This window comes from Mycobacterium sp. ACS4331 (genome assembly GCF_001667265.1).
GTDB lineage: Bacteria > Actinomycetota > Actinomycetes > Mycobacteriales > Mycobacteriaceae > Mycobacterium.
The window spans coordinates 1-57,671 of sequence record NZ_LZHW01000031.1 but is presented as its reverse complement, the minus strand read 5'-3'; the positions used below and the strand labels follow the sequence as shown (position 1 = coordinate 57,671).

At 69.4% G+C, this 57,671-nt stretch carries 46 protein-coding genes and 1 tRNA gene (1 of these 47 running past the window's edge); 33 read left to right on the top strand and 14 right to left on the bottom strand.

The features are described 5' to 3' along the window. The 5 genes from A5727_RS08360 to A5727_RS08340 all read right to left on the bottom strand — a co-directional run. On the bottom strand, window positions 1–1,682 hold the 5' portion of the coding sequence (locus A5727_RS08360; RefSeq protein WP_157521280.1) for a LuxR C-terminal-related transcriptional regulator. Its footprint begins 949 nt before the window's first position; 1,682 of the gene's 2,631 nt are visible here — the first part of the coding sequence; the start codon lies at window positions 1,680–1,682; the stop codon falls past the left edge of the window. A gap of 30 nt (window positions 1,683–1,712) precedes the next feature. After that, entirely contained in the window at window positions 1,713–4,343 is a 2,631-nt protein-coding gene (locus tag A5727_RS08355) for a LuxR family transcriptional regulator (protein ID WP_068247508.1), read from the bottom strand. 96 nt (window positions 4,344–4,439) lie between these two features. Continuing rightward, entirely contained in the window at window positions 4,440–9,230 is a 4,791-nt protein-coding gene (locus A5727_RS27810; protein WP_197507616.1) for a hypothetical protein, read from the bottom strand. Between the two features lie 142 nt (window positions 9,231–9,372). After that, window positions 9,373–13,035, bottom strand: a complete 3,663-nt coding sequence (gene mfd / locus A5727_RS08345) for a transcription-repair coupling factor (protein ID WP_068247862.1) — start codon at window positions 13,033–13,035, stop codon at window positions 9,373–9,375. 129 nt (window positions 13,036–13,164) lie between these two features. Next, complete coding sequence (locus tag A5727_RS08340; protein ID WP_068247503.1) at window positions 13,165–13,800, bottom strand: TetR/AcrR family transcriptional regulator; 636 nt, start codon at window positions 13,798–13,800, stop codon at window positions 13,165–13,167. A gap of 97 nt (window positions 13,801–13,897) precedes the next feature. Between A5727_RS08340 and A5727_RS08335 the strand changes: the two genes are divergently transcribed. The 9 genes from A5727_RS08335 to A5727_RS08295 all read left to right on the top strand — a co-directional run bounded on the left by A5727_RS08335 (window position 13,898) and on the right by A5727_RS08295 (window position 20,419). Further along, window positions 13,898–13,969 (top strand) — tRNA-Gln (locus A5727_RS08335). Between the two features lie 139 nt (window positions 13,970–14,108). Further along, a complete protein-coding gene (gene glmU, locus A5727_RS08330) occupies window positions 14,109–15,560 on the top strand; it encodes a bifunctional UDP-N-acetylglucosamine diphosphorylase/glucosamine-1-phosphate N-acetyltransferase GlmU (RefSeq protein ID WP_068247500.1) in 1,452 nt (483 codons plus the stop codon). A gap of 96 nt (window positions 15,561–15,656) precedes the next feature. Beyond that, window positions 15,657–16,637: a ribose-phosphate diphosphokinase gene (locus A5727_RS08325; RefSeq protein WP_068247497.1), complete on the top strand. Its 981-nt coding sequence runs from the start codon at window positions 15,657–15,659 to the stop codon at window positions 16,635–16,637. Window positions 16,638–16,643: 6 nt separating this feature from the next. Continuing rightward, window positions 16,644–16,988, top strand: coding sequence for an arsenate reductase (glutaredoxin) (arsC, locus tag A5727_RS08320; protein WP_068247494.1), 345 nt, complete (start codon window positions 16,644–16,646; stop codon window positions 16,986–16,988). Continuing rightward, window positions 16,985–17,635 carry an LpqN/LpqT family lipoprotein gene (locus A5727_RS08315; RefSeq protein WP_502687663.1) on the top strand — a complete coding sequence of 217 codons (651 nt, stop codon included), beginning with the start codon at window positions 16,985–16,987 and terminating at the stop codon, window positions 17,633–17,635. The genes arsC and A5727_RS08315 overlap by 4 nt, the downstream gene beginning before the upstream one ends. 132 nt (window positions 17,636–17,767) lie before the next feature. Continuing rightward, a complete protein-coding gene (locus tag A5727_RS08310) occupies window positions 17,768–18,637 on the top strand; it encodes an oxidoreductase (protein ID WP_068247493.1) in 870 nt (289 codons plus the stop codon). A 141-nt stretch (window positions 18,638–18,778) separates the two neighbouring features. Next, a complete protein-coding gene (locus tag A5727_RS08305) occupies window positions 18,779–19,435 on the top strand; it encodes a 50S ribosomal protein L25/general stress protein Ctc (protein ID WP_068247484.1) in 657 nt (218 codons plus the stop codon). Window positions 19,436–19,459: 24 nt separating this feature from the next. Next, entirely contained in the window at window positions 19,460–20,038 is a 579-nt protein-coding gene (gene pth / locus A5727_RS08300; protein ID WP_068247482.1) for an aminoacyl-tRNA hydrolase, read from the top strand. Window positions 20,039–20,227: 189 nt separating this feature from the next. After that, the gene (locus A5727_RS08295; protein ID WP_068247479.1) at window positions 20,228–20,419 is read left to right on the top strand and encodes a ferredoxin; all 192 of its coding nucleotides are present in this window, start codon (window positions 20,228–20,230) and stop codon (window positions 20,417–20,419) included. 6 nt (window positions 20,420–20,425) lie between these two features. Here A5727_RS08295 and A5727_RS08290 read toward each other — a convergent pair whose 3' ends face one another. Then, window positions 20,426–21,052: a response regulator gene (locus A5727_RS08290; protein ID WP_068247855.1), complete on the bottom strand. Its 627-nt coding sequence runs from the start codon at window positions 21,050–21,052 to the stop codon at window positions 20,426–20,428. A 116-nt stretch (window positions 21,053–21,168) separates the two neighbouring features. On the opposite strand from A5727_RS08290, the gene A5727_RS08285 reads away from it, so the two are divergent. The 3 genes from A5727_RS08285 (at window position 21,169) to A5727_RS08275 (ending at window position 25,017) form a co-directional block, all read left to right on the top strand. Further along, window positions 21,169–22,464: a sensor histidine kinase gene (locus A5727_RS08285; protein ID WP_068247475.1), complete on the top strand. Its 1,296-nt coding sequence runs from the start codon at window positions 21,169–21,171 to the stop codon at window positions 22,462–22,464. A 146-nt stretch (window positions 22,465–22,610) separates the two neighbouring features. After that, window positions 22,611–23,885, top strand: coding sequence for a cytochrome P450 (locus A5727_RS08280; protein ID WP_068247852.1), 1,275 nt, complete (start codon window positions 22,611–22,613; stop codon window positions 23,883–23,885). 25 nt (window positions 23,886–23,910) lie between these two features. Continuing rightward, window positions 23,911–25,017: an NDMA-dependent alcohol dehydrogenase gene (locus A5727_RS08275; protein WP_068247473.1), complete on the top strand. Its 1,107-nt coding sequence runs from the start codon at window positions 23,911–23,913 to the stop codon at window positions 25,015–25,017. Between the two features lie 221 nt (window positions 25,018–25,238). On the opposite strand, the gene A5727_RS08270 is transcribed toward A5727_RS08275, so the two are convergent. After that, entirely contained in the window at window positions 25,239–25,457 is a 219-nt protein-coding gene (locus A5727_RS08270; RefSeq protein WP_068247470.1) for a hypothetical protein, read from the bottom strand. Beyond that, window positions 25,458–26,792: an ammonium transporter gene (locus A5727_RS08265; RefSeq protein WP_068247467.1), complete on the bottom strand. Its 1,335-nt coding sequence runs from the start codon at window positions 26,790–26,792 to the stop codon at window positions 25,458–25,460. 218 nt (window positions 26,793–27,010) lie between these two features. On the opposite strand from A5727_RS08265, the gene A5727_RS08260 reads away from it, so the two are divergent. From A5727_RS08260 to A5727_RS08230, 7 genes are all read left to right on the top strand, one after another. Continuing rightward, window positions 27,011–28,423: an ethanolamine ammonia-lyase subunit EutB gene (locus tag A5727_RS08260; RefSeq protein WP_068247464.1), complete on the top strand. Its 1,413-nt coding sequence runs from the start codon at window positions 27,011–27,013 to the stop codon at window positions 28,421–28,423. Beyond that, window positions 28,420–29,184 carry an ethanolamine ammonia-lyase subunit EutC gene (eutC, locus tag A5727_RS08255; protein WP_068247462.1) on the top strand — a complete coding sequence of 255 codons (765 nt, stop codon included), beginning with the start codon at window positions 28,420–28,422 and terminating at the stop codon, window positions 29,182–29,184. Before A5727_RS08260 ends, eutC begins: the two co-directional genes overlap by 4 nt. Window positions 29,185–29,272: 88 nt before the next feature. After that, the gene (locus A5727_RS08250; RefSeq protein WP_068247460.1) at window positions 29,273–30,529 is read left to right on the top strand and encodes a saccharopine dehydrogenase family protein; all 1,257 of its coding nucleotides are present in this window, start codon (window positions 29,273–29,275) and stop codon (window positions 30,527–30,529) included. Window positions 30,530–30,623: 94 nt separating this feature from the next. After that, window positions 30,624–31,229, top strand: a complete 606-nt coding sequence (locus A5727_RS08245) for a DUF937 domain-containing protein (protein WP_068247458.1) — start codon at window positions 30,624–30,626, stop codon at window positions 31,227–31,229. Between the two features lie 92 nt (window positions 31,230–31,321). Continuing rightward, the gene (locus tag A5727_RS08240; protein WP_068247456.1) at window positions 31,322–33,985 is read left to right on the top strand and encodes a valine--tRNA ligase; all 2,664 of its coding nucleotides are present in this window, start codon (window positions 31,322–31,324) and stop codon (window positions 33,983–33,985) included. Continuing rightward, window positions 33,982–35,439, top strand: a complete 1,458-nt coding sequence (folC, locus tag A5727_RS08235) for a bifunctional tetrahydrofolate synthase/dihydrofolate synthase (protein WP_068247454.1) — start codon at window positions 33,982–33,984, stop codon at window positions 35,437–35,439. Before A5727_RS08240 ends, folC begins: the two co-directional genes overlap by 4 nt. Next, entirely contained in the window at window positions 35,436–35,828 is a 393-nt protein-coding gene (locus A5727_RS08230; protein WP_068247450.1) for a DUF4233 domain-containing protein, read from the top strand. The genes folC and A5727_RS08230 overlap by 4 nt, the downstream gene beginning before the upstream one ends. Before the next feature lie 4 nt (window positions 35,829–35,832). Here the strand turns inward: A5727_RS08230 and A5727_RS08225 are convergent, their stop codons facing one another. Further along, on the bottom strand, window positions 35,833–36,984 hold the full coding sequence (locus A5727_RS08225) for a DUF7802 domain-containing protein (protein WP_068247439.1): 1,152 nt from the start codon (window positions 36,982–36,984) through the stop codon (window positions 35,833–35,835). Beyond that, window positions 36,977–37,930, bottom strand: coding sequence for a metal-dependent hydrolase (locus A5727_RS08220; RefSeq protein ID WP_068247436.1), 954 nt, complete (start codon window positions 37,928–37,930; stop codon window positions 36,977–36,979). The genes A5727_RS08225 and A5727_RS08220 overlap by 8 nt, the downstream gene beginning before the upstream one ends. Before the next feature lie 245 nt (window positions 37,931–38,175). Between A5727_RS08220 and A5727_RS08215 the strand changes: the two genes are divergently transcribed. The 7 genes from A5727_RS08215 to proB all read left to right on the top strand — a co-directional run bounded on the left by A5727_RS08215 (window position 38,176) and on the right by proB (window position 46,147). Next, window positions 38,176–38,784, top strand: a complete 609-nt coding sequence (locus A5727_RS08215) for a TetR/AcrR family transcriptional regulator (RefSeq protein WP_068247433.1) — start codon at window positions 38,176–38,178, stop codon at window positions 38,782–38,784. 46 nt (window positions 38,785–38,830) lie between these two features. Then, a complete protein-coding gene (gene ndk / locus A5727_RS08210) occupies window positions 38,831–39,241 on the top strand; it encodes a nucleoside-diphosphate kinase (RefSeq protein WP_068247430.1) in 411 nt (136 codons plus the stop codon). Window positions 39,242–39,563: 322 nt separating this feature from the next. Continuing rightward, a complete protein-coding gene (rne, locus tag A5727_RS08205; RefSeq protein ID WP_082949671.1) occupies window positions 39,564–42,725 on the top strand; it encodes a ribonuclease E in 3,162 nt (1,053 codons plus the stop codon). A 181-nt stretch (window positions 42,726–42,906) separates the two neighbouring features. Beyond that, a complete protein-coding gene (rplU, locus tag A5727_RS08200; RefSeq protein WP_068247425.1) occupies window positions 42,907–43,218 on the top strand; it encodes a 50S ribosomal protein L21 in 312 nt (103 codons plus the stop codon). A 16-nt stretch (window positions 43,219–43,234) separates the two neighbouring features. Continuing rightward, window positions 43,235–43,492, top strand: coding sequence for a 50S ribosomal protein L27 (gene rpmA / locus A5727_RS08195; RefSeq protein WP_068247422.1), 258 nt, complete (start codon window positions 43,235–43,237; stop codon window positions 43,490–43,492). A gap of 94 nt (window positions 43,493–43,586) precedes the next feature. Beyond that, on the top strand, window positions 43,587–45,038 hold the full coding sequence (gene obgE / locus A5727_RS08190; protein ID WP_068247417.1) for a GTPase ObgE: 1,452 nt from the start codon (window positions 43,587–43,589) through the stop codon (window positions 45,036–45,038). Next, the gene (gene proB, locus A5727_RS08185) at window positions 45,035–46,147 is read left to right on the top strand and encodes a glutamate 5-kinase (protein ID WP_068247410.1); all 1,113 of its coding nucleotides are present in this window, start codon (window positions 45,035–45,037) and stop codon (window positions 46,145–46,147) included. The genes obgE and proB overlap by 4 nt, the downstream gene beginning before the upstream one ends. 48 nt (window positions 46,148–46,195) lie before the next feature. Here the strand turns inward: proB and A5727_RS08180 are convergent, their stop codons facing one another. Then, entirely contained in the window at window positions 46,196–46,834 is a 639-nt protein-coding gene (locus tag A5727_RS08180; RefSeq protein WP_068247407.1) for a TetR/AcrR family transcriptional regulator, read from the bottom strand. 66 nt (window positions 46,835–46,900) lie between these two features. Here A5727_RS08180 and A5727_RS08175 point away from each other — a divergent pair, with 66 nt between their 5' ends. Beyond that, on the top strand, window positions 46,901–48,190 hold the full coding sequence (locus tag A5727_RS08175; protein WP_068247405.1) for a cytochrome P450: 1,290 nt from the start codon (window positions 46,901–46,903) through the stop codon (window positions 48,188–48,190). Here the strand turns inward: A5727_RS08175 and A5727_RS08170 are convergent. Further along, a complete protein-coding gene (locus A5727_RS08170; protein WP_068247846.1) occupies window positions 48,180–49,034 on the bottom strand; it encodes a Sir2 family NAD-dependent protein deacetylase in 855 nt (284 codons plus the stop codon). The genes A5727_RS08175 and A5727_RS08170 overlap by 11 nt on opposite strands. A gap of 36 nt (window positions 49,035–49,070) precedes the next feature. On the opposite strand from A5727_RS08170, the gene A5727_RS08165 reads away from it, so the two are divergent. After that, complete coding sequence (locus A5727_RS08165; RefSeq protein ID WP_068247402.1) at window positions 49,071–51,122, top strand: NAD(+) synthase; 2,052 nt, start codon at window positions 49,071–49,073, stop codon at window positions 51,120–51,122. A gap of 123 nt (window positions 51,123–51,245) precedes the next feature. Here the strand turns inward: A5727_RS08165 and A5727_RS08160 are convergent, their stop codons facing one another. Next, window positions 51,246–52,010, bottom strand: a complete 765-nt coding sequence (locus A5727_RS08160) for an endonuclease/exonuclease/phosphatase family protein (protein ID WP_068247399.1) — start codon at window positions 52,008–52,010, stop codon at window positions 51,246–51,248. Window positions 52,011–52,056: 46 nt separating this feature from the next. Between A5727_RS08160 and A5727_RS08155 the strand changes: the two genes are divergently transcribed. Together A5727_RS08155 and A5727_RS08150 are read left to right on the top strand one after the other, a co-directional pair. Next, a complete protein-coding gene (locus A5727_RS08155) occupies window positions 52,057–52,635 on the top strand; it encodes a hypothetical protein (RefSeq protein ID WP_068247842.1) in 579 nt (192 codons plus the stop codon). Window positions 52,636–52,638: 3 nt separating this feature from the next. Next, window positions 52,639–52,998 carry an STAS domain-containing protein gene (locus tag A5727_RS08150; RefSeq protein ID WP_068247394.1) on the top strand — a complete coding sequence of 120 codons (360 nt, stop codon included), beginning with the start codon at window positions 52,639–52,641 and terminating at the stop codon, window positions 52,996–52,998. A gap of 71 nt (window positions 52,999–53,069) precedes the next feature. Here A5727_RS08150 and A5727_RS08145 read toward each other — a convergent pair whose 3' ends face one another. Next, window positions 53,070–53,933, bottom strand: coding sequence for a ribokinase (locus tag A5727_RS08145; RefSeq protein WP_068247392.1), 864 nt, complete (start codon window positions 53,931–53,933; stop codon window positions 53,070–53,072). A gap of 41 nt (window positions 53,934–53,974) precedes the next feature. On the opposite strand from A5727_RS08145, the gene A5727_RS08140 reads away from it, so the two are divergent. From A5727_RS08140 to A5727_RS08130, 3 genes are read left to right on the top strand one after another with little or no spacing between them, the layout of a single operon-like run. Beyond that, window positions 53,975–55,234, top strand: coding sequence for a glutamate-5-semialdehyde dehydrogenase (locus A5727_RS08140; RefSeq protein ID WP_068247840.1), 1,260 nt, complete (start codon window positions 53,975–53,977; stop codon window positions 55,232–55,234). Between the two features lie 13 nt (window positions 55,235–55,247). Continuing rightward, window positions 55,248–56,132 (top strand): AAA family ATPase, encoded by an 885-nt coding sequence (locus tag A5727_RS08135; protein WP_157521279.1) that lies wholly within the window; start codon window positions 55,248–55,250, stop codon window positions 56,130–56,132. Then, on the top strand, window positions 56,132–57,586 hold the full coding sequence (locus tag A5727_RS08130; RefSeq protein WP_068247386.1) for a vWA domain-containing protein: 1,455 nt from the start codon (window positions 56,132–56,134) through the stop codon (window positions 57,584–57,586). Before A5727_RS08135 ends, A5727_RS08130 begins: the two co-directional genes overlap by 1 nt. Window positions 57,587–57,671 lie beyond the last annotated feature (85 nt).

The window sequence follows — 57,671 nt, the reverse complement described above, 5'->3', positions numbered from 1 at the left end:
CGCCAGCATCCGCCGACCACGGCGTCCACCTTGTCGAGGCTGCCGGCGAGCGTCAATGCGTGCATTCGAGCACCCGCGGCCACGACGATATGGAATGACGCGAGCTCACCGTCACCGACGAGCCGTTCGTACTCCTCGACGTCGGCATCGCAGTATTCGATGCCGAGTTCACCCAGGGCAATCATCTCGACCTGCCGCGCGGCGATGGTGTCGTGGAGCATCGATTGACCGAAATCAACGGTGCGCACGATGTCCATCGCCGCGGCGGGATACCCCGTCAGTGCCCGCTGCAGCGCCTTGAACACCAGCAACGCGCGATACCGCGAGCCGGTGGCGCCGGCCGCCAACGCCGCCTCGACAACCTCGCGAGCCTCGTCTGGCCGGCGCAGTCCCCAGAACAGATTCGAGGCGCGCATGAGCACGTCATCAAGCTCATCGTCTCGGACAGGGGCGTCGGTGACGGTGTCCAACACCGCCGCGGCGTCGTCCCCCTTCCCGAGGTAGTGCAGGGCACGCGCGTGGCGCATCCGCGCTGCGGTTCCACCGCCCGCGGAGACCGCGGCGCGCGCGAGGTGTTCGCTCAGGGCCGTGTCCAGGCGCCGGGCGGCCTCGTCCGCTGCGGACAGCAGGATGTCGGGATCGGGCGGCAGCGCCGACTGATGCCACAGGACCCCCAACCGCACCGGGTCCACTGGGATCACCGGTTGCGCACCCGCCATGGCGGTGGCCACTCGGGCGCGCACCTGCCGCAGTTCGGCGACCGAGGACGACAGCGCGACCTCGGCGTACAGGGGGTGCCCGATCCGGATCTCCCCCGCGCCGTCGGCGACGATCAATCCTCGCGCAACGGCGTCCGCCACCGCATCCGCAGGCGCAAGCTGCGCCAGCAGGTCAGGGTGGAGCACCTCGGCGACGGCGACGATGTCCAACACCGTGCGCACATCGTCGCCCGCCGCATCGATGTGCACCTCCACCAGATCCCGAAGCGAGTCCGAGAGCTCTGTCGAGTACGCCCAATCCCAGTGATCGCCTTGGGAACACAGCCGCCCGGCGTGTCGCTCCTGATCCACCAGGTGTCGCAGGAACATGGCGTTGCCCTGGGTCTTGAGCCACATACGTTGAGCACTCTCGCCGTTCAACGGTGCGCCGAGCACATCAGCGAGGAGTCGATCCACGGCACTGCGCGACAGCGGCGACAGATCCAACCGAGTCAGCCCGAGTGCCAGGAACGATTCGATCACGCCGTCGGCACCCGGTTCCCCGGACCGCACCGTCGCGACGACTTTGACCGGCGTGCTGCGCAGCAGTGTTGCGATCAGATCGCGCGACTGGGTGTCCAGATGGTGGGCGTCATCGACGACGAGGAGCAGACCACCCGCGTCGGCCTGCGCGCGCAGCCCTTGGGTCAATTCCTCCGCCGTGGCCTTCGAGCCGGCGTCGTCGGCGCCGAAGGTGAACGCAGCCAACGGGATCGACCGTCCCACCGGGAAACCGACGATGCGCTGCACCCGCCAGCCTCGATCGGCCGCGCCACCGGCCACAGCGTCAGCCAACCGAGTCTTTCCGATACCGGCGACGCCCGCGACAACGATCCCTGCACCCGTTCCGCCGCCGAAGACTTCGTCGGCGAGTTCCAGTTCAGCCTCGCGCCCGACGAGGGGCCAGGTGTCGTACACGACCACCACCTCTCCTGCTCTGTTGCGATTCGCCGGTCATCGATTCGCGAACTCGGTGATGAGATCGGCCAGCTCCCGGCGCCCCTGCACACCCGTCCGCTGGCTGGCCCGGTAGATGTGCCCCTCGACGGTGCGCACCGAGAGCGACAACGCCGCCCCGATCTCGCGGTTGGTGCGCCCCTGGCGGATGAGCTCCGCGATGGCCAACTGGCGCGGCGTGAACAGTTCCGGGACGGCGCTGCCGGCCAGTGCCGGCAGGAACTCCACGCCGCACCTGGCCGCCAGTCTGCGAGCCCGCGCAGTGCAGACCAGCATCCGGTCAGGCGCGCCCTGCGCGCGGTACGCCCTGGCGGCATGTGCCGCCGCGTCCGCGGCCACCAGGAATTCGCCGGCGATCTCGAACTGTGCCGAGGCCTCCGCGAGCCCATCACCACAGCCCTTCGACAGGGCGCGGGCGAAGCGGGCCGCATCGGTGGCCCGTTGACTCCCCATCTTGGTGGCCAGGTGCGCCAGTCTGGGGGCGGCGTCGGTGTCGCCGAGCAGCGCCGAAGTCTGCAGGCACACCGCCTCGCTGGCAAGTTGGCCGTTGCGGCGCGCCTGGGCCACGCCAGCTCTGGCCGCCTCGCACGCCGCACCGAGCTCGCCCCGGGCCGCTGCGACCCAGGCGTGCGCGAGGGCAAGCACCGGATCGTTGTCGTATTCCACCTCGCCGCGCACAGGTGGGACCGTGTCCAGAACCGTCGCGGCCTCGGCCACGCTGCCTGCGCGCGCCGCCGCAATGGCGTACAGCAGACGGTACCGGTACGAAAGCGCTTGCGCGACAACGCTGTCTCCGAGGTCGACCGCCGCCGGACGCAGCCGACGGACAGCGGTGCCGATGTCGCCCGCGGCCAGCGCGGTGACCCCTGTGACCGCCGACAGCAGTCGCCGCGCCGACTCGGACGCGCCGGTCAAGGCCGCGTCGGCTCGTTCGGTGACCGCCGCGGCCTGGGCGGTGCGGCCGGCCAGCACCAACGCCCGCACATAGAGTTCCACCGCGATGACGATGCCGAGCGGGTCACCGGCACTCTCGAGGTGCGTCCAGTCGTGTTCCACGTCATCGAGCACCGAATCCAGCTGTCCACGCTCGACGTGCGCCACCGCCCGGGTGGCCAGGAAGGTCGACCGTCCCAACGCATCCAGATCCGAATAGTCTACGGCGTCAATGGATTCGAGTATCCCCGCGGGATCGTTGGCATAGGCGGAGTGCAGCGCCCGGATCACAGCCGCCTGCTTCTCCTGCCGGCGCCCACCCGCCACGGGCGCATGCGGTTCCGCGGATCCGCCGGCGCTGCCCGACAGAGCGGTCAGCTCGCGGGCATTGACGTACCGTCGGTACACGTCGTCGTCCAACGTGGGCGTGCACACCTCGGAGAGCGCGTTCGCCGCCTCCGCTCCCCGCCCCAGCAATGCCAGACAGTAGGCGTACCGGACTCTGGAGCGGTCGGTGCCATCGGCCGAAACCGCCGCCCGCGCACACAGTTCCGCACTGGCCAGGTCCATCCGAGCCAGAGCGGCCTCCGCCGCGGCGGAGAATACGACCGGGTCGGCCGGCAGATCCGAATCCAGCCACAACAGCCCGAGTCGGACGTCGTCGACACGCCGGGCCCGGTCGGGTGCGGACAGCACCGAGGCGATGCGGCCGCGCAGGTGACGAGTCTGCAGTGGCCCCTGCTGGGCCAGCGCCACCCTCGCATAGAGCGGATGTGACACGACGATGAGTTCGCCGGAGTCGTCGATGGTGGTCACCAGGCCGGCACGCTCGGCGTCGGCGATGGCCCGCCGATCCACCAACTCAGCGAGGTGACGGTGTTCGATCCACTCCGCCGCAGCCACGGCGTCGACGACATCCCACACCGGTCCGGTGGCGAAACCCGTTTCCACCACCACCAGGTCACGCAGCGCCGGTGACACGACCGGGTCGTCCCGAAGCTCCCAGCGTTGATCGACCTTCACCAGATTGCCGCGCTGACCCTCGTGTCCGAGCAGGTGCATGAGGTACACCAAGTTGCCACGGCTCAAATCCCACAGCGCGGCAAGAGATTTCTCCGACACCTGGCCGCCGAGTGCGGCTCCCACCAGTTCGTCACACCGGCGCCGCGGCAGGGCTTTGACGTCGATGCGACGCAGCACGCCGTCCTTCCACAGTCGCAGAACGGCATTGGAGGGCGGGTTGCCGGTGCGCGTCGCGAGCACCGCCCTGGCAAGCCGTCGCTGCAGCACCTGCCCCAAGAGGTGGGTCGACATCTCGTCGAGCAGATGGGCGTCGTCGATGACGAGCACCACGGTTCGGCCGGCGGTGACCTCCGCGAAGCGTGCCAGCGCCCCGTCGATTCGCGCCGATTCCGAGAACAGTTCGGACAGGAGCGCATTCGCCTCGACATCGGCGAGCGCGCCGAAAGGGACACACCGTCCGGCAGACACCGCCCGGACTCCATAACCGGTCCAATCGGCCTGGGCCGCCAGGTCCAGCGCCTCCTCGAGCAGCCTGGTCCGGCCAACCCCGGGGGGCCCGACCATCAGGAGCCCCGGCGGGCCCACCGGATCGAGCACTTCGGTGACCGAGCCGAGTTCGGCCTCACGTCCGATGACCGGCCAGCACATGACGGTGCCCGGCGTCCCGACCATGGGGTCAGTGTGTCAGGTCCGAGCCGATCCCGCTCGATTTTGAATTGGACTCTGCGTCAAGGTGTTTAGCCGATGGAAACGACCGGGATCGCGCTGTCAGAACCACGGGGCGCCCTGACCGCCGGCGCCGCCGGTACCGCCGGCTCCTCCGTTAGGAGCGACCGGGTCTCCTCCAGCGGTGCCGACCGCGCCCGGCTGGCCCCCGCCGATCAAGTTGCCGTACGGTCCGCCGTCACCACCCCTGCCACCCGCTCCACCGGGCGCGCCGCCGTCATCACCGAAAGGTCCGCCGTTTCCGCCGTCACCGCCACCGCCACCGTTCCCACCGGCTCCGCCGTCACCGCCCTTGACGGCGCCATAACCACCGTCGCCGCCCCGGCCTCCATCGCCACCCGGCGTGGAGTGTTCTCCGAGTGGGCCGCCCCAGTCGGCACCCGAGCCGCCGTTGCCGCCTCGGCCACCGTCGCCGCCCAGCGTGCCGGAGCCGCCCTGACCGCCGTCACCACCGTCGCCGCCGGCGTCACCCTCGTCGCCGGCTTGGCCGTGGCCACCGTTGCCGCCGGCACCGCCGTTGCCACTGACTCCGGTTGCTCCAGTGACACCGTTCGTGAAGCCACCCGTGCCGGCTGCCCCGCCGAGGCCGCCTGCGCCGGCGGTGCCGCCCTTGCCGCCGTTGCCACCGCTGCCGCCGCTGGTGGTGGCGTTGCCGCCGTCGGCGCCTCTCCCGCCGTCGCCCCCATTGCCGCCCGCACCGCCATTGCCGGCGCTGCTGTTCCAGGCGGTGGCGTTGCCGCCGGCGCCGCCCTTGCCGCCAGCGCCGCCGGTGAAGCCGGCACCTCCGGGTCCGCTGCCGATCGCGCTGATGCCGTCGGCGCCGTTGCCACCGTCACCACCGCGCCCACCGTCACCGCCGTCTCCGAAGAGCGATCCGCCGGCACCGCCGGCACCACCGTCACCACCCGGTGTGCCCCAGGTTCCACCCGCGCCACCGTCGCCGCCGTCACCGCCGTTTCCGCGGTTGCCGCCGGCACCGCCCGCGCCGCCCACGCCGCCGACGTTGACCTCCCCGCCGTCGCCGCCGTCGCCGCCGCGACCGCCGTTTCCGCCGTCGACCCCGCCGGAGGACTGACCGCCGTTGCCACCCGCTCCGCCCTGGGCGCCCGGCTGGCCGGCGTAACCGTTGCCGCCGTCACCGCCGGCACCGCCGTGACCGCCGTCGCCACCGGCGGCACCCTGCCCAACTTGGCCGGCACTTCCGGTCACGGCACCGGCACCGCCGACACCGCCCGTACCACCCGCGCCGGCGTTGCCGCCGTCACCGCCGTCACCGCCCGCCGTCGCCGGCGATTCGAGTCCGGGTCCTCGGTCAATGCCGTCGGCACCGTCGCCACCGCGCCCGCCGGCGCCGGCCGCACCGCCGTGGCCGCCGTTGCCACCGTTGCCACCGGCGCCGACAGTGCCGTTGGCCCAGCCGACGGCCTGCGCGACGCCGCCGAGACCAGCCGTTCCGCTGGCTCCACCGGCTCCGCCACTGCCGCCGTCACCCCCGTCGCTCCCATCGCCGCCGGCCACAGTCGCCGAGGCGCCCGTTCCCCCGGAACCGCCATGACCACCGTTGCCACCGTTGCCGCTGTTGCCGCCGTCGCCACCGGAGCCGGCCAACGCACCGCCGCTGCCACCGGCACCGCCGTCGCCGCCGGCGCCGCCCGCCTGGCCGTCGGTGCCGTCCAAGCCGTTGCCGTTGGCGTCGTTGCCGCCGTTGGCACCATCACCGCCGTTGGCGCCGTCACCACCCGCGCCACCGTGGCCGCCGTTGCCGAGCAGGCCGCCCGCGCCGCCGTCTCCGCCATCTCCCCCGGCGGCGCCCGGTGCGGTCCCGCCGGCACCGTTGCCGCCGTTGCCGCCATTGCCGCCGTTGGTGGCGTTCGCGCCGTCGGCGCCGTCAGCGCCCTGGGTGGATCCGGACCCACCGGCACCGCCCTGACCCGTGGCACCGGGATCGCCGCCCTGACCGCCGTCGCCACCGTCGGCTCCTGAACCCGCCTGGGCATGCGCGCCGGCACCGCCGTGGCCGCCGGCACCCGCTTGGCCACCCTTGCCGCCCGCACCGCCCGCACCCTGCACGCCGTCCTGCCAGTTGCCGCCGGCCAGGGCGATGCCGCCGAGTCCGCCGTCACCGCCGGCGGCTCCGTCACCGCCGTCGCCACCCTGGCCGCCCAAACCACCGTCGCCGCCTGCGCCACTGGCCTGCACCATGCCGGCGGCCCCGTTTCCTCCGGCACCGCCACCGGCGCCGTCTCCGCCCGCGCCACCGGTGCCACCGTTGCCCGCGTCACCGGCAAGCGCTCCGCCGTTTCCGCCTGCGCCACCGTGCCCACCACGGCCGCCGTCGGGGCCCGCGACTCCGGTCACGCCGTTGCCGAATTCATCGGTGGTTCCGCCCGGAATGAGGATGCCGAGTGAGCCCGCCGAACCGTTGCCGCCGTTGCCGCCGTCACCGCCGTCACCAACGAGTCCGCCGTCACCGCCCCGGCCGCCGGCGCCGCCGGCACTGCCGGGCGTCCGGAACACCGCCAGAGTGCTGGCGTTGCCGCCGTCACCGCCGCGGCCGCCGTTGCCGCCACTGGTCACCGCCGCGCCCGAAACGCCGCTCTGGCCGACGACCGAACCGGCACCGCCGGCACCGCCGAGACCGACCTGCCCGGGGTTGCCGCCCGCACCGCCGGCCCCACCGTCGACGCCTGCACCGACGACGGGCGATTCGTAACCGTGGGCACCGGCACCGCCGTCGCCGGCCATGCCGGCTGCTCCGCCGGCACCGCCGTCTCCACCGACGCCCAGTCTCCCGACACTGCCGAGAATACCGCCGCCGCCGCCGGCACCTCCGGCACCACCTGAACCGCCGGTGCCACCCGTGCCACCCGAACCGCCGGCTCCACCGGCACCGCTGCCGCCACCGGAGAAGGTTCCGCGGCCGCCCGCAGCGCCGACACCGCCGGCGCCACCGACACCGCCGACACCACCAGCCCCTCCGGCGCCACCGAATCCGAGCAGCCAACCACCGCGACCCCCCGCACCACCGGCGCCACCCAGGCCGCCGACGCCACCGGCACCGCCGGACTCCCCGGCCGCGCCATCGGCGCTGGGTGCGCCATCGGCGCCGTCCAGCCCCATCCCGCCCGCACCGCCGGTGCCACCGGCTCCGCCCCAGCCGATCAGCAGCGCGCCCGCGCCGCCCGCACCACCGGCGCCACCGGTGCCGCCGCTGTCGGCAGCTGCTCCGCCGTCGCCGCCCGCACCGCCGACACCGAGGATCAGGCCGCCGCGGCCGCCCGCACCTCCGGTGCCGCCGACTCCGGCATCGCCGCCGTCACCGCCTCGCCCGAGCAGCAACCCACCCCGGCCACCGGCACCACCGTTCTGCCCCGCCACGGTCGCCGACCCACCCAGACCGCCCCGACCGATCAGGCCCGCGTCGCCGCCGGCACCGCCGACGCCGCCCGCGCCTGCGGCACCACCGTCACCACCACGGCCGAACAGCAGTCCACCCCGGCCACCGGCACCACCGTTCTGCCCCGCTATGGTCGCCGACCCACCGAGACCACCGTTGCCGATCAGGCCCGCGTTTCCGCCCGCGCCACCGTTGGCACCGTTGCCGCCATTGCCGATCAGCCAACCGCCGTTGCCGCCGTTGCAGGCGGTGCCCACGCAGTCATCCGGAGCATCCAGACCATTGCCGATCAGCCAGCCGCCGGGCCCGATCATCGGGCGCCGCGGTGTCACCGCCACGGCCCAGGCGTCGAGCAGATCCGACTGGTTCGAAAGGTCGCCGACGCTGTCGGTCAGCGCGATGCGGGTGGTGCCCCGATCCCCGCGAAGGGCGAACGCCTCGGTCACCTCCCGGTTGCCGACCTGACGCCGCGCGAACCCCAGCACCACCCAATCCAGCGGTGTGTCCGTCGACGAGCGGCCCCCGTACCCCGCCGTGTCGATCCCGATCGCGCTCAGCAGATGTTCGACCACCGACCGAACGCTGGGGGCCGGCACCTCCGCCGAACTCACGGCGGACACCGGCTCCGACGGCGACGTCACGATCTGCGTCACGACCACATCAGGCCGGTTCGGCCGCGCCGCGCCGAGCGCCTCACCGGATCGCAACGCCGCCAGCGTCTTTCGCTGACCGTCGGTGGCCGGCGCCGAGGTGCGCGGCACGGTTGCCAGCGGCCGCCAGCCCTCAACGGCGGCGGCCTGACGCGCCCTGGCGCGAGTGTGCGCACCCGGACGGTCTGCAGCCGCTCCCGCACCGGGCCGGCCCAGCACCGTGTCCAGCACCCAATCCAGAACCGGGACGTCGGCGTCGGCCAACGTCTTGGCCGCCTCCGACACGACCCGCTCGGCGGGATCTGCGGACGGGACCGTGTTGACCTCGGTGGTCGCGCCGTCGGTTTCGGCAACGCCGGATGTCGGCTCCCCGGCTGTCGGCGCGGTCCCGGACTCGTCCCGGCCCACCGCACCGACCCTGTCGGCGAGGTCCCGCTTCCTGCCCCACTGGCCCGCGCGCCGGCCATCGGGCGCAGACGACTCCGCGGCCCCCGCCGAGACGGATCCCTGCGAACCGCGAACTCGCGGCCCCACCCGCCGGCGCTGCTCACCGGACGAGGACGCCGCGGACCCGGGCGAGGCCGACGGCGCGGACGACGACGGGGCCTCAGATGAGGCAGTCGACGACGACTCCTCCGCGTGCGCGACGCCCTGTCCCGTGGTGAAGGCGACCCCGAGTCCGGCGGCGACCGCACCGGCCTGCAACCAGCGAATGACGGGGTGGCCCGCCGACCGCCGTGACCTGCGCGCCCGACGCTGCGCCGACGTTGCGCACTTACCAGCCATGAGCCCCAACTCCTCAGTCGTCACCAGATGCACACGTGTTTGCAGAGACGCTGGCATCAGTGACGGCCCACCGAGGTGGGGCCCAACTACCCCACTTTGCCGGTGACCACTCGAGGGACTACTCCATTGGGGCCGAAGCGGCCTAGGCCTGCGGGGCGACGAGGGCGGGCAGCGCCGACAGGTCGACCTCACCCTTGGGTCTGCCGTCGAGCGCCAGCAACAGGTCGGCCACCATCTGAGCCAACTCGAGGTCGCGGATGCGGGGCGCCCCGATTCCGCTGCCCGCGCGCGGGATCGGAACCTGAATGGTGGCCGTGGTGGCGCGGTAGGTCGCGCCCGGGTACATGCGGGCGAGCCTCAGCTGGCCCGAGTCGGGCAGGGTCAGCGGGGACATCCGCAGTGTCGACGGCTGCCCCGCCGACCCGGTGGCCGACAGTTCGGTGATCCCGTACTGGCGGCACAACAGACGAAGCCGGGCCACCGCGACAAGACGCTGCGCGGGCTCGGGCAGCGGTCCGTAGCGGTCGACGAGTTCCTCGACGACACCGAGCACCGCGGCGTCGTCGGCGGCTGCCGCCAGCCTGCGGTAGCCCTCCAGACGCAGCCTGTCGCTGCCGATGTAGTCGGGCGGCAGGTTCGCATCGATCGGCAGATCGATCCGCACCTCTTTGGGTTCGGTTGGGCCCGTGACGGTTTCGCCGTCGGCGGCCGCACGATAGGCCTCCACGGCCTCACCGACGAGCCGCACGTACAGGTCGAACCCGACGCCGGCGACGTGCCCGGACTGCTCGACGCCCAGGACGTTGCCCGCGCCGCGGATCTCCAGGTCCTTCATCGCCACGGCCATGCCCGCGCCCAGGTCGTTGTTCTGCGCAATCGTGGCCAGGCGGTCATAGGCCGTCTCGGTGAGCGGCACCTCGGGCGGATACAGGAAGTAGGCGTATCCGCGCTCCCGGCTGCGGCCCACGCGGCCCCGCAACTGGTGCAGCTGCGACAGACCGAAGGTGTCGGCGCGCTCCACGATGAGGGTGTTGGCGTTGGAGATGTCCAGGCCGGTCTCGACGATCGTCGTGCAGACCAGGATGTCGAACTCGCGGTTCCAGAAACCTTCGACGGTCTTCTCCAGCAGTTCCTCGGGCATCTGACCGTGCGCCACGACGACGCGGGCCTCGGGCACCATCTGCCGCACCCGGGCGGCGGCGGAGTCGATCGAACTGACCCGGTTGTGGATGAAGAACGCCTGCCCGTCGCGCAGCAGTTCGCGGCGCAGGGCCGCGGCGACCTGCTTCTCGTCGTACGGCCCGACGTAGGTCAGCACGGGGTGGCGTTCCTCGGGCGGGGTCAGGATCGTCGACATCTCCCTGATCCCGGCCAGGCTCATCTCGAGCGTGCGCGGGATCGGGGTGGCGCTCATGGTCAGCACGTCGACGTGGCTGCGCAGGCTCTTGATGTGCTCCTTGTGCTCGACACCGAAGCGCTGCTCCTCGTCGACGATCACCAGGCCCAGGTCCTTCCACCGCACCCCGGTCTGCAGCAGGCGGTGGGTGCCGATCACGACGTCGACGGAACCGTCGGCCAGACCTTCGATGACGGCCTTGGACTCGGTCGGGTCGGTGAACCGCGAGAGTCCCTTGACGGTGACGGGGAAGCCGGCCATGCGCGCGGTGAAGGTCTGCAGGTGCTGATCCGCCAGCAGCGTCGTGGGCACCAGCACCGCAACCTGCTTGCCGTCCTGGACGGCCTTGAACGCCGCGCGGACCGCGATCTCGGTCTTGCCGTAGCCGACGTCGCCGCAGATCACGCGGTCCATCGGGACGGGCTTCTCCATGTCGGCCTTGACCTCGGCGATCGCGGTCATCTGGTCGACGGTCTCGGTGAATCCGAAGGCGTCCTCCATCTCGGCCTGCCACGGGGTGTCGGGTCCGAACGCGTGCCCGGGCGCGGCCTGGCGCTTGGCGTAGAGCGCCACGAGTTCGGTCGCGATCTCACGAACGGCCTTGCGCGCCTTGGTCTTCGTGTTGGTCCAGTCACTGCCGCCGAGCCGGCTCAGGGTGGGCGCCTGGCCGCCGACGTAGCGGGACAGCTGATCCAGCGAGTCCATCGGGACGTACAGCTTGTCGGTGCCGCCGCCGCGCTTGCTCGACGCGTACTCCAGCACCAGGTATTCGCGACGCGCTCCCCCGACCGTGCGTTCGGTCATCTCGACGAACTTGCCGATGCCGTGCTGGTCGTGGACGACGAGGTCGCCGGCGGTCAGGGCCAACGGGTCGACGGTGTTGCGGCGCTTGGCCGCCAGGCGCCTGCCCTCGGTGGCGGTGACCCGGTTGCCGGTCAGGTCGGTCTCGGTGATGACCACCAGTTCGGCGCCGGGGATCACCAGGCCGTCGTGCAGCTGACCCTTCAGCACCCCGACAACGCCCGGCTTGGGCTGCTCGCCCGGGTCGAGAATGGTTGCGGCGACGTCGGATTCACCCAGCTGCTCGACCACGCGGTGCGCGGTGCCGGTGCCGGGCGTCACGACGGCCGCGCGTCCGCCGGTGGCCGCGTGCGCGCGCAGCATCGCGAAGATCTCGTCGAGGCTCTGCTGGCTTCGCGCCGACGGCGACGGCCGCACGTCGAGTTCGATGGCCGACTCGTCGGGCAGTTGACTCAGGGTCCACCACGGCGTGCCGTTGGCCTTCGCCGCGGCCCGCACCTCGTCGAGTTCCCGGAATCCGGATCCGCCCAACCGCTCGACGTCCACGGGTGCGTCGCCGCCGATCGCGGCCACCGACCAGGACGCCTCGAGGAACTCCCGGCCCGTCTTGATCAGGTCGGCCGCGCGGGTGCGCACCTTCTCCGGGTCGCACACCAGCACCGGGGTGCCCTCGGCCAGCTGGTCGACCAGCAGCGCCGGGTCGTCCGGGCGCAGCACCGGCAGCAGGGCCTCCATACCGTCGACGGGGATGCCCTCGGACAGCTTGGCCAGCATGTCGCCGACGCTGCCCGCGACGGTGTTGTCGGTCAGTGGGCTCGACTCCGCCAACTGCGCGGCGCGCTGCCGCACGTCCTCGGTGAGCAGGAGCTCGCGGCACGGCACCGCGACCAGGCTGTGGACCGGGATCTCGGTGATGGAGCGCTGGTCGGCGACCGAGAACATCCGCATCTCGGACACCTCGTCGCCCCAGAACTCCACGCGCACGGGATGTTCCGAGGTGGGCGCGAAGACGTCGAGGATGCCGCCGCGGACCGCGAATTCGCCGCGCTTGCCGACCATGTCGACGCGGGTGTAGGCCAGTTCGACCAGGCGGGCGATGGTGTCGTCGAATCCGATCTCGGCGCCGACCGCCAGGCGCACCGGCGCGGCGTGCTCGGCGGTGGCCAGGCCCGGGGCCATGGGCTGCAGCAGCGAACGCACGGTCGTGACGACCACGCGCAGGGGCGGACCCAGTTCGGCGTCGTCGGGGTGCGCCAGCCGGTGCAGCAGCATCAGCCGAGCGCCGACGGTCTCGACCCCCGGGGACAGTCGTTCGTGGGGCAGCGTCTCCCAGGACGGGAACAGCGCGGCCGAGTCGCCGAACACGCCCTTGAGTTCGCCCGTCAGGTCCTCGGCCTCGCGCCCGGTGGCCGTGACCACCAGCAACGGCTGATGGCGCGCCAGCGCCGAGGCCACGAAGACCCGCGCCGCCGACGGCCCGACGAGATTCAGCTCGGCCGGTTTGTCGGCACTGCGTTCGATGAGTTCGGCGAAGGTCGGCGCGGTCAGCGCCGCCTCGATGAGACCCGCTGTCGGGGTCTGGACATACTGCGGCCCCGGTGCGGTCATGATGCGCTCCATTCTAGGGCGGGCCGTGTCGTGACCTCGCTCACGTTCCGTCGTCCGAAACCGCCGCCACGGTGGTGGGTTTGCCCGAAACTCCGCCCGATATGCAGTCTCGGCGGCCGGGCCGCGGCGTCACTCCGCTGCGCCGGCGCGTCCCTCGGCTGAGTCGGCGCGTCCCTCACCCTGCAGGTGCGGGTCCGCCTCGAGATGGGTCAGGCCGTTCCACACCAGGTTGACCAGGTGCGCGGCCACCACCTCCTTCTTGGGCTCGCGGGCATCCAGCCACCACTGCGCGGTCATCGAGACCGATCCGACCAGCGCCTGGGCGTACAACGGCGCCAGGTCTGGGTCCAGGCCGCGCCGCGAGAAGTCGCCGGCCAAGATCGAGCTGACCTGGCTGACGGCATCGTTGAGCAGGCTGGAGTAGGTGCCCGAACTGATCGACGCCGGTGAGTCGCGGATCATGATCCGGAATCCGTCGGTGCGCTCCTCGACGTAGGTCAGCAGCGCCAGCGCGACGCGTTCGATGCGCACCCGGGACCGGTTGTTGGTCAGCGACGCCGTGATGCCGTCCAGCAATGCCGACATCTCACGGTCGACCACCACCGCATACAGCCCCTCCTTGCCGCCGAAGTGCTCGTAGACGACGGGTTTGGAGACGTTGGCCCGGAGCGCGATCTCCTCGATCGAGGTCGCGTCGTAACCGCGTTCGGCGAACAGCGAGCGGGCGATGTCGATGAGTTGGCGACGACGCTCGCTGCCGGTCATGCGCGCTCTCGGCGCGCGCGCATCCTTCTCGGGTTTCTCGGGCGCTCCCACGGTCTCCAACCCTATCGACACCCGATAGACTCCGTGGGCGCCTCAGTCCGTCGTGGTGTAATCGGCAGCACCTCTGATTTTGGTTCAGATAGTTCAGGTTCGAGTCCTGGCGACGGAACGCGCACATCCCCGCCCCGGCCCTCATGCGGCCCTGGCGAAGGCCCCCGCTCAAGCTGCACCAGTTTTGCGACGCAGGCGAGCACAATGACACGCTGGGGGCGGCGCCGAGCGCCGAAGGCTGTGAGGAAAGAGGGGCCATGACGACACACCGCGGGTCCGCAGTGGTGGTGCTGGCGGCGGGTGCGGGCACCCGGATGCGCTCAGACACTCCCAAGGTGCTGCACACGCTGGCCGGACGCAGCATGCTCTCGCATGCCCTGCACGCCGTCGCCAAAGTCGCGCCGGACCACTTCGTGGTGGTGCTGGGCAACGAGCGCGAACGCATCGCCCCCGTCGTGACCGACCTGGCGGGCACGCTTGGCCGCCGGATCGACATCGCCATCCAGGACCAGCAGCTGGGCACGGGCCATGCGGTGCTGTGCGGGCTGTCGGCCCTGCCCGCCGACTTCGCCGGCACCGTCGTGGTCACCTCGGGCGACATCCCGCTGCTGGACGCCGAGACGCTGGCCGCCCTGACCGACACGCACACCGCCGAACCGGCCGCGGTCACGGTGCTGACCACGACATTGGCCGATTCGACGGGGTACGGCCGCATCCTGCGCACGCAGGACGGCGAAGTCATCGCGATCGTCGAGGAGGCCGACGCCACGCCGCAACAGCGTGCGATCCGCGAGGTCAACGCCGGTGTGTACGCGTTCGACATCGCCGCGTTGCGCAGTGCGCTGGACCAGTTGTCCTCCGACAACGCCCAGCACGAGCTGTACCTGACCGACGTCATCTCGATCGTCCGCGGGGCCGGGCAGATCGTGCACGCCAAGCACATCGATGACCACGTGCTGGTGGCCGGCGTCAACGACCGCGTGCAGCTGTCGGCGTTGGGCGCCGAACTGAACCGCCGCCTGGTGGCGCGACTGCAGCGCTCGGGTGTGACGGTCGTCGACCCCGCCACCACATGGGTCGACGTCGACGTGACGGTCGGGCGGGACACCCAGATCATGCCGGGCACCCAACTGCTCGGCTCGACCACGATCGGCAGCCACTGCGTGATCGGCCCGGACACCACGCTGGCCGACGTCACGGTCGGTGACGGTGCCTCGGTGGTGCGCACGCACGGCGGGCAGTCGACGATCGGCGCCGGCGCGACGGTGGGTCCGTTCGCCTACCTGCGGCCGGGCACCCACCTCGGTGCGGACGGCAAGCTCGGCGCCTTCGTCGAGGTCAAGAACTCCACCATCGGCGAGGGCACGAAGGTGCCGCACCTGACCTACGTCGGGGACGCCGACATCGGCGAGCACAGCAACATCGGCGCCTCGAGCGTCTTCGTCAACTACGACGGCGAGACCAAACGCCGGACGACGATCGGCTCCCACGTGCGCACGGGCTCGGACACGATGTTCGTGGCACCCGTGCGGGTCGGCGACGGCGCCTACACCGGAGCGGGCACCGTGCTGCGCGAAGATGTGCCGCCCGGCGCGCTGGCTGTGTCCGAGAACGCACAGCGCACCGTCGAGGGCTGGGTCGAGCGCAAACGCCCCGGCAGCGCCGCCGCCGAGGCTGCGCGCCGCGCCCTGGAGGCCGAGCAGGGCTGAGCTCCTGCGGCCAATCTGGCGAGCAGTTAACGCTGCGCGCGTGAACATACGTACCATTGCCCCGTACCGATCCCCGACCGCAAGGGCAGCGCAGCAGTGAGTCACGACTGGACCGACAACCGCAAGAATCTGATGTTGTTCTCGGGTCGTGCGCACCCCGAACTCGCCGAGCAGGTGGCCAAAGAGCTCGACGTGCACGTCACCGCGCAGACCGCCCGCGACTTCGCCAATGGCGAGATCTTCGTCCGGTTCGATGAATCGGTGCGTGGCTGCGACGCCTTCGTCCTGCAGAGCCATCCCGCGCCGCTGAATCAGTGGCTCATGGAGCAGCTCATCATGATCGACGCGCTCAAGCGCGGCAGCGCCAAGCGGATCACCGCGATCCTGCCGTTCTACCCGTATGCGCGCCAGGACAAGAAGCATCGCGGTCGCGAGCCCATCTCGGCGCGCCTGGTCGCCGACCTGCTCAAGACCGCGGGCGCCGACCGCATCGTCTCGGTCGACCTGCACACCGACCAGATCCAGGGCTTCTTCGACGGCCCCGTCGACCACATGCGCGGGCAGTCGCTGCTGTGCGGATACATCGCGGAGAACTACGCCGACCACGACATGGTGGTCGTCTCGCCCGACTCGGGCCGCGTGCGCGTGGCGGAGAAGTGGGCCGACGCCCTCGGCGGGGTTCCGCTGGCGTTCATCCACAAGACCCGCGACCCGCTGGTGCCGAATCAGGTCAAGTCCAACCGTGTCGTCGGCGAGGTCAAGGGCAAGACCTGCATCCTGACCGACGACATGATCGACACCGGCGGCACCATCGCCGGAGCGGTCAAGCTGCTCAAGGAGGACGGCGCGGCCGACGTGATCATCGCCGCCACCCACGGTGTGCTGTCCGACCCGGCGGCGCAGCGCCTGGCCGAGTGCGGGGCCCGCGAGGTGATCGTGACCAACACCCTGCCGATCACCGAGGACAAGCAGTTCCCGACGCTGACCGTGCTCTCGATCGCGCCGCTGCTGGCCAGCACCATCCGCGCCGTCTTCGAAAACGGCTCCGTGACTGGGCTTTTCGACGGATCCGCCTAAGCGCCGATGACCGACGCGACGATCTTCCACAACCCGAAGTGCAGCACGTCCCGCAAGACGCTGGACCTGCTGCGCGAGAACGGCATCGAGCCGACCGTCGTGCAGTACCTCAAGACCCCGCCCTCGCGCGCCGAGTTGGCCGCGATGATCGCCGACGCCGGGATCGAGGTCCGCAAAGCCGTGCGCAGGCGCGAGTCGCTGTATGCGGAGTTGAACTTGGACGACGCCAGCGATGACGAACTGCTCGATGCCATGGCCGAGCACCCCATCCTGATCGAGCGGCCCTTCGTCGTGACCGACAAGGGCACCCGACTGGCCCGACCGATCGACGCGGTGCACGAGATTCTGTGATCTGGCGGCCGGCCCTGGCACTCGCCGTCGCCTCGGCGGCGCTCGTCGGGTGCGGTGCGCCGGCTCCGGACTATCAGTCCATCTGGTCGACCTCGGCCACCACGTCGGCCGTGCCGACGACACCACCTCCCGTCGTGCCGTTCTCGCAGTACCTGGAGGGCCGGGGGGTGCGGGGCGTGCCCGTCGCCCCCGCCGAGCTGACCGACATCAAGGTCACGCTGGTGCGGCCGCCCGGGTGGCAGCCGTATCGCAATGAGAACCTGCTCCCGCAGACCGAGGCCATCGCGAAGAACGGCGCCTACCCGACCGCACAGGTGCTGGTGTTCCGACTGCACGGCGGCTTCGACGTCCCGGCCGCGATCCGCCAGGCCAACGCCGACGCCATGCTGTCGCCGGGATTCAAGAAACTGGGCGAGTCCTTCGACGATTTCGACGGGTTCCCGTCGGCGATGATCGAGGGCAGCTACACCGGTCCGAACGACCGCAGGCTGCACACCTACAGCCGCATCGTCATCCCCGTCACCCCCGCGCCGGATTTCCAGCGCTACCTGGTGCAGCTGACCGTGACGAGCCTGGCCGATCAGGCCGTCGCCGACTCCGAGGCCATCGAGGCGATCATCGGCGGCTTCAGGGTGACCCTTACTTGACCGCGAGCTCCCTTTCTTGACCGCGAGCCCCTTTCTTGACCGCGAGCAGACACAAACTCGCACGGATCGGGGGCGGATCGTGCGAGTTTGTGTCTGCTCGCGGGGGATTCTGCGCCCCGTTAGGGTGGCACCATGGCCACCTGGACTGCTGCTGACCTGCCCTCATTCGCCGGGCGCACCGTCATCGTCACGGGTGCCAACAGCGGCCTCGGCGAGGTCACCGCGCGCGAGTTGGCCCGTGTCGGGGCATCGGTGATCCTCGCGGTGCGCAACACCGAGAAGGGCGCGGCCGCCGCTGCGGGCATGCCCGGCGAGGTGGAGGTGCGCAGGCTCGACCTGCAGGACCTGGCCTCGGTGCGGGAGTTCGCCGACGGCGTCGAGGACGTGGACGTGCTGATCAACAACGCCGGCGTGATGGCCGTGCCGTTCGCGCTGACCAGGGACGGCTTCGAAAGCCAGATCGGCACCAACCACCTCGGGCATTTCGCGCTGACCAACCTGCTGCTGCCCAGGATCGGCGACCGCGTGGTCACGGTGTCGTCGATGATGCACCTGTTCGGCCGGGTCAACCTCAAGGACTTGAACTGGAAGACCCGGCCCTACTCGGCGTGGGGCGCCTACGGGCAGTCCAAGCTGGCCAACCTGCTGTTCACCAGCGCACTGCAGCGCCGCCTCGACGGCGTGGGGTCGGCGGTGCGGGCGGTCGCGGCGCACCCCGGCTATTCGGCGACCAACCTGCAGACGCACTCGACGGGGGCGTTCAGTTCGCGATTCATGGCGATCGGCAACCGCCTCTTCGCCACCGACGCCGACTTCGGGGCGCGGCAGACACTGTTCGCGGCCTCGCAGGATGTCCCCGGCGACACGGTGATCGGTCCGCGTTTCGGCCAGCAGGGGCCGACGGGTCCGACGTTCCGCAGCCCGCTGGCCCGCAGCACCGCCAAGGCCGAGGGGCTCTGGGAGCTGTCCGCCCAGCTCACAGGGACACAATTTCCGCTCTGACCCGCCGATGCGTTAACCTTGCCGGGCGTCACGGCGAGGGTGGCTTGACCACCGTTATCGACGGGGACCCGCATCCGATGCGGTTTTGTCTGCTCCTGCCGTGCTCCACATCCTCGACACGGTTTCACAAGGAGCAACACCATGGCTAAGGCCGCCGCCACCACCAACAATCTCGTCGCCACCGTGCGCACCAAGACCGGCAAGGGCGCCTCGCGCCAGGCCCGCCGCGACGGCCAGGTGCCCGCGGTGCTCTACGGACACGGCACCGATCCCCAGCACCTGCTGCTGCCGGCCCGTGACTTCGCCGCGGTCCTGCGCCACGCCGGCACCAACGCCGTCCTCGTGCTCGACATCGAGGGCAAAGAGCAGCTGGCGCTGACCAAGGCGCTCGAGATCCACCCGATCCGCCGCAACATCCAGCACGCCGACCTGCTGGTCGTCCGCCGCGGTGAGAAGGTCACCGTCGAGGTCACCGTCACCGTCGAGGGCGACGCCGCCCCGGGCACCTTGGTGACCCAGGACGCCAACACCATCGAGATCGAGGCCGAGGCCCTGTCGATCCCCGAGCACCTGACGCTGTCGGTGGAGGGCCTCGAGGCCGGCACCCAGATCACCGCGGCCGACATCGAACTGCCCTCGGGCGTCACGCTGACCTCGGACCCCGAACTGCTCGTGGTCAACGTCGTCGTCGCTCCCACCGCCGAGGATCTCGAGGCTGAGGGCGCCGGCGAAGAGGGCGCGGCCGCAGCTCCCGCCGAGGAGCCGGCCGAGGCTGCCGCCGAGTCCGAGTCCGAGTAATCCGACGAAGGGTTGTCCGACAACATGGCCGAGCCCCTGTTGGTGGTCGGCCTGGGCAATCCCGGACCGAACTACGCCAAGACCCGACACAACCTCGGGTTCATGGTCGTCGACATCCTCGCCGACCGCATGCGCGAAACGTTCAAAGTGCACAAGCGCTCCGGCGCCGAGGTGGCCACCGGCAGCGTCGGCGGCCGGGCGGTTGTGCTGGCCAAGCCCCGGGTCTACATGAATGAGTCCGGGCGCCAGGTCGGTCCGCTGGCGAAGTTCTACTCCGTCGCGCCGGCCGACGTGATCGTCATCCATGACGAGCTGGACATCGACTTCGGTCGCATCAGGCTCAAGGCCGGCGGCGGCGTGGCCGGCCACAACGGCCTGCGCTCCGTCGCTTCGGCGTTGAGCAGCAACGACTTTGCCCGCGTCCGGGTCGGTATCGGCCGACCGCCCGGGCAGAAGTCCGGCGCGGCGTTCGTCCTGGAGCAGTTCAATGCCGCCGAGCGCAAAGAGGTTCCGACGATCTGCGAACTGGCCGCCGACGCGACCGAGCTGCTGATCGAGAAGGGCATCGAACCGGCGCAGAACGTCGTGCACGCCTGGGGCTGAAGCCCTTTTCCGGCGAGCGCCCGTGTTTGTACACAGAACCGCGGCGTGTCGCGTACAGAGTGAGGCGCTCGCGAGAGCCCCAGGGGGCGCTCGCGGAGGACGCGAGGCGGCCCAGTTTGGCACTCACAGGCCATCTTTGGCGCGCACAGTCCGGACCGCCCGATGCGGGGTGGTTCCATACTCACAGCCATGAAGATCACCGTCGATTACGACCTGTGTGACGGACACGGTCAGTGTCTGCTGGCAGCACCCGATGTCTTCGACCTGCCCGACGACTCCGAACACGTCGTCGTGCTGGACCCGGATCCGCCACACAGCGCTCACGACGCCGTCGTGCGGGCCGCGGCGATGTGCCCCGCACAGGCCCTGCGCGTCACCTGACGGCGCTCAGTCGTCGAGTATTCCGCTGCGACCGGCCAACGCGGCGGCGGCGATTCGGTTGCTGACCCCCAGCTTGTTCAACAGCGAGGCCACCATGCGCTTGGCAGTGCGTTCCGACACCACCATGCGCGCGGCGATGTCGGCGGTCTCCATGCCGGTCGACAACAGCGCCCACAGTTTGAGCTCGGCCGGCGTCAACGAGGTCAGCACGTCGCCCGACGGTTTACGCGTACCGGACAACAGTGCGTCGAGCAGGGCGGGATCCACCACCCGTAGCCCCGCCGCGATGGAGGTCAGCGGCCCCACCAGCGCCTCGGGTCGCAGCGTCTTCGGCAGGAATCCGTCCGCCCCTGCCCGCAGCGCCTCCTCCGCCAACTGCATGTCCCCCGTCCCCGACAACGCCAGCACCCGGGTTCGAGGATGGCGCGCCTTGATGTGCCGGATTGCGGCCACCCCACCCAGCGGCGGCATGGACAGGTCGACGATGGCCAGGTCGGCGTCGCGCGACGTCGCCAGGTCGGCGGCCTCCTCGACGAAGGTGGTGCGGCCGCCGATGACGAACTGCTCGGCCCAGTCGCGGGCGAACAGCAGTTCCAGGCCCTCGGCGAACAGTTCGTGATCGTCGACGATCACCACGACGAGGGGTGTGCGGCCGGGCCCAGATATCACCCGCCGGATGGTAGTGCCCGCCCCGGCGGCCGTCGGCGATATCCACGACATGGCGTCCTCCGGTGTCTAAGGTCGGCCCCGTGAGCAGGTTGCGCCGACTCCGGTCGCTCGTGGTGCCCACCGGCGACAACTACGGCCTGGCGCGCGTCGTGGTGGCGGTGCGGGTCGCGGTGGTGCTGTCCATCATCGTGTTGGCCGTCGTCGGCCCGGACGATATGCGCCGGCATCCCCTACCGCTCACGCTCGCACTCGGCGGGGCCCTGCTGTACGCGGCCGCCTTGATGATGCAGCCACGCTTCGAGGTGCGCCGCACGCGCTTCGCGTGGCTGGTGGCGGTAGTGGACGCGATATTCACCTTGACCCTGATCGGGCTGACCGGTGGTGCCAACAGTCCCGTCGTCGCGGTACTGGCGCTGGCCGTCATCGCCTCTGCCGCCCGCCTGACGTTCACCGAATGTCTATTCCTGGCAGTGTTTTTGGGCTTGGGATATCTGGGCGTCGTGCTGTGGACCCCGGAGGCCGACACCACGTTGGCGGCACCGGCACAGGGGGTGTGGTGGGCGCTGTACATGGTGTTCATCGCGGTGCTGTCCGGCGGGTTGGCGGTGCTGATCGAACGCGAACACCGGTCGCGCGTCGACGCTCTGGTCGAGGCCCAGGCCGAGCACGCCGCCGCCGAGGAGGAGCGCGACCTGCGCGCCCGACTGCTGCGGTCCTACGAGGCACAGCAGGAGGGCCTGCAGGTTCTGCTGCACGAATTCCGTACGCCCGTCGCCTCACTCGACGCGCTGGCCGGTGCGCTCACCGACACCACCCCGATGTCCGAGGCCGACCGCGACGCCGCCATCGGTCTGGCCGGCCGGCACGCGCGGCACCTGTCCGACATGCTCGACGCGCTGTCGGACGTGAATCTGAGCCGCCGGCCCGCGTTCTCGTCGGGCCGGGTGCGCCGCGTCGACGTGGCCGCCCTGGTCGCCGAGGCCGGTCACGCCGTCTCACTGGCTCCGCAACGGCTGCGGGTGCGCACCGTCGGTGACGTGTCCGCGGTGCAGGTCGACGCCCAGGGGCTGCGCCGGGTGTTGACCAACCTGCTGGAGAACGCCGCGCGGCACGGCCGGGACCGGCCCATCGACGTGGTGTGCGAACGCGACGAGAACGCCCTGAGAGTCGACGTCCTCGACCGTGGCCCGGGGGTGCCGGAATCCGCCCTCGGGGAGTTGACCGGCAAGTTCGTCAGCCTGTCCGACCGGCGCGGCACCGCGGGCCTGGGGTTATGGATCGTGCAGCAGATCATCGACGCCCTCGGCGGCACGCTGCAGTTCTCCGCGCGCGACGAGGGTGGTCTGACCGCGTCATTCACCGTCCCGGTGGCCTGACCCGCGGGCTCGGCAGGGTGGCCCGCGCGGGCCGCAGGTTGGCCCGCACGCCGGGTCATTTTCTCGTCACGGTGACCAAGACTGGCTCCGATCCGCCGCGTGATCTGCGACACACGGCGGCGGCCTCGGCACCGGAAGGACACCCCATGACCACCGTCTTCCCCCCTACCACGCACGGCGACATCGACCTCGCCGCGCGCGAGTTCTGGGCCAAAACGCCCGCGGCGCGCGACGAGGCGTTCGCGGTGCTCCGCCGGGAGAACCCGGTGGCCTGGAGTAGGCCCGCCGACTCCGACCTGCTGCCACCGGAACAGAACCTCAAGGGCTTCTGGTCGCTGACCAAGCACGAGGACATCCGCTACGCCAGCCGGCATCCCGAAATCTTCTCCTCGGCGCAGGGCATCACCATGGAGGACTTCCCGCAGGAGATCCTGCTGATGTCGCAGTCCTTCATCGCCATGGACGCCCCGCGGCACACCCAGTTGCGGGGCATCACCCTCGATGCGTTCAAGCCCCGCAATATGCGTCGGCTGCAGGACTGGATTCAGGGCCACGCACGCGACCTGATCAGCGAGATGTCCGCCCTCGGCGAAGGCGATTTCGTCGAGTTGGTGTCGGTGCAGCTGCCGGGCCGTATCTTCGGCAGCTTCTTCGGCCTGCCGCCCGGTGAGGTGCACGACAGGACCATCGCTGCCGCCCAGCGCACGCTGGGCTGGACCGACCCCGAGGTGCGCGGGGACCGAACCGCGCTGGAACTGTTCGCCGGGGCGGTGATGGACCTGCACCAGACGGTGGCGACGCTCGCCCCGGAGCGGCGCGCCAACCCGGGTGACGACCTGCTGTCGTGGATGGTGCAGGCCGAGTTCGACGGCGAGAAGATGACCGACGACGAACTCAAGGCGTTCTTCGTGCTGCTCGCCGTGGCCGCCAATGACACCACCAGACATGCCTCGGCACAGGCGATCTATGCGTTCTCGCAGTTCCCCGAGCAGCGCGACCTGCTGGTCGCCGACGTCGAAGGCCGGGTCGACGGCGCGGTCGAGGAGGCCCTGCGGTGGGCCTCCCCGCTGATTCACATGCGGCGCACCGCGACCCGGGACGTCACCGTGCGTGGCTCGGAGATCAAGGCCGGCGACAAGGTGGTGCTGTGGTACAGCTCCGCCAACCGCGACGAGGACGTGTTCGAGGATCCGTTCACCTTCGACATCACTCGCAAGTCCAACCCTCACTTGGCTTTCGGTGGTGGCGGGCCGCACTTCTGCCTCGGAGCGGCGCTGGCCCGCACCATGCTGCGCTCGCTGCTGACCGAGGTGTACACCCGTATCCCCGACATCACCGCCGCCGAACCCCACTTCCAGGTCGCCAACTTCATCAACGGCATCAACAGCCTGCCCGTGACCTGGACCCCCGAGAACCGCTGATCCACCCCCAGAGGAGCCACATTCCATGAAGACCAAAGCTGCCGTCCTGTGGGGTCTGCACCAGAAATGGGAGGTCACCGAACTCGAACTCGACGCGCCCCGCGCGCAGGAGGTCCTGGTCAAGCTGACCGCCTCAGGCTTGTGCCATTCCGATGACCACCTGGTCACCGGTGACATGCCGATGAACCTCCCCGTCGTGGGCGGGCACGAGGGTGCCGGTGTGGTCGCCGAAGTGGGTCCCGGGGTGACCGAGGTCGAGGTCGGCGACCACGTCGTGCTGAGCTTCATCCCGGCCTGTGGCCGATGCACCGAATGTGCGCGCGGACGCAGCAATCTGTGCGTGTACGGCGCCGCGATCGTCGCCGGACCGCAACTCGACGGCACCCACCGTTTCCATGGACGCGGGCAGGACATCGGCCAGATGTGCGTGCTGGGCACGTTCTCGGAGTACACCGTCGTGCCGATCTCCTCGGTGGTCAAGGTGGACAGGGACATTCCGCTGGACAAGGCCGCGCTGGTGGGCTGCGGCGTCACCACCGGATACGGCGCCGCGGTGCGCACCGGCGAGGCCCGCGACGGGGACACCGTCGTGGTCATGGGCGTCGGTGGACTCGGCATCAACGCCGTCCAGGGCGCCAAGCTCGCCGGTGCCCGCAACGTCATCGCCTTGGATCCGGTGGCCTACAAGCGCGAGCGCTCCTTCGAATTCGGTGCGACGCACGCCGCCGCCACCGTCGAGGAGGCGCAGGCACTGATCACCGACCTGACCCGCGGCACCATGGCCGACGTCTGCGTCGTCACCACTTCGAGTGCCGAGGGCGCCTACGTGGCGCAGGGCCTGAGCCTGGTGGGCAAGCGGGGGCGCGTGGTCATGACCGCGATTCCGCATCCCACCGACATGCAGGTCGACATGTCGCTGTTCGACCTGACGCTTTATGAGAAGCAGGTTCGCGGTTGCCTTTTCGGTTCGTCGAACCCGCGCCTGGACATCCCACGGATGCTTGAGATGTACCAGGCCGGCCGAATCAAGCTCGACGAGTTGGTCACCCGCGAGTACACGCTCGAGGAGATCAACGAGGGCTACGAGGACATGCACGCCGGGCGCAACCTGCGCGGTCTGATCAAGTTCTGAGCCGGCACGGCCCTCCCCACCCGACGACAGAGACGAGAGCAGCCAGCATGAACGAACTCCCGCACTACCGGATGTACATCGACGGCGCGTGGCGTGACGCCACCGAGTCCATCGAGGTGCGCTCACCGGCCACCGGTGCCGCCGTCGCGACCGTGGCCTACGGGGATCTGGCCACGGTCGACGCGGCGGTCGCGGGGGGCTCCGGCCTCCTGTTCGTGCACTCAGTAGACGGTCGGCTCGCCTTCGGCCACGGGACCGGCCTCAACCGGTGCGTGATCGATGATCGCCTGATACGCCCGGTTCTCGTGCTGGATCATCCGCGCGAAGAACCCGACGAACAGCAGCACCGCCAGAATGAACGACACCCAGACGCCCACCGAGTATCCACCGAACGTGAACACCACGGTCGCATCGTCGTACGAGTCGATGGGACTGAACATCTACTTCACCTCCTCGCCGGCCTTGACCAGCACATGACCGTTGGTCTTCATGACCGTGACCGGGACACCTTCGGGGTACGGCGTGGCAGGAACCTCGGACAGATCCAGCCCCTGCTCCTCCACCTCCTTCGGAATGCGCAGCAGGTTGGCCTTCTTCAGGCCCAGCGACACGAGGTATGCCGGGATGAAGCCCAGCGCCGCGAAGACCAGGGCGCCAATTGCCTGACCCCAGAACGAGACTGACGGGTTGCCGTCGGTGTTGGGGTAGCCGTGCAGGAACACGCCGGCCACCAGCACCGAGTAGAGGCCGACGCCGCCGTGCACGGAGACCGCGCCCACCACGTCGTCGATCTTGAACTTCTCGAGCAGTCGACCGATGAACGGGGCGATGGCGCCCGCGGTGAATGCGATGACGAAGGCCAGTGCCGGGTGGTACAGATCCATGCCGGAGGCCACACCGATGACACCGCACAGGCCGCCGGAGATGGTCCAGAACGGTTCGCCCTTCGAGGTCAGGTAGGCGCCGATGATGCCGCCACCCAAGCCCATCAGGGTGTTGAATGCGAACGCACTCAACGTGGTTGGGCTGGCGTAGATGGTGGAGTAACCGCCCGCGCCGTAGATGACACAGCCCATCAGGAATCCGAAGAAGCCAGTGAAGATCAGCATCAGACCCAGCATGGTCAGGGGCAGGTTGTGCGGTCGAATCGTCACCGGGGTGCCGTCCGGCAGGAACCGGCCGATGCGCGGACCGAGGTTGATCAGCACACCCAGTGTGGCGAAGCCCGCGATCATGTGCACGCACCCAGCGGCGCCCACATCGTGGAAGCCCAACTGCGTCAGCATCCAACCCGCGCCGTGCCAACCCCATGCCGCACCGATGATCCAGACCACCGAACCGACCAGGACCGTCAGCACCAGGAACCCGCTCGTGCGAATGCGTTCCAGGACCGCGCCCGACATGATCGAGCCCGTCGTCGCGGCGAACAGCGCGAAGGCGCCCCAGAAGATGCCGCTCGCCGAATCCTCGACGTTGGGCCCCATGTTGTCGCTCCACGGCAGCGCAGCCTTGGCCGCATCGTTGAATTCGATGAAGCCGCTGGGCATCGCGTTGTAGAGGAACCACCCGACGAAGTAGAACGACACCACGATCGTGGCGAATGCGAGGAGGTTCTTCATCGCGGTCGCCAGCACGTTCTTCGATCGCGACGCTCCCATCTCGTACGCGAGGAAGCCCGCGTGGATGAGCATCATCAGAGCGATGGACATCCAGTAGAAAAATTCGTTGTTGACGGTCGCCATCTGTGTGATGGCGTCCTCGACTTCAGGGGGCAAGACAGACCTCCGCCTTAGATGGTTTCTTCTCGGTGTTCGCCGAGCACTGACGGTTTACGAGGTTGAAAGTAGCGTTGGGCACGTTTCACCTGGATCACTGTGTGTTAAGTTGCGGTGAAGTCCGTCGAAGCTCAGATCGCACGCCGGATGACGCGGAATTTTCCTGGTGTTTACCGTGGTTCACGACAGCGACGATCGGCACTGGCCACGATGGGCGAGTGACGTTACGCAGAACTACGCTCGCCGGCCGCGGTTACTCCTTCACTGGACTGGTCGATCTGCTGGCCAAGGCGTCCCCGGCCCGGTCAGGCGATCAGTTGGCGGGCTGCGCGGCCGCATCCGACGCCGAGCGCGCCGCGGCCCGCATGGTGCTCGCCGACGTGGAGCTCTCAGAGTTCCTTCGGGAGGCGGTCGTTCCCTATGAGAGCGACGAGGTCACCCGGCTGATCGTCGACTCCCACGACCGGGCGGCCTTCGCGCCGGTGGCCGGGATGACGGTGGGGGAGTTCCGAAACTGGTTGCTGCGTCAGGTCATTGAACCCGACGGGCCCGAGGTCGTCACGGCGTTGGCGCCCGGTCTGACCCCGGAGATGGTCGCGGCCGTGAGCAAGTTGATGGGCAACCAGGATCTGGTGGCGGTCTCTCGACTTCCCCGGGTGACAACGGGATTCCGGTCGACCATCGGTCTGCCCGGCCGGCTCGCGAGCCGGCTGCAGCCCAACCACCCGACGGACAGCCCGCGCGGAGTCGCGGCGGCCACCCTGGACGGCCTGCTGATGGGCAGCGGGGACGCGGTGATCGGGATCAACCCGGCCTCAGATTCACCACGTGCGGTCAGCGATCTGCTGCACCTGCTCGACGACATCCGGTCCCGCTACGAGATCCCCACACAGTCCTGCGTGCTGACCCACGTCACCACCACAATCGATCTGGTCTCCGCCGGTGCCCCAGTCGATCTGGTGTTCCAGTCGGTGGCTGGAACCGAGGCCGCCAACCGGGGTTTCGGAGTGAATCTGGCGCTGCTGCGTGAGGGTATGGAGGCCGGACGCTCCCTGCACCGTGGCACCGTCGGGGACAACGTCATGTACCTCGAGACGGGTCAGGGGTCGGCGTTGAGCGCCAACGCACATCTGGGCGTGGACGGGATGCCGGTCGACCAGCAGACGCTGGAGGCCCGCGCCTACGCGGTGGCCCGTGCGGTGGAACCGCTGTTGGTCAACACCGTCGTGGGCTTCATCGGCCCGGAGTATCTCTATGACGGCAAGCAGATCATCCGGGCCGGGTTGGAGGACAACTTCTGCGGGCGGCTGCTGGGGCTGCCGATGGGCGTCGATGTCTGTTACACCAACCACGCCGAAGCCGACGGCGACGATATGGACGTCCTGCTGACCATGCTGGCCGCGGCGGGCACAGCCTTCGTCATCGCCGTGCCGGGCGCCGACGACGTCATGCTCGGATACCAGAGTCTGTCCTTCCACGACGTCCTCTATGCCCGCCGCACGCTCGGGCTGCGGCCCGCCCCCGAGTTCGAGACGTGGCTGGCGGCCCAGGACATGATCGGCGCCGACGGACTGGTGCGGCCGCTCGCGGCGAGCGCGTCGGCGCTGCGCGCACTGGCGGCGACGGCATGACGCGCGACGCCGAGCACGCGCTGTGGGATCGGCTACGAGCGCACACGCGGTCCCGGATCGGCCTGGGCCGCGCCGGCGACGCGTTGGACACCGCGGCCAGACTGGACCTCGGTGCGGCCCATGCCGCCGCGCGCGACGCCGTGCACTCCGCCATCGACGTCGCGACGTTGATCAGTGAACTGTCCGAACTCGGGCTCGGTGCGGCCGCGGCTGTGCACAGCCGCGCCCCCGACCGACCCAGCTACCTGCGCAGGCCGGACCTCGGGCGGCTTCCGGCCGATCTGTCGGTGCTGCCGAGGAGCAACGCCGAGCTGGTGATCGTCGTGGCCGACGGGTTGTCGGCGCGCGCGGTGGCCGACCACGCGGTGCCGACCGTGCGCGCGATCCTCGCGGAACTTCCGCCCGCGATGACGGTGGCGCCGCCCGTCGTGGCGGTGCAGGCCCGCGTGGCGCTCGGCGATCACATCGCCGCGCGCGTCGGTGCCTCGGCCGTGGTCGTGCTGATCGGTGAACGCCCGGGCTTGTCGGTGGCCGACAGCCTCGGCGCCTACCTGACCTATCGGCCCAAACCGGGAATGGCTGACTCCGAACGCAACTGCGTATCCAATATCCATCCGCCCGACGGACTGAGCCACCGCCGCGCGGCGCAGACCATCGCCTCGCTGCTCGCCGGGGCACGGGCGCTCGGTCGGTCCGGTGTGGAGCTCAAGGACACCTCGTCGGGACAGCTCGCCGACGGCGAGCAGGTCGCCCTGGCCTGATCGGGTTTCCGCACCGAGGCTGTCGTGTGGCCTCGCCGTGGCCGGGCGGGGTCTCGGCGAGGGGCGGGAATGTGGGTAGGTTCGGGGCGTGGCCGCGACGCAGCGTGAATTCGACATCGTCCTGTACGGCGCGACGGGTTTCGTCGGCAGGTTGACCGCCGACTACCTCGCCAGGACCAGCGAGGGCGTGCGGATCGCCCTCGCGGGTCGCTCACCCGAGAAAGTGCTGGCCGTACGCGACTCCCTGGGTGAGGCGGCCCAGGACTGGCCCATCCTCACCGCCGACGCCGCGTCCCCGTCGACGCTCAACGACCTGGCCGCCCGCACGCGGGTGGTGGTGACGACGGTCGGCCCGTATGCCAAGTACGGACTGCCCCTGGTCGCCGCGTGTGCCGCGGCCGGCACCGACTACGCCGACCTGACGGGGGAGACCAACTTCATCCGCGAGAGCATCGACCTGTACCACCAGCAGGCTGCCGACACCGGGGCCCGGATCGTGCACTCCTGCGGATTCGATTCCATCCCGTCCGATCTGGCGGTGTATGCGCTGTACCGGCGGGCGCAGGACGACGGTGCGGGCCACCTGCTGGACACCAACATGGTGTTGCGCGCCATCTCCGGTGGCGTCTCCGGCGGCACCACGGCCTCGATGCTGGACGTGCTGACCGCCGCGTCGAACGACCCCGAACTGCGCCGTGCCCTCGAGGACCCGTACACGTTGAGTCCCGACCGCGCGGCCGAACCCGAACTCGGCGGACAGAACGACGTGCGGTGGCGGCGGGGTGCCGAGATAGCCCCTGAGTTGGCCGGCCACTGGACCGGCGCCTTCGCGATGGCCATGCCGAACAGCCGAATCGTGCGGCGCAGCAACGCACTGCTCGATTACGCGTACGGGCGGCGATTCGCCTACGGCGAGCAGATATCCGTCGGTCGGTCGGTGGCCGCACCGGTGTTCGCGGCAGCGGTCACCGGTGTCAGCGCACTCACGATGGGCCTGGGCAGCCGATACTTCAAGCACCTGCCACGCACCCTGATCGACCGCGTGGTGCCCAAGCCCGGCGAGGGCCCCAGCGAAGCCGCGCGAGAACGCGGGCACTACACCGTCGAGACGTACACCACGACCGAATCCGGGACCCGCTACCGGGCCACCTTCGCGCAGAGGGGTGACTTCGGCTACAAGGCGACTTCGGTGCTCCTCGGGGAGAGCGCGCTGGCGCTGGCACTCGACCGCGACGCGTTGTCCCCGCTCACGGGTGTGCTCACGCCCGCGGTGGCCATCGGCGACGCCCTGCTGACCCGGTTGCCCGCGGCCGGGGTGGATCTGCGAACCGAGCGCCTGGGCTGAAATCAGTGCGCGGCAAACCGCACTGAACGCCTTCGGGGTGGACTAGTGTTCTCCGCGAGGTTTTCAAACAACGCAGCAAAGAAGGTGAACAGCCATGGCAGGTCTGGACGATCTGATTGCGCAGATCCCGGTTCAGGACATCGCTAGCAAACTCGGTGCGGACCAGGGTGAGGTCAGCGCGGCAATCCAACAGTTGGTTCCGGCCCTGGTCGGCGGCCTGCAGGTCAACGCCCAGACTGACGACCAGCTCGCGGGCAAGATCGCATCCTCGGCCGAGCAGCACGCCAGCCTGCTCGACGGCGGTGTGACGGTCGACGACGTCGACGAGAACGACGGCGACAAGATCGTCGCCAACATCTTCGGCGGCAACGACAGCACCGCGGTGGCGTCCGCCCTGGCCGGTCAGGCCCCCGGAGGCAGTGGTCTGGTGCAGAAGCTGCTGCCGATCCTGGCGCCGATCGTGCTGGCCTACATCGGTCAGCAGTTCTCGAAGAACAACGCCCCCGCGCAGGAGCAGGCTGCGCAGTCCGGCGGTGGCGGGATCGGCGACATCCTCGGCAGCATCCTCGGTGGTGCCACCGGCGGTGGCGGCGGCAACAATGCGCTGGGCAGCATCCTCGGCAGCGTGCTCGGCGGTGGCGGCGGCAACAGCAACCCGATCGGGGAGATCCTCGGCGGGCTGCTGGGCGGCAAGCGCTGAGACCTGAGCAACATCGCATTCCGCGGGGCCCCCGACTTCACCCGAGGTCGGGGGCCTTCGCGTCGGTTTGGCGGCCTCAATAGAATCAACGGGTGACCGCCACCCCCAATACGCGCGCCGAGTCCCTGCCCAAGTCGTGGGATCCGAGCGCGGTAGAGACCGAGCTGTATCAGGGGTGGGTCGACGCCGGCTACTTCACCGCCGATCCGACCAGCGACAAGCCGGCCTACTCGATCGTGCTCCCGCCGCCCAACGTCACCGGCAGCCTGCACATGGGGCATGCGCTCGACCACACGCTGATGGACGCGCTGACCCGACGCAAGCGGATGCAGGGCTTCGAGGTGCTCTGGCTGCCCGGCATGGACCACGCCGGCATCGCCACCCAGTCGGTCGTCGAGAAGCAGCTGGCCGCCGACGGCAAGACCAAAGAGGACTTCGGTCGCGAACTGTTCGTGGAGAAGGTCTGGGATTGGAAGCGCGAGTCCGGTGGGACCATCGGCGGGCAGATGCGCCGCCTCGGCGACGGCGTCGACTGGAGCCGTGACCGGTTCACCATGGACGAGGGCCTGTCCCGCGCCGTCCGCACGATCTTCAAACGCCTCTACGACGCCGGCCTGATCTACCAGGCCGAACGGCTCGTCAACTGGTCGCCGGTGCTGGAGACCGCGATCAGCGATCTCGAGGTGAAGTATGAGGACGTCGAGGGTGAGCTGGTGTCCTTCCGGTACGGCTCGATGTCCGACGACGAGCCGCACCTGGTGGTGGCGACCACCCGTATCGAGACGATGCTGGGTGACACCGCGATCGCGGTGCATCCCGACGACGAGCGGTACCGCGCGCTGGTCGGCACCACGCTGCCGCATCCCTTCCAGGACCGCGAGATCGTGGTCGTCGCCGACGAGCACGTCGACCCCGAGTTCGGCACCGGTGCCGTCAAGGTCACCCCGGCGCACGACCCCAACGACTTCGAGATCGGTCTGCGGCACAACCTTCCGATGCCGACGATGATGGACACCAAGGGCCGGATCGCCGACACCGGAACCCAATTCGACGGCATGGACCGGTTCGAGGCGCGGGTCGCGGTCCGCGAGGCGTTGGCCGCCCAGGGCCGCATCGTCGCCGAGAAGCGGCCCTATCTGCACAGCGTCGGGCACTCCGAGCGCAGCGGTGAGCCCATCGAACCGCGCCTCTCGCTGCAGTGGTGGGTCAAGGTCGACTCCCTGGCGAAGGCCGCCGGTGACGCGGTCCGCAACGGCGACACCGTGATTCATCCGCCCAGCCTCGAGCCGCGGTGGTTCGGCTGGGTGGACGACATGCACGACTGGTGCATCTCGCGCCAGCTGTGGTGGGGGCACCGCATCCCGATCTGGCACGGTCCCGACGGCGAGAAGGTGTGCGTCGGGCCCGATGAGACGCCGCCGGAGGGCTGGGAACAGGATCCCGATGTGCTCGACACGTGGTTCTCGTCGGCGCTGTGGCCGTTCTCCACGATGGGCTGGCCCGACCGCACCCCCGAACTCGAGAAGTTCTATCCGACCAGTGTTCTGGTGACGGGATACGACATCCTGTTCTTCTGGGTGGCGCGCATGATGATGTTCGGCACCTTCGTCGGCGGCGACGACACCATCACCCTCGGCGGAACCCGGCCGGCTCAGGTGCCGTTCCAGAATGTGTTCCTGCACGGCCTGATTCGTGACGAGTTCGGCCGCAAGATGAGCAAGTCGAAGGGCAACGGCATCGACCCGCTGGACTGGGTCGAGGCGTTCGGCGCCGACGCGCTGCGGTTCACCCTGGCCCGCGGTGCCAGTCCCGGCGGAGACCTGTCGATCGGTGAGGACCACGCCCGGGCCTCGCGCAACTTCGCGACCAAGGTGTTCAACGCCACGCGCTTCGCACTGATGAACGGCGCGGCGCCGGCCGACCTGCCGGACGCGACGGCGCTGACCGACGCCGACCGCTGGATTCTGGGCCGTCTGGAGCAGGTGCGCGCCGAGGTCGACGCGGCCTTCGACGCCTACGAGTTCAGCCGGGCGTGTGAGTCGCTGTACCACTTCGCGTGGGACGAATTCTGTGACTGGTATGTCGAGTTGGCCAAAGTTCAGCTCGCCCAGGGCGTTTCGGGTACCACCGCGGTGTTGGCCGTTGTCCTGGACAACCTGCTCAAACTCCTGCACCCGGTCATGCCGTTCGTCACCGAGGTGCTGTGGAAGGCCCTGACCGAGGGCGAGGCAGGGGCTGAGTCGCTGGTGATCGCGACCTGGCCGACGCCGTCCGGCATCGCACTCGACGCGGTGGCGGAAAGGCGCATCGCCGACATGCAGAAGTTGGTCACCGAGGTGCGCCGCTTCCGCAGTGATCAGGGCCTGGCCGACCGGCAGCGGGTTCCGGCGCGACTGTCCGGCATCGCCGAGGCGGACCTGACCCAACAGGTGCCCGCCGTCACCGCGCTGTCCTGGCTCACCGACGCCGACGAGGGCTTCGCGGCCAGCGCGTCGATCGAGGTGCGGTTGTCGCAGGGCACGGTCCTGGTCGAGGTCGACACCTCCGGCACCGTCGACGTGGCCGCCGAGCGTCGCCGGCTGGAGAAGGATCTGGCCGCCGCGCAGAAGGAATTGGCAGGGACCACAGCCAAACTCGGGAACGAGGCGTTCCTGGCCAAGGCGCCCGAGGCCGTCGTCGCAAAGATCCGGGACCGGCAGCAGTTGGCCGGCGAAGAAGTGGAGCGCATCACCGCGAGGCTGGGCGCTCTGCAGTGAGCCTCGACGACGACGACGTCCCGGCCGACGAGCCCACCCTCGCCGACGAGCCCACGCCCGACGAGGTGGCGGCTCTGCTGCAGGTCGAGCATCTGCTCGACCAGCGCTGGCCGGAGACCAAGATCGAGCCGTCGACCGCGCGTATCACCGCCCTGATGGAGATGCTCGGCTCACCGCAGTTGAGCTATCCGAGCATCCACATCGCCGGGACGAACGGAAAGACGTCGGTGGCTCGGATGGTCGACGCCCTCCTGACCGCGTTCAGCAGGCGCACGGGCCGCACCACGAGCCCGCATCTGCAGTCGGCCACCGAGCGCATCTCGATCGACGGGAAGCCGATCAGTCCCGCGCGGTACGTCGAGACCTACCGCGAGATCGAACCCTTCGTGCATCTGGTCGATCAGCAGTCGCAGGCGGCGGGCGGGCCCGCGATGAGCAAGTTCGAGGTCGTCACGGCGATGGCATTCGCGGCCTTCGCCGACGCACCCGTGGACGTCGGCGTCATCGAAGTCGGTCTCGGCGGGCGGTGGGATGCCACCAACGTCGTCGATGCACCCGTCGCCGTCATCACGCCGATCGGGATGGACCACACCGAGTTCCTCGGCGAGGACCTGGCCACGATCGCGGCCGAGAAGGCCGGCATCATCAAGAAGCACGCCGGGGACCCGGTGGCCGCCGAACTCGACCTGAGCACCGTGGCGATCATCGGAGAGCAGGCGCCTGAGGTCATGGAGGTGCTGCTGGCGCGCACCGTCGAGGCCGATGCGGCCGTGGCGCGCGCGGGTTCGGAGTTCGCGGTGCTGACCCGACAGACCGCCGTCGGCGGACAGCTTCTCGAGATCCAGGGCCTGGGCGGGGTGTACTCCGACATCTTCCTTCCCCTGCACGGCGAGCATCAGGCGCACAACGCGGCGCTGGCGCTGGCCGCGGTGGAGGCGTTCTTCGGCGCCGGCGCGGCACGCCAACTCGACATCGACACCGTGCGCGCCGGTTTCGCGTCGGTGGCCAGTCCGGGCCGCCTGGAGCGGATGCGCAGCGCCCCGACGGTCTTCATCGACGCCGCGCACAACCCGGCCGGTGCCACCGCCCTGGCCGCTGCGCTTGCGGCCGAGTTCGACTTCAGCTTCCTGGTCGGTGTGGTCTCGGTGATGGCGGACAAGGACGTGGACGGACTCCTCGCCGCGCTGGAACCCGCCTTCGATCAGATCGTGGTGACGCACAACGGTTCTCCGCGTGCGATGGCCGTCGAGGAGCTGGCGCTGCGGGCCGAGGAGCGGTTCGGCCAGGAACGCGTGATCGTGGCGCCGACCCTGGCCGACGCCATCGAGACCGCGACCGCGGTGGTGGAGGACGCCGGGGCCGGCGAGGGCCTGTCGGGGACGGGCATAGTGATCACCGGTTCGGTCGTCACCGCGGGTGCGGCGCGAACCCTGTTCGGCAAGGACCCCCAATGAGCGAGCAGACACCGGCACCGTCGGATCCCTGGAAGAGCTTCCGCGGCGTGATGGCGGGCACGCTCATCCTCGAGGCGATCGTCGTCCTGCTCGCGCTGCCGGTGGTCGGATCGGTCGGCGGCGGACTGACCGGACTCTCGACGGCGTACCTGATCGGGTTCGCCGTGCTTCTGGTGCTGATGAGCGGTGTCCAGGGCCGGCCGTGGGCGATCTGGGCCAACGTCGGTGTGCAGGTGGCGCTGATCGCGGGCTGGGCCATCTATCCCGGCATCGGGATCATCGGGATCATCTTCGCCGTGGTGTGGCTGATGATCGTCTACCTGCGTGCGGAAGTCCTGCGCAGGCAGCGCCGCGGGCTGCTGCCGGGACAGCAGCAGCCACGCGACTGACGCGCTACCCCGCGGCGGTGGCCGTCTCCGGCGTGTCCGCGGCGGCGCTCTGCCGGGTCGGCACGGTCGCCGCGGCCACGAGGCTCGCGATCGCGACGACAAAGCACGCGACGGTGTACCAGAGGCTTCCGGTCGGGTCGCCGTTCGCCGTCATCCCGTCCACCGCGCCGAAGTACGCGGGCATCGCCGTCGCCCACAACAGGGCCATCACACCGAGGTAGACCGCGGCATACCCGAGGATCAGCGTGGGGGCGGGGTGCGTGCTGCCCGCCCCGCCGCGCAGGCGCCGCCACTGTGCGATGAGCACTACGGCTGAGATGGCGCTGAGCACAACCAGTTCCAGTGCGTACACGACACCTCCGATCGTGGTGTCGCCGGTGAGGCTGCCCGTCACGGTCGCCGGAAGCGGCAGGATGAACGTGCCGATCGCGGCGAGCACACCCACCACGATCGTGCGCAGCACCACCTGACCGCCGGTGAAGGACCTGCCGGCATCGACGTGGCGGCCGACGAAGAACTGCACGCAGAACGCCAGCGACGTGGGCCACAGGGCCGCGAACACCACGACGCTGGGCAGCGGCACCGAATCGAAGAAGGGCTGGTTCAGCGGGTGGTCCAGGGTCCACTCCCACCACCGCAGTTGTGGCCCGAGGTGGTCGAAGATCTCGTAGAACGCGTGGTGCACGAACCCGACGCACAGCGCCCCGATGAACGACCCGTAGCGGGCGAAAACCCCAAGCCTGCGCACGATTTCGAAGGAGATCGTCGCCATGATCGGGTAGATCGCGATGATGTACAGCGGCAGTCGGTCCCAGAGGAATTCGACCGTGAACACGTTGTGGGCGAACATCGTGTCGACGTAGTCGCTGATGCCGAAGGCCGACGGGAAGTACAGCGGCGGTTCGATGATCAGCAGGTAGGCGATGGCGCCGAACCACAGCACCAGGTTGGTGGGATCGCCGTGCCTGCGCTGACGGTTGATCGCATACACCAGGGCCAGCACCGCGCCGGTGACGATCAGCACCTCGAGCACCAGCAGAGTCCAGTTCTCCAGGCCGAACGGGTTGCGGAGGTTGACCAGCCCGCCGACCTCCTCACACGAGAAGCCGAGCCGGGCAGCGAGATCGGCGAAGGTCGGTGTGCACAGATCAGACATGGGTGCTGTCCTTTGTCACGGCGTCCACCTTGTTCCCCGCGGTGTACCACCGCGTCACTTCGTACCCCTGGTCGTACCGATCGAACCACTCCTGGGCCAACGCGGGGAGCTTTTCGTGCGCGGGATCGTGGCCCGGGATCTGACTGCGCACCACGCCGGACATCGCCGTCAGCATCTCGCGTACCGGCAGGTGCCGGAAGGCGTTCTCGCAGGGGCCGTCATAGGGCGCCTTGGTGAACGGAAGCTTCTGCAGCAGAGACTTTTTCCGGGCCTGCATGCCGAACATCGACATCGCGTCGATCTGGCGTTCCGCGAGGGGGACATGCTCGTTGAAGCCCTCGCAGGCGACCTTGAGCGCGGCCCACACGTGCTTGAAGACCGACGGCGCCACCCGCATCCGGTACCACGGGTCATCGACCACCGCGTCGTAGATGATCAGTGCCGAACTGCGGTGCTCGACCTCTTCGACGAAGTGCCACAGGAACAGTGAGGCCACGCGGTCGTCACCCGGGGCGAACAGGGTGTCGTCGTGGTCGAGCATCAGCTTGAAGACCGGGGTGAAGGTGGCCTCCAGGTCGGCCGTGTAGGCCAGCCGGTACTTCAGCGGGGTGTTTTCGGTGAGGTCGTCGTAGGCGGCGATCACCGCACCGAGGGTCTCCTTGAGGCCCGGATAGCTCTTGATGAGCGCCTTGACGTGCTGACGGTGGGCCATCGAGTGCTGGCCCTCCTGCCGCGTGAAGGCGTCGGCCTCGGCGGCGACCTCAGGGTCGGTGATCAGCGGCATGGCCTCGGTGATCATCGCGCCGATCATCTTCTCGAAGGCGACGGCCAGGAAGGACACCGCATTGGCCATGCTCGCGAACGCTGGGTTGGCCTCGTTCCACAGGAACGGCACGGGGGATTCGGCGAATGCGAACCGCATCTTGCGGACGATCAGGTCGGTCATCGGGGGAGCACCTCGCTTGGTAATCATACAAAGATGACGATCGATGTATGATTGTATGGTGGCGCGTGCCACGTCAAGCCGCGGCATGCCGATTCCGGCCCGCGAGCGTGCACCTGCGTACGGATCTCCCCGGCAGATGCGTACGTGGTTGCGGGCTCGGCGATGGGAGAGGTGCGCGCGGCGACGGCGGGGGCCTCGGCCTCCTCGCTATCCTGCAGAAATGCCGTCAGAGGGTGGGTCGACCAGTGGCTCGTAGGCGAGGATGGAACGGCAGTCCGCCGGCCGACGACGACGAGGCGTCACGGCGCATCGTCGAGGCCGCCGTGGGACTCCTCGCGCAGACCGGGACCGCGATCAGCATCTCCGACGTCGCGGCGTCGCTCGGTGTCATCCGTCAGACCGTGTACCGCTACTACCCGACGGCCGATGCGCTCATGCGGGCCGCCGCGATCGCCTCGGTCGACGACTTCCTCGACCGTCTCGCCGAGGCCGTCCGCGGCATCAAGGATCCCGCGGAGGCGATGACCGAGGGGGTGTTGTATTCGCTCGACGAGGTGGCGCGCACCCCCCACCTCGGAATCCTGCTGTCCGAGCCCTACGTCAGCACCCACTCTGGGGCGATCGCCTCGGACGAGGCGCGGGAGATCGGCATGCGGATGATCAACCGCTTCGACGTCGACTGGGCGCACTACGGTTACGACGACGCGGCGCTGACCGACCTGGTGGAGTTCACGCTGCGGACCATGCTGTCCTTCTTCGTGGCGCCCAACCCTGCGTCCCGTTCCCGTGACGATCTGCGGGCGTTCCTGAACCGGTGGCTCGGCGGCGCGATTCTTGCCCAGAACCGGTCCTGACCTGGCAGTTGACGTTTGGTCAACCGGGCCGGGTACGCTGTCCGCCGTGACTGAGCGGACTCTTGCCCTGATCAAGCCCGACGGTGTGCAGCGACAGCTGGTGGGGGAGATCATCGCCCGCATCGAGCGCAAGGGGCTGTCTATCGCGGCCCTTGAGCTGAAGAACGTCGACGACGCCCTGGCCCGGGCACACTACGCCGAGCACGACGGCAAGCCGTTCTTCGACTCGCTGCTGGAGTTCATCACCTCGGGCCCCGTCGTGGCCGCCATCCTCGAAGGGCCGCGCGCGGTCGCCGCCTTCCGGCAGTTGGCCGGTGGCACCGATCCGGTCGAGAAGGCCGTGCCGGGCACGATCCGGGGCGACTTCGGCCTCGAAACCCAGTTCAACCTGGTGCACGGCTCGGACTCGACCGAGTCCGCAGAGCGCGAGATCGCGCTCTGGTTCCCCGGTCGCTGATCCGCGGCGCACCGGCAAAATCTCCACCTGGTCGGACCACGCGATCCCGTATGGGATACTGACTGTCGGGTGTACGTCGTCACACCGGCGGCTGACACTCGGATGAAGACTTCGACGAGCGCGACCATCGCTACCAGCGGTGTGGCGCCGACCGTCCCAGCCATCATTCCAACCAGGCACCGAACAGGGTCGCTGACTCCGAACAGGATGTCCGCGAGCCTCTCGGGGCGAGACCATACAAGCCCGGCCATCCACCGGGTACATAGCGGAGGCCCTCGCGCGGCCGCGTCACAAAGACGCGCCCGGGGGCTAAGGAGACTACGTGGACGACGATGCCCAAAACACTGACCGCACCGACAACGACACCGCAGAAGCTGCGGTGGAGGGCCAGGCCTCAGGCACTGAGCAGCCTGAACTGCCCGATCGCCTGAGGGTTCATTCCCTGGCTCGGGTGCTCGGCACCACCAGTCGGCGGGTCCTCGATGCGCTGATCGAGCTGGACGGCCGCTCCCGCAGCGCGCATTCGAGCGTCGACCGAGTCGATGCGGTACGGGTCCGCGACGTGCTCGCCGCCAACGACGCCGAGGCCGGCGCCGCAACACCTGAACCCGCTGAGGCCCCGGCACCCGCTGAGGCCCCCGCACCCGTCGAGGCGCCTGCCCCCGCCGAGGTTGAGGTGGTCGCGGCCGAATCGGGCGCCACCGACACCCCTGAGTCCGGCGACGGTGACCACGCCACGCTGCTCAACCCCTTCTCGCCCTTCTCGGCTCCCGAGGAGCCGGAATCCAGGCTGCTGCTCGAGACGCCGGCCGGCCAGGCCGAGTCCGAGGCTTCGGCCGCCGACTACCTTCCGTTGTTCGTCGCACCCCAGCCCGTCGAGGCCCGGCCGAAGCCCGTCGCCGACGAGCAGGAGGCCGACCACGACGAGCCCGTCGCCGATGAGTCGGGCGCCGATGAGGGTGAGGATTCGGCGGAAGCCGACGACAGCGACGATTCGGAGCGGCCGGCCAACCGGCGCCGCCGCCGGGGTCGCCGCGGCCGCGGCCGCGGGCGTGGCGGAGACAGCGCCTCCGATTCCGACGGTGACGACGACGACTCCGACGCCTCGCCCGAGTCCGCCGAAACGGACTCCGACTCCGACTCTGACTCCGACGCCGCGGAGTCCGAGGACTCCGACGAGCAGGGTGATGACGAGGCCGGCGGTTCCGATGGGACCACCCGTCGCCGCCGTCGCCGCAGGCGCCGCAAGTCCGGCTCCAGCGACGACGGTGAGGCCGCATCGCCGGACGATCCGCCCAACACGGTCGTCCACGAGCGCGCGCCCCGCGAGAAGAGTCGCAACGACAACGACGAGATCCAGGGCATCAGTGGATCGACGCGCCTGGAGGCCAAGCGGCAGCGCCGCCGGGACGGCCGGGACGCGGGCCGTCGCCGTCCGCCGATCCTGAGCGAGGCCGAGTTCCTGGCCCGCCGTGAAGCCGTCGAGCGCACCATGATCGTGCGTGACAAGGTCCGCACCGAACCCCCGCACGAAGGCGCTCGCTACACCCAGATCGCGGTCCTCGAGGACGGCGTCGTGGTGGAGCACTTTGTGACTTCGGCCGCTTCGGCCTCGCTGGTCGGCAACATCTACCTGGGCATCGTGCAGAACGTGCTGCCGTCGATGGAGGCGGCCTTCGTCGACATCGGCCGCGGTCGCAACGGCGTGCTCTACGCGGGTGAGGTCAACTGGGAGGCCGCCGGCCTGGGCGGCAGCAACCGCAAGATCGAGCAGGCCCTCAAGCCGGGCGACTACGTCGTCGTGCAGGTGAGCAAGGATCCGGTGGGGCACAAGGGTGCTCGCCTCACCACCCAGGTGTCACTGGCGGGCCGCTACCTGGTCTACGTGCCGGGTGCCTCGTCGACCGGCATCAGCCGCAAGCTCCCCGACACCGAGCGACAGCGGCTCAAGGAGATCCTGCGCGAGGTCGTCCCATCGGATGCCGGCGTGATCATCCGCACCGCGTCGGAGGGCGTGAAGGAAGAGGACATCCGGTCCGACGTCACCCGCCTGCAGGAGCGCTGGACGCAGATCGAGGCCACGGCCGTCGAGACCAAGAAGAAGGCCGCCGGTGCGGCGGTCGCCCTCTACGAGGAGCCCGATGTCCTGGTCAAGGTCATCCGCGATCTGTTCAACGAGGACTTCTCCAATCTGATCGTCTCGGGCGATGATGCCTGGAACACGATCAACGACTACGTGAACTCTGTTGCGCCCGAGCTTCTTCCGAAGCTCACCAAGTACGAGAACGAGTCCGGCCCCGACGTGTTCGCGGTGCACCGCATCGATGAGCAGCTGGCCAAGGCGATGGACCGCAAGGTGTGGCTGCCCTCGGGCGGCACGCTGGTGATCGACCGGACCGAGGCGATGACCGTCGTCGACGTCAACACCGGAAAGTTCACGGGCGCAGGCGGAAACCTCGAGCAGACCGTCACCAAGAACAACCTCGAGGCGGCCGAGGAGATCGTTCGGCAGCTGCGGTTGCGCGACATCGGCGGAATCGTGGTCATCGACTTCATCGACATGGTGCTGGAGTCCAACCGGGATCTGGTGCTGCGCCGCCTCACCGAGGCGCTGGGCCGCGACCGCACCCGGCATCAGGTGTCGGAGGTGACCTCCCTGGGCCTGGTGCAGCTGACCCGGAAGCGCCTGGGCACCGGCCTGATCGAAGCGTTCTCCACCACCTGCACGCACTGTGCCGGACGAGGCATCGTGCTGCATGCCGACCCGGTGGACTCCGCTGCGCCCTCGGCGCGCAAGTCGGAGTCCGGAGGCGGCAGCGGCGGCGGACGGCGCGGTAAGCGCGGCAAGAAGGCCAAGGTCGAAGAGCCGCAGCCGGTCGCGAAGATCCCCGCGCACGCCGCTGGTGATCACCCGATGTTCAAGGCGATGGCTGCGGCCAACGGCAAGCACGACGACGACGAGAACGACACGGTGGAGACCGACGAGGGCGACCTGCGCAACCTCGACGAGGATTCCGTGCACGAGTCCGTCGGCGAGGAGCGTGTCGAGGACGCCGGTTTCGAGGAGCCGGATGACTTCGACGAGTCCGACGACGCCGATGAGGCCGACGAGGACGCCGACGTCGAAGACGAGGACTCGGACGAGGACGCCGTCGATGAACTCGACCTCGACGATGACGACGAGGAATCCGAGGACGACATCGACGAGGTGGACTTCGTCGACGACGACACCGACGACGACGACGGTGATGAGGACGACACCGACGGTGACGAGGACGACACCGACGATGACGACGACACCGACGATGACGACGACGATGGTGACGAGGACGACACCGACGGTGACGACGAGGACGTCGACGACGAGGATGACGCCGCCGACGACGAGGACACCGTCGACGATTCCGGGGTCGAGGAACCCGTGGTCGTGGCACGTCCACGCCGCAGAAGGGCCGCGGTCCGGGCCGCGGGCCCCCCGCGCTGACAGGCGGTTTGACCCTCTACCCGCTGGTCACGTAACCTTGAGCAGTTGTCTGCAGGCCCTGCGCCCGCAGCGGCGGACTTCCGCGGTGTGAGCCGCAGCTCCGCCACCACAGACCCGCGTTCGCAGCCTTCGGGTGGCGCGCGCCCACCAGAAGCACGACGAGACGAGGACAGGCAAAACGATGGCGACATACGCAATCGTCAAGACCGGCGGCAAGCAGTACAAGGTCGCCGCGGGTGACGTGGTCAAGGTCGAGAAGCTCGACGTCGAGCCCGGCGCCAAGGTTGAGCTGCCCGTCGCGCTCGTCGTCGATGGTGCGAAGGTCACCACCGACGCCAAGGATCTGGCCAAGGTCGCCGTCACCGGCGAGGTGCTCGAGCACACCAAGGGTCCCAAGATCCGCATCCACAAGTTCAAGAACAAGACCGGCTATCACAAGCGGCAGGGCCACCGTCAGCAGTTGACGGTGCTCAAGGTCACCGGCATCAAGTAACGACGGAGCGAACGACATGGCACATAAGAAGGGCGCTTCCAGCTCACGCAACGGTCGCGACTCAGCCGCCCAGCGGCTCGGCGTCAAGCGCTTCGGCGGACAGGTCGTCAAGGCCGGCGAGATCATCGTCCGCCAGCGCGGCACTCACTTCCACCCCGGCGTCAACGTCGGTCGTGGCGGCGACGACACCCTGTTCGCGCTGTCGGCCGGCGCGGTCGAGTTCGGCCAGAAGCGTGGCCGCAAGACCGTCAACATCGTTCCGGCAGAAGTCTGAGTTCTCCACCGCGAATGTGAAGCCCGCTGCGGGATCTCGGAGTATTCGGCGATCTCTCGCAGTAGCTTCACAATCGAGGTGAAAGGACCATCCCATGCCCCGCTTTGTCGATCGTGTCGTGATCCACGCGCGAGCGGGTTCGGGCGGCAACGGCTGCGCCTCGGTGCACCGCGAGAAGTTCAAGCCGCTCGGCGGCCCCGACGGCGGTAACGGCGGCCGGGGCGGCAGCATCGTGCTCGTCGTCGACCCGCAGGTCCACACGCTGCTGGATTTCCACTTCCACCCGCACGTCGTCGCGCCCTCCGGTAAGCAGGGCGCGGGCAGCAACCGCGACGGTGCAGCAGGAGCCGATCTCGAGGTGAAGGTGCCCGACGGCACCGTCGTCCTCGATGAGCAGGGCCGCCTGCTGGCCGATCTGGTCGGCGCGGGCACCCGCTTCGAGGCCGCCGCGGGAGGTCGCGGCGGACTCGGCAACGCCGCCTTGGCGTCACGGGCCCGCAAGGCCCCCGGTTTCGCCCTGCTCGGTGAGAAGGGCGAAGAACGGGACCTGACGCTCGAACTCAAGACCGTGGCCGACGTCGGTCTGGTGGGGTTCCCGTCGGCCGGCAAGTCCTCGTTGGTGTCGGCAATCTCGGCGGCCAAGCCGAAGGTGGCCGACTACCCCTTCACGACACTGGTGCCCAATCTGGGTGTGGTGTCGGCGGGGGAGCACACGTTCACCGTGGCCGACGTCCCCGGCCTGATCCCGGGCGCCTCCGAGGGCCGTGGGCTGGGTCTGGACTTCCTCCGGCACATCGAGCGGTGCGCCGTGCTGGTGCACGTCATCGACTGCGCCACCCTGGAACCCGGGCGTGACCCGATCTCCGACATCGATGCCCTCGAGGCTGAGTTGGCCGCCTATCAACCCACCCTGCAGGGTGATTCGACGCTGGGCGACCTGGCCGACCGGCCGCGCGCGGTGGTGCTGAACAAGATCGACATACCCGACGCCAGGGAGTTGGCCGAATTCGTCCGCGCCGATGTCGCCGAACGGGGCTGGCCGGTCTTCGAGGTGTCGACAGTGAGCCGAGAAGGATTGCGGCCGTTGATCTTCGGTCTGTGGGACATGGTTTCGGCCTACCGGGCGGCCCAGCCGGTGCTGACGCCTCGCCGCCCCGTCATCCGGCCGATCCCGGTGGACGAGACCAGCTTCTCGGTCGAGACCGACGGCCACGGCGGTTTCATCGTGCGTGGCACGCGGCCCGAACGGTGGATCGCCCAGACCAACTTCGACAACGACGAGGCCGTGGGCTATCTGGGTGACCGGTTGGCACGCCTGGGCGTCGAGGAGAAACTGTTGAAGCTCGGTGCCACCCCAGGGTGCGCGGTGACGATCGGCGACATGACCTTCGACTGGGAGCCGCAGACCCCGGCGGGCGTCGACGTCACGATGACCGGTCGCGGCACGGACATCCGTCTCGACCGCAGCGACCGCGTCGGGGCCGCGGAACGCAAGATCGCGCGCAAGCAGCGCCGGCAGTCCGACGAGGACGACTCAGAGCAGTGAGCACGCATCGCGAGGCCATCAGGACCGCGCGGTCTGTGGTGGTGAAGATCGGCACGACGGCACTGACCACCCCCAGCGGGGTGTTCGACACCTCCAGGCTGCAGTACCTCGCCGACGCCATCGAGGCGCGGATGAGGGCGGGATCCGATGTGGTCATCGTGTCCTCGGGTGCGATAGCCGCGGGCATTGAGCCGCTGGGGCTGACCAAGCGGCCGGCTGACCTCGCCACCAAACAGGCCGCCGCCAGTGTCGGCCAGGTCGCACTGGTGAACTCGTGGAGTGCGGCGTTCGGCCATTACGGGCGCACCGTCGGGCAGGTTCTGTTGACGGCGCACGACATCTCGATGCGCGTGCAGCACAACAATGCCCAGCGCACGCTGGACCGGTTGCGCGCGTTGCATGCGGTGGCGATCGTCAACGAGAACGACACCGTCGCGACCAACGAGATTCGGTTCGGCGACAACGACCGCCTCTCGGCGCTGGTCGCGCATCTGGTCGGGGCGGACGCCCTGATTCTGCTGAGTGACATCGACGGCCTGTATGACGGCGATCCCCGCAAGGCCACGGCGGACAAGCCCGCACGCTTCATCCCGGAAGTCGCCGGTCCCGACGACCTCGCCGATGTCACCGCCGGACGGGGCAGCAGCCTCGGCACCGGCGGCATGGTGTCGAAGCTGTCGTCGGCTCTGCTGGCCGCCGACGCCGGCGTGCCGGTGCTGCTGGCCGCCGCCTCGGACGCGGCCGCGGCGCTGGCGGACGCATCGGTGGGCACGGTGTTCGCCCCGCGTGCCGAACGGATGTCGGCCCGCCGGTTCTGGGTCCGCTACGCGGCCGAGAGCTCCGGTGCCCTGACCCTCGACGACGGTGCCGTGCGAGCCGTCCTCAAACAGCGTCGCTCGCTGCTTCCGGCCGGGATCACCGCGGTGAGCGGCCACTTCCACGGTGGCGACGTCGTCGAACTCCGCGGCGCCGACTCGACGGTGGTGGCCCGCGGCGTGGCGGCCTATGACGCCGCCGAGTTGTCGACCATGATCGGTCGGTCAACCTCCGATCTGCCCGTCGAACTGCGCAGGCCCGCGGTCCACGCCGACGATCTGGTGGCCCTCTAGGTCAACCGCTGAGACCGCAGTGTGGGGCGGCGGCCCCCGCCTGGGAGCTCAACGCGCCGGTGCGGGTTTCAGATACAGTGCGCCCCAGATGATCTCGGTCAGCACGTCGGCGAGTTCGGCGTCATACCTGCGCGGGTTCTGCGGCAGGTTCTGCTGGCAGGAGCGTTCCACCATCCAGGTCAGGGCCGCGGCCGTGGTGGCGGCGGGCAGTTCGGGACGGATGGTGCCCGCGGCCTGTCCGCCCTCGATCACCGCGGTCACCCCCTCGGCCACACCGTCGAGCAGTTCGCGATAGGTCCCGCGGACGTCCGCGTCGTAGGGCGCCATCTCGTTGAGCGCGACGAGCACGGGTTGATGGGCGCGGTAGGCCGCGATGATCTTGGTGATGCCGGCGTGCGCATCGGCGTAGTCGTGGCGATCGGCCACCGACCACCACGTCTGGGCGGCCGCGGTGAGATCGGCGAAGACCTGGATCGCGAGGCGACGGAGCAGGTGCCCCTTGTCCTCGAAGTAGATGTAGAAGCTGGCGCGCGAGATCCCAGCCTCAGTGGCGAGTCGATCCACGCTCAATTCGGTGAAACTCGACCCGTCGGCCATCAGTCGATCGGTCGCCTCAAGCAGTCGACGTTCGATCTGCTGGCGGCGTTCCTTGCGGTTGGCCTGCGGCTTTCTGGTCACCGACGGCATGGCAGCAGAGTAGTCGATACGCGAGCACCTTGACTAGACATAGTGTCTAGTCGTACGGTCTCGGCCATGAGCGTCTCCGATGTGACTCCGAACACAGCCGCCCCGGCCAGTGGCGTGGATCGCACCTACGACTCGATCGACCTGTCGTCGAGGGCGTTCTGGGCCCGCACGGCCGATCATCGCGAACGGGCGTTCGCCGAACTGCGCGAACAGCGCCCGGTCAGCTGGCATCCGCCCGTCGAGGACTCGCTGATGCCCGATCCCGCCGACCGCGGCTACTGGGCCGTCACCCGGCACGCCGACGTCGCCGAGGTGAGCCGCAACAGCGAGGTGTTCCTGTCGGGACAGGGAGTGCTGTTCGAGAACATCCCCGAGGAACTGCTCGAGGCGTCGCAGTCCTTCCTGGCGATGGACCCGCCCCGGCACACGCTGATCCGCAAGGTGGTGCATGCCGCGTTCACTCCCCGGCAGGTGCGCCGCATCGAGGAGTCGATCAAGGCCAACGCCAAGGAAATCGTCACCGAGATGCGCGCCGCGGGCAGTGGTGTCGACTTCGTCGACCACTGCGCCAAAGAGTTGCCCATTCGGACCCTGTCGGACATGGTCGGCATCCCGGAGTCGGAGCGCCACAGGGTCGCCGAGGCCGCCGACGCGCTGGTGTCGTGGAGCGACGAGGTCTACCTCGACGGCCGCAACCCGCTCGAGGTGCTGGTCGCCAACCAGATGTACCTGCACCAGGTGGCGCTGACGCTCGCGGCCGAACGCCGCACCAACCCGGGCGACGACCTGCTCAGCGCCCTGGTGCAGGCCGAGGTCGAGGGTTCACGCCTGACCGACCCCGAGGTGGCCGCGTTCTTCGTCCTGCTCGCGGTGGCCGGCAACGACACCACGCGCCAGACCACCAGCCATGCCATGAAGGCGCTGACCGATCATCCCGAGCAGCGGGCCTGGCTGCTCGAGGACTTCGACGGCCGCATCGGCATGGCGGTCGAGGAGTTCATCCGCTGGGCCACCCCCGTCATGACCTTCCGGCGCACCGCCGCCGTCGACTGCGAACTCGGCGGGCAGCAGATCCGCGCGGGTGAGAAGGTCGTGATGTTCTACTCGTCGAGCAACCGAGACGCCGAGGTCTTCGACCGGCCGCAGGAGTTCGACCTGAGCCGCAGCCCCAATCCGCACCAGGGATTCGGCGGTGGCGGGCGGCACTTCTGCCTCGGTGCACACGTCGCACGCGCCCAGCTGAGGGCCATCTTCGGGGAACTGCTGGCGCAGATCCCGGACCTGCAGGCTGGGGAACCCGCTTATGTGCCGGGCAATTTCATCCACGGCGTGCGGTCCATGCCGGTCACCTGGTGAGTGAGGCCGGCGCCGCGGGCCTCAGCTCGTCGGCCAGCAGTGCCAGCATCTCCGAGCACCCACTGTCGACCTTGACCGTCGCGTCGGCGTCGCCGCGGGTCGGGCCCCGGTTGACGATCGCCACCGGCAGTCCGTGCGACACGGCGTGCCGGGCGAAGCGGTAGCCGGAGAACACCGTCAGCGACGAACCCGCCACCAGAACCGCATCGGACCGCTCAATCAGCGAATAGGCCTGCTGAACAACGTCTTTGGCCACGCTTTCGCCGAAGTAGACGATGTCGGGCTTGAGCATCCCACCGCACCGCGGGCAGTCGAGATGGCGGAACGTCGCCGTGTCCGCGAGCACCGCGTCAGCATCGGGTGCCACCGCGATGCCGCCCACCGCTTCGGCGCGTTCGAGGAAGCCGGGATTGAGAGCCTCGAGTTCGTCGGCCAGCGCGGTCCTGCTCATGCGCAACCGGCACGACAGGCACACCACCCGGTCGTAGGTGCCGTGCAGATTGATCACGTTGCGACTGCCGGCCTTGGTGTGCAGCAGGTCGACGTTCTGGGTGATCACCCCGGTGACAACCCCGGCGTGTTCCAGCGCCGCCAGAGCGCGGTGCCCGGCATTGGGCGCACAGGCGGCCATGTGCCGCCAGCCGACGTGATTGCGCGCCCAGTAGCGCTGGCGGAACTGCGGGTCGGAGGTGAACTGCTGGATCGTCATCGGATTGCTCGGCGGCGAATCGGGGCCGCGGTAGTCCGGAATCCCCGAGTCGGTGGACAGCCCCGCGCCGGTGAGCACCGCGATTCGCTTACCTGACAGGACGGCGATCAACTCAGGAGCTTCTGGGCCATGCATCGACTCCACCCTACGGCGTTGGGCCACAATGGCCCAGTGAGCTTCTATTCCGCATACCGGCATGGTTTCGTCCGCGTCGCCGCGTGCACGCTGCACACGACGATCGCCGATCCGGCGGCCAACGCCGAGGCGGTGCTGGCGACGGCACTGGAATGCCATGACGACGCCGTCGCCCTTGCGGTGTTCCCCGAACTGACGCTGACCGGTTATTCGATCGACGACATCCTGCTGCAGGACAGCCTGCTGGAGGCGGTCGAGGAGGCCCTGTCTCACATCGTGGCGGCCTCGACCGACCTGCTGCCGGTGCTCGTCGTGGGGGCACCGCTGCGCTGGCGCAACCGGGTCTACAACACCGCCGTCGTCATTCACCGCGGCGCGGTGCTGGGTGTGGTGCCCAAGTCGTACCTGCCGACCTACCGCGAGTTCTACGAGCGCAGGCAGATGGCCCCCGGGGACGACGTGCGGGGCGTCATCGGCTTCGCCGGCCTCGAGGCGCCGTTCGGGCCCGACCTGCTGTTCGCCTGCGCCGACGTGCCCGAATTCGTGCTGCACGTCGAGATCTGCGAGGACATGTGGGTGCCGGTGCCGCCGAGTGCGCGGGCCGCACTGGCGGGGGCGACGGTGCTGGCCAACCTGTCGGGCAGCCCCATCACGGTCGGTCGGGCCGAGGACCGCAAGCTGATGGCCCGGTCGGCGTCATCGCGGTGCCTGGCGGCCTACGTCTACGCCGCGGCCGGAGAGGGCGAGTCGAGTACGGATCTGGCCTGGGACGGCCAGACGATGATCTACGAGAACGGCGTCCTGCTCGCGGAATCCGAGCGTTTCCCGAAGGGCCCACTGCGCAGCGTCGCCGACGTCGACGTCGCCCTGCTGCGCGCGGAGCGGTTGCGGATGGGCACATTCGACGACAACCGCCGCACCTACGGCATCGAGGACACCGCGACGCGGCGCGTGCCGTTCCGGCTCGATCCGCCCGACGACGACATCGGACTGCGCCGCCGGATCGAACGGTTCCCGTTTGTGCCGTCGGATCCCACCCGGCTGCAGCAGGACTGCTACGAGGCCTACAACATCCAGGTCGCCGGCCTGGAGCAGCGGTTGCGCGCGCTGAAGTACCCGAAGGTCGTGATCGGGGTGTCGGGAGGGTTGGACTCCACCCACGCCCTGATCGTCGCGGCCCGAGCGATGGACCGAGAGGGACGGCCCCGCAGCGACATTCTGGCCTTCACGATGCCCGGCTTCGCCACCGGCGACCGGACCAAGGGCAACGCCATCGCGTTGTCCAAGGCGCTCGGTGTGACGTTCGAGGAGATCGACATCCGTGACACCGCGTCGCTCATGCTCACCGAGATGGGCCACCCGTTCGGTCGCGGCGAGAAGGTCTACGACGTGACGTTCGAGAACGTGCAGGCCGGTCTGCGCACCGACTACCTGTTCCGGTTGGCCAATCAACGCGGTGGCATCGTGCTGGGCACCGGTGATCTCTCCGAACTGGCGCTCGGGTGGTCGACCTACGGCGTCGGCGACCAGATGTCGCACTACAACGTCAACGGCGGCGTGCCGAAGACGTTGATCCAGCATCTGATCCGATGGGTCATCTCCAGCGGCGAGTTCGAGGACGCCGTCGGGCAGGTGCTGCAGTCGGTGCTCGACACCGAGATCACCCCCGAACTGGTGCCCACCGGCGAGGACGAGGAGATCCAGAGCAGCGAGGCCAAGGTCGGACCCTATGTGCTGCAGGACTTCTCGCTGTTCCAGGTGCTCCGCTACGGCTTCGGCCCGGCGAAGGTGGCCTTCCTGGCGTGGCACGCCTGGCGGGATGCCGAGCAGGGGCACTGGCCGATGGGCTATCCCGTGGACAAGCGGCCGTCCTACTCGCTGACCGAGATCCGGAGCTGGCTGCAGGTGTTCGTCCAGAGGTTCTACTCCTTCTCCCAGTTCAAACGTTCTGCACTGCCCAACGGGCCCAAGGTGTCGGCCGGGGGAGCGCTGTCGCCGCGCGGAGACTGGCGGGCACCGTCGGACATGTCCGCGCGGGTCTGGCTCGACGCGATCGAACGGGAGATCCCGCAGGACCCGCAGAAGTAGCCGCCGCCTCCGTTTTCCGCCCCGTGGGAGTGGGTACAGCGATGGGAACAGTTCTGCGCGTCGTTGCACCGACAGGAGGGTGGCGCCATGATCACCCCTCTGATCAGCGGCGGGGCACCGGAATCAGCCTCTGTCGACGTCGACCACCAGGGGCAGGTGGTCGGAGATGGCTGCCACGGGGGTGGCGCAGCGCCGGGCCCGCAGCGCCGGGTCGTCGGTCAGTACATGGTCGAGCTGGCGGTCCGGCCTCGGACTGGGAAACGTCTTCGCGACGGCCAGGGGGCGCAGACCCGACCAGCGGGCCGCGGGGCGCACGGTCAGGTTGAGATCCCCGGTGAGCAGACGCGGCCCCGGCATCGCCAGCAGATCGCGTGCCAGGCCGCGCAGTTGGTGGCGATTCCAGCCGGGGACGAACGACAGATGGGTGTTGGCCACCGACATCGTGCCCAGCGGCGTGGCCAACTGCGCGATCACCGCCGCCCGGGGCTCCTCGTCGACGATCATCACGCGCCCGGGGCCGGGCAGGTACATCGGGAAACGCGCCGGGATCCGCGGAAGCCGGACCACCTGCCAGTGCTCGGCGGGGAAGCGCGAGAGCAGCGCGATGCCGTAGGCGGCCGTGCCGGGCTGTTCGTCTCCCGTGGCCGCCATCCAGGTCGCGCCGGGCGTCCCGGAGATCGCCGCGACGAAGCGGTGCGTGACGGCGCCCATGGCCTCGGCGGCCACCGCCGTCAGATCCGCGTTGCCGGACCGCTCCTGATCGCAGTCGACCTCCTGGAGGGACAGCACGTCGGGGTCGAGTTCACGGATGCAGGCACGCAGCCGATCGAGCACCACGCCGTCGCCGACCGTGCGCCCGTGCAGGATGTTGAACGTTGCGACTCGCATGCTCCTGAGTTACCCACGGGTGGCGCTCCTGACTCTGGGGACGCCCATGCCGCCGCGTAACGACCTGCTGCGGGCTGCGCTGAAATCCGGCGCGTCGGCGCTCAAGGAGCACGGACCGCGATTCGCCCTCGCCGGCAGTTACGCCCTGTGGGTGTTCGGCGCACCCGAACCCGTGCACGATGTGGACTTCGTCGTCGCCGAGGCCGACACCGAGTCGGCGGCCACGACTCTGGCCAAGGCCGGGTTCACGATCGAACGCACACCCGAGGACTGGTTGTTCAAGGCGCACCTGGCTGACGTGGTGGTCGATGTGCTGCATCGGATCAACGGCGCACCGGTCACCGACACCGACCTCGACAGGGCGCACGAGCAGGACGTCCTGGCCATCCGGATACCGGTCCTGCCACCGACTCTGGTGGTCGCGCAGAAGTTGCGCGCCCTTGGTGAGCATTACTGCGACTTCGCCTCGCTGCTGCCCGCGGTGCGGGCCGTCCGCGAGCGGGTCGACTGGCACGAGATCCGTTGTGTGACTGCCGACAACGACTTCGCGGCGGCCTTTCTGCATCTGGTCGACCGCCTTGGCATCAGCACGCCCACCCACGGTAATGACGAGGAGAAGGAATGATCTGTGGCTGAACCGCTCGCGATCGTCATCCGCACCGAGAAGCACGACGGTTGCACGGTGCTGTCCGTCCGCGGTGACATCGATCTGGCGACCGCGCCGGCCCTCCAGGAGGCGGTCGACGGGGTGCTCTCGGAGGATCCGCCCGCACTCGTCCTCGACCTGTCCGAGGTGGACTTCCTCGGGTCGGTGGGCATGACGATCCTGGTCTCGGCGCACGAGGCGTTCGGACGCACGCACCGCTTCGCGGTGGTCGCCGACGGGCCGGGCACCAGTCGGCCCCTTCAGCTGACCAAACTGGACGAGATCATCCCGATCGTCGCGACGCTGACCGAGGCGATGACGACGGTGCGGGGCCGGCGGTGACCGCGGCCGACGATCGCCGGAGCCACCGTCCGATCTGAGGTCCGGATGCACTCGGTCCGGAGAGCGACGCTCTACGGCCCCAGCGCGAGCACGTCCTCGATGGCCTCGTCGGTGGGTGCGCACTCGCCGGCGCCGGGCGCCAGGGTCGCGAGCGCTCCCGCCGCGCACGCCCGCCGCAGCGCATGCCGGCGGTCGCCGGTCCAGCCCGCGGCCAGCACACCGGCGAACACGTCGCCGGCGCCGCTGGTGTCGACGGCCTCCACCGAGGGGGCGGACACCTCGAACCCGCCGTCGTTGCCGGCGTAGACGGCACCGCGCGCGCCCAGGGTGGTCACCAGGTGCGCGACGTCCCACTCCCACTGCGCGGCCTCGGTCTCGTTGACCACGACGACGTCGACCTCACGCGCCAGCTCCGCCAGGCTCGCGGTGTCGGTGCCGAGCGGGGAGGCGTTGAGCATCACGACCGCGCCGGCGCGGCGGGCCTGGCGCGCCGCGGCCAGGGCGGTGTCGATCGGTATCTCCAGCTGGAGCAGCAGCACGTCGCAGTCGGCGACGATGTCGCGGACGAGCTGGGAGTCCAGCGTCAGGTGAGCGTTGGCACCGGGGGCCACCACGATGACGTTCTCGGCGCTGTCCTGCTCGACGAGGATGACCGCGGCGCCGCTGGCCACGGGAAGCTCCACCACCCCCTCGAGGTCGACCCCGTTGGCCTCCAGGTGGGCGCGCAGCATGTGTGCGGCGGCGTCTTGGCCAACGGCCGCCACGAGGTGCACGTCGGCGCCCGCGCGGGCCGCGGCCACAGCCTGGTTCGCTCCCTTGCCGCCGGGCCCGACGGTGGTCGTCACCGCCAACACCGTCTGACCGGGCCGGGGCAGGCGCGGCACCCCGTACACCGTGTCGAAGTTCACGCTGCCGACAACGCATACCCGAGCCACCCGGCCAGGCTAACCCGCCGCATACCCGATAAGCTGCGATGATGAATCTGCAAGCAGCGACGCTTCCGGATGCCGCCTCCGATCTCCGGGCGCAGGTGCATGACGCCGCCCGCCGCGCGCGGGTCGCCGCGCGCACGTTGGCCACCCTGACCACCACCGTCAAGGACCGTGCGCTGCACGCCGCGGCCGACGCCGTCCTGGCCGCGGCCGACGACATTCTGGAAGCCAACGCCAAGGACCTCGAGGCCGCCCGCGCGGCCGGCACCGCCGAAGCCATGCTGGACCGGTTGGCGCTCAACCCACAGCGCATCGACGGCATCGCCGCCGGCCTTCGCCAGGTGGCCGGACTGCCCGATCCGATCGGCGAGGTGCTGCGCGGCCGCACCCTGCCCAACGGCCTGCAACTGCGGCAGCAGCGCGTCCCCCTCGGTGTCGTCGGCATCGTCTACGAAGGCCGTCCCAACGTCACGGTGGACGCCTTCGGGCTCACCCTCAAGTCGGGCAACGCGGTGCTGCTGCGCGGCAGTTCGTCGGCCGCCCACTCGAACGCGGCCCTGGTGGCCGTGCTGCGCGCCGCGGTGACCGCGGAGGGCCTACCCGCCGACACCGTTCAACTGCTGCCCAGCGCCGACCGCGCCAGTGTCACGCACCTGATCCAGGCCCGCGGTCTGGTCGACGTCGTGATCCCGCGCGGCGGAGCGGGACTGATCGACGCCGTGGTGCGCGATGCCACGGTGCCCACCATCGAGACCGGCGTCGGCAACTGCCACGTCTACGTCCATTCCGCCGCGGATCTCGATGTGGCCGAACGGATTCTGTTGAACTCCAAGACTCGGCGGCCCAGCGTGTGCAATGCCGCCGAGACGCTGTTGGTGGACGCGGGTATCGCGCCCACGGCGTTGCCGCGCCTGACCGCCGCACTGGTGGACGCGGGCGTGACCCTGCACACCGATCCCAGTGAGGACGAACTGCGGGCCGAATTCCTGTCGATGGACATCGCAGTCGCCGTGGTCGACGGAATCGACGCCGCGATCGCCCACGTCAACGAGTACGGCACCGGCCACACCGAAGCCATCGTCACCACCGATCTGGCTGCGGCGCAACGCTTCACCGAACGGGTCGATGCCGCCGCGGTGATGGTGAACGCCGCGACCTCCTTCACCGACGGTGAACAGTTCGGGTTCGGCGCGGAGATCGGCATCTCGACCCAGAAGCTCCACGCCCGCGGCCCGATGGGGCTGCCCGAACTGACCTCGACCAAGTGGATCGTCTGGGGAGACGGCCACACCCGGCCTGCCTAGAGAAGGAATTCCGTTGGAGAACCCAGCCACCCCGGCGAAGTCCGCGCCCCTGTTCACCGACATCGACGATGTCGCCCGCAGGCTCACGGAGACCGGGTACCTGCCAGACACCGCCACGGCCACCGCGGTGTTCCTCGCCGACCGGTTGGGTAAGCCGCTCCTGGTCGAGGGTCCCGCCGGTGTCGGCAAGACCGAACTGGCGCGCGCCGTCGCGCAGACCACCGGAGCCGAGCTGGTGCGCCTGCAGTGCTACGAGGGGGTCGACGAGGCCCGCGCGCTGTACGAGTGGAACCACGCCAAGCAGATCCTGCGCATCCAATCCGGCTCTGGGGACTGGGATCAGACCAAGACCGACGTGTTCAGCGAGGAGTTCCTGCTGTCTCGCCCGCTGCTGACCGCGATTCGGCGCACCGAGCCCACCGTGCTGCTGATCGACGAGACCGACAAGGCCGACATCGAGATCGAGGGCCTGCTGCTGGAGGTGCTGTCGGACTTCGCGGTCACCGTGCCCGAACTCGGCACCATCACGGCCGAACGCAAACCCTTCGTGGTGCTGACGTCCAACGCCACGCGTGAACTCTCGGAGGCGCTCAAGCGCCGCTGCCTGTTCCTGCACATCGATTTCCCCGATGCGGACCTGGAGCGCCGGATCCTGCTGTCTCGGGTGCCGGAACTGCCGGAGAAGCTGGCCGAGGAACTCGTCCGGATCATCGGTGTGCTGCGCGGAATGCAGCTCAAGAAGCTGCCGTCGGTGGCCGAGACCATCGACTGGGGGCGCACGATCCTGGCCCTGGGCATGGACACCATCGACGACGCCACCATCGCGGCGACGCTCGGCGTGGTGCTCAAACACCAGTCCGACCAGAACAAGGCGAGCGGGGAGCTGAGGCTCAACTGATGGCCGCCCGACGCACCCGACCCCCGCAGCCGCTCGCGCCGCACGGCCTGCCGGGACATCTCGTCGAGTTCGTCGAAGCTCTGCGCGGCCAGGGCATCTCGGTGGGGCCATCGGAGACCGTCGATGCCGGCCAGGTGATGGCGGCACTGGGCCTGTCCAACCGCGAAGTGCTGCGGGAGGGCTTGGCGTGCGCGGTGCTGCGCCGGTCCGACCACCGCGAAACCTATGACGCGCTGTTCGACCTGTGGTGGCCCGCCGCGCTGGGGGACCGCACCATCCTCGGAGATGATGCCTCCGCTGATGAGGCGGACGGCGAACCGCAGGGTCTGCCGCCCGAGGACGTCGAGGCCATGCGGGCCATGCTCTTGGACCTGTTGTCGGAGAACGAAGACCTGGCGAACATGGACCAGCGGCTGGCGGCCATGGTCGCCCAGATCGTCGAGCAGTATGGCAAGTACAACTCCAGTCGCGGGCCGTCGTACTCGTCGTATCAGGCGCTCAAGTCCATGGCGTTGGACGAACTCGAGGGCAAGCTGCTCGCCGGGCTGTTGGCGCCCTATGGCGACGCGCCCACGCCGACTCAGGAGGAGATCGCCAAGGCACTTGCCGCGCAGCGGATTTCGCAGATCCGAAAGATGGTCGAGTCCGAGACCAAGCGCCGCACCGCCGAGCAGCTGGGTCGCGATCACGTGCAGATGTACGGCATCCCGCAGCTGAGCGAGAACGTCGAGTTCCTGCGGGCCTCCGGGGAGCAGCTGCGCCAGATGCGCAAGACGGTCCAGCCGTTGGCGCGGACCCTGGCGACCCGGCTGGCCGCCAAGCGGCGCCGGCACCGAGCCGGTCAGATCGACCTGCGCAAGACGCTGCGCAAGTCGATGTCGACCGGTGGCGTACCCATTGACGTCGTGCTGGCCAAACCGCGGCCCGCGCGCCCCGAACTCGTGGTGCTGTGCGACGTGTCCGGTTCGGTCGCCGGTTTCAGCCACTTCACGCTGCTGCTGGTCAGTGCGCTGCGCCAACAGTTTTCGCGGGTCCGGGTGTTCGCGTTCATCGACACCACCGACGAGGTCACCCACATGTTCGGGCCCGACGCCGACCTGGCGGTCGCGGTGCAGCGCATCACGCGGGAGTCGGAGGTCTACACCCGCGACGGGCACAGCGACTACGGGCACGCATTCGTGTCGTTCCTGCAGAAGTACCCGAATGTGCTGTCGCCGCGCAGCTCTCTGCTGGTGCTCGGCGACGGCCGCAACAACTACCGCAATCCCGAGGTGGAACTGCTGACCCGGATGGTCAACGCCAGCAGGCATGCGCACTGGCTGAATCCGGAGCCGCGCCATTTGTGGGGCAGCGGGGACTCCGCGGTTCCGCGGTACGCCGACGCGATCACCATGCACGAATGCCGGTCGGCTCGGCAGTTGGCGTCGGTGATCGACGGGCTGCTGCCGGTTTAGTTTTCTCCCCGCGAGCCGCCCCCGCAAAGCCCAGGTTTGGGGGGCATATTAGGGGATTTGGGGGGGTGGGGGGGGGGGGGGGGGG

What these genes read in the sequence shown, in the direction of transcription:
- A5727_RS08355 (WP_068247508.1), bottom strand. Translation starts at nt 4,343, where the DNA reads ATGGTCGGGACGCCGGGCACCGTCATGTGCTGGCCGGTCATCGGACGT.
- A5727_RS27810 (WP_197507616.1), bottom strand. Translation starts at nt 9,230, where the DNA reads ATGGCTGGTAAGTGCGCAACGTCGGCGCAGCGTCGGGCGCGCAGGTCA.
- mfd (WP_068247862.1), bottom strand. Translation starts at nt 13,035, where the DNA reads ATGACCGCACCGGGGCCGCAGTATGTCCAGACCCCGACAGCGGGTCTC.
- A5727_RS08340 (WP_068247503.1), bottom strand. Translation starts at nt 13,800, where the DNA reads ATGACCGGCAGCGAGCGTCGTCGCCAACTCATCGACATCGCCCGCTCG.
- glmU (WP_068247500.1), top strand. Translation starts at nt 14,109, where the DNA reads ATGACGACACACCGCGGGTCCGCAGTGGTGGTGCTGGCGGCGGGTGCG.
- arsC (WP_068247494.1), top strand. Translation starts at nt 16,644, where the DNA reads ATGACCGACGCGACGATCTTCCACAACCCGAAGTGCAGCACGTCCCGC.
- A5727_RS08310 (WP_068247493.1), top strand. Translation starts at nt 17,768, where the DNA reads ATGGCCACCTGGACTGCTGCTGACCTGCCCTCATTCGCCGGGCGCACC.
- A5727_RS08305 (WP_068247484.1), top strand. Translation starts at nt 18,779, where the DNA reads ATGGCTAAGGCCGCCGCCACCACCAACAATCTCGTCGCCACCGTGCGC.
- pth (WP_068247482.1), top strand. Translation starts at nt 19,460, where the DNA reads ATGGCCGAGCCCCTGTTGGTGGTCGGCCTGGGCAATCCCGGACCGAAC.
- A5727_RS08295 (WP_068247479.1), top strand. Translation starts at nt 20,228, where the DNA reads ATGAAGATCACCGTCGATTACGACCTGTGTGACGGACACGGTCAGTGT.
- A5727_RS08280 (WP_068247852.1), top strand. Translation starts at nt 22,611, where the DNA reads ATGACCACCGTCTTCCCCCCTACCACGCACGGCGACATCGACCTCGCC.
- A5727_RS08275 (WP_068247473.1), top strand. Translation starts at nt 23,911, where the DNA reads ATGAAGACCAAAGCTGCCGTCCTGTGGGGTCTGCACCAGAAATGGGAG.
- A5727_RS08270 (WP_068247470.1), bottom strand. Translation starts at nt 25,457, where the DNA reads ATGTTCAGTCCCATCGACTCGTACGACGATGCGACCGTGGTGTTCACG.
- eutC (WP_068247462.1), top strand. Translation starts at nt 28,420, where the DNA reads ATGACGCGCGACGCCGAGCACGCGCTGTGGGATCGGCTACGAGCGCAC.
- A5727_RS08245 (WP_068247458.1), top strand. Translation starts at nt 30,624, where the DNA reads ATGGCAGGTCTGGACGATCTGATTGCGCAGATCCCGGTTCAGGACATC.
- A5727_RS08230 (WP_068247450.1), top strand. Translation starts at nt 35,436, where the DNA reads ATGAGCGAGCAGACACCGGCACCGTCGGATCCCTGGAAGAGCTTCCGC.
- A5727_RS08225 (WP_068247439.1), bottom strand. Translation starts at nt 36,984, where the DNA reads ATGTCTGATCTGTGCACACCGACCTTCGCCGATCTCGCTGCCCGGCTC.
- A5727_RS08220 (WP_068247436.1), bottom strand. Translation starts at nt 37,930, where the DNA reads ATGACCGACCTGATCGTCCGCAAGATGCGGTTCGCATTCGCCGAATCC.
- rplU (WP_068247425.1), top strand. Translation starts at nt 42,907, where the DNA reads ATGGCGACATACGCAATCGTCAAGACCGGCGGCAAGCAGTACAAGGTC.
- rpmA (WP_068247422.1), top strand. Translation starts at nt 43,235, where the DNA reads ATGGCACATAAGAAGGGCGCTTCCAGCTCACGCAACGGTCGCGACTCA.
- obgE (WP_068247417.1), top strand. Translation starts at nt 43,587, where the DNA reads ATGCCCCGCTTTGTCGATCGTGTCGTGATCCACGCGCGAGCGGGTTCG.
- A5727_RS08180 (WP_068247407.1), bottom strand. Translation starts at nt 46,834, where the DNA reads ATGCCGTCGGTGACCAGAAAGCCGCAGGCCAACCGCAAGGAACGCCGC.
- A5727_RS08175 (WP_068247405.1), top strand. Translation starts at nt 46,901, where the DNA reads ATGAGCGTCTCCGATGTGACTCCGAACACAGCCGCCCCGGCCAGTGGC.
- A5727_RS08170 (WP_068247846.1), bottom strand. Translation starts at nt 49,034, where the DNA reads ATGCATGGCCCAGAAGCTCCTGAGTTGATCGCCGTCCTGTCAGGTAAG.
- A5727_RS08160 (WP_068247399.1), bottom strand. Translation starts at nt 52,010, where the DNA reads ATGCGAGTCGCAACGTTCAACATCCTGCACGGGCGCACGGTCGGCGAC.
- A5727_RS08155 (WP_068247842.1), top strand. Translation starts at nt 52,057, where the DNA reads ATGCCGCCGCGTAACGACCTGCTGCGGGCTGCGCTGAAATCCGGCGCG.
- A5727_RS08140 (WP_068247840.1), top strand. Translation starts at nt 53,975, where the DNA reads ATGAATCTGCAAGCAGCGACGCTTCCGGATGCCGCCTCCGATCTCCGG.
- A5727_RS08130 (WP_068247386.1), top strand. Translation starts at nt 56,132, where the DNA reads ATGGCCGCCCGACGCACCCGACCCCCGCAGCCGCTCGCGCCGCACGGC.